We start from the raw sequence: 55,440 nt of genomic DNA on the forward strand, positions 1-55,440 counted from the left end.
CCGCGATCCGTGCGCAACCGGTGCTCGACGCGTTCTTCCGTGACGCGATGAACTGCACCATCCTGGCCTTCGCCCTGAACACCTGCGCCTACACCACGGAGATTTTCGCCGGGGCGATTCGCAGCATGAACCATGGCGAAGTCGAGGCTGCCAAGGCCTATGGCCTGACGGGCTGGAAGCTGTATGCCTACGTGATCATGCCTTCGGCCCTGCGCCGTTCGTTGCCCTACTACAGCAACGAAGTGATCCTGATGCTGCACTCCACCACCGTGGCCTTCACCGCAACCATTCCGGACATCCTGAAAGTCGCGCGGGATGCCAACTCGGCGACCTTCCTGACCTTCCAGTCGTTCGGCATCGCCGCGTTGATCTACCTGGCCGTGACCTTTGCCCTGGTCGGTCTGTTCCGGGTGGCCGAACGCCGCTGGCTGGCGTTCCTCGGCCCTGCCCATTAAGGGCGGCAGTCACCGTTTGCGACCTGCGCGTTGCAACGAACCCTTTTTCTTTCTGGATGTTTGCGCCCATGTACAAACTGACCATTGAAGAGTTGCACAAGAGTTACGGTAGCCACGAAGTGCTCAAGGGGGTTTCCCTCAAAGCCAAGACCGGGGATGTGATCAGCCTGATCGGCGCCAGTGGCTCGGGCAAGAGCACTTTTTTGCGCTGCATCAACTTTCTCGAAACCCCCAACGACGGTGCCATGAGCCTGGACGGCAAGTCGATTCGCATGATCAAGGATCACCATGGCATGCGCGTGGCCGACGACGCCGAGCTGCAACGCCTGCGCACCCGCCTGGCGATGGTGTTCCAGCATTTCAACCTGTGGGGCCACATGACCGTGCTGGAAAACATCAGCATGGCGCCGCGCCGGGTGCTGGGTGTCAGCAAGAAAGACGCTGAAGAGCGGGCCCGCCGCTATCTGGAAAAGGTCGGCCTGCCAGCGCGTGTGGCCGAGCAGTACCCGGCGTTCCTCTCCGGTGGCCAGCAGCAGCGGGTGGCAATCGCCCGTGCGCTGGCGATGGAGCCGGAAGTCATGCTGTTCGACGAGCCCACCTCGGCCCTGGACCCGGAGTTGGTGGGTGAGGTGCTCAAGGTGATCCAGGGGCTGGCTGAAGAAGGCCGGACGATGATCATGGTCACCCATGAAATGAGTTTTGCGCGCAAGGTCTCCAATCAGGTGCTGTTCCTGCATCAGGGGCGAGTCGAGGAGCAGGGAGCGCCAGAAGAGGTGCTGGGCAATCCAAAGAGTGAGCGTCTGCAGCAGTTTCTCAGCGGTAACCTGAAGTAAGTGCCCGCGCGTCCGGCCTCGGGGCTGGACGCGCGCAGCTTTTTTACAGTGAGAGCAGCAAGCGCCCGGCGAACAGAATCAGGATCACGCCCATGGTCCGTTCGAACCAGTGGCCCATGCGCATGAACTGCTGGCGCACCCGGTTGCTGGAAAAGAACAGCGCCACCAGGACAAACCACAGGGCGTTGACCAGGCACATCCACAGACCGTATAGCGCCTGCACACCCAGCGGCGTGGTGGCGCTGATGAGGGTGGTGAAGATCGCCAGAAAGAACAGTGTCGCCTTGGGATTGGTGGCGTTGGTCAGGAAGCCGGTGGTGAAGGCTTTGCGCAGGCTCTGCGGTGCCTCGGGTGCAGCGGCGACCGGTTCGCTGTCAAGCGTCGACTTGGGTTTGCTGCGCAGCAGGCTCACGCCCAGATAAACGATATAGCCTCCCCCCAGCACCTTGGCCACGGTCAGCAGCCAGGGCGTGGTGTGCATCAGTGCGCCGACCCCCAGCACCGTGTACAGCACATGCACTGAAATGCCCGCGCCAATACCCAGCGCAGTGCAGATTCCCACCCAGCGGCCAAACCTTACGCTCTGGCGAATCGTCACCGCAAAATCGGGCCCAGGGGCCACCACGGCGAGAAAGTGGATGGTCGCCAACGCCAGGAACTCGCCCAGATAATTCGAAAGCATCTCAACTCCAGCAGGTAAGGGGGCATGCTCGGGCGAGCATGCCGGTAGCGTGTGCTTCGGGGGCGGGGCAGGCCGGGGGGGCTCAGCTGACGTCGTAGCGCACGGACAGCGTGCCCTTCTTCTGTGAGAGGCTGGCGATGGTCACCGTGCCCAGCTCCTGCAAGCGCCGTACATGGGTGCCGCCGCAACCGTAGGCGGGCAGCTCACCAAAGCTGATTTCCCGCGCGCCTTCGCGCAGTGAGGTGAGGCGCGGCAGGTCGTCTTCAATCCACTGGGCCAGGGCGTCTTGCAGGGCACAGGCATCGAACTCTGTGGGTGTCTCGCCCGGCTTGAACGTCACCCGTCCCTCACCTGGCCAGTGATGACCCTTGATCGGAATCCAGCCGAGGGTTTCGGCAAAGTGCCCGATCAAGTGCCCGGCCGTATGCAGCCGGGTATTGAGCTGGCGACGTTGCTCGTCGAGGCGGATGCGGGTCATGCCGGGGCTGATGGGCCGATCGACGTAGTGCACGATGCGCTCGGGCTCCTGAACCACCCGCAGGACCTGGCTTTCGCCGATCCAGCCGGTGTCGCAGAGTTGACCGCCACCTTGGGGATGGAACAGCGTGGCACGCAGTACGACGGCATGTTCGTTCTCGTGGGGCGTGCACTCCAGGACTTCCACGTTGGCACTGTGTTCATCGCTGTGGAAGAACAGGCGAAGCGTCATATTCCAGGCTCTTATCAACATTTCCATTTTTTATTATATGGATGGCGCAATAGCGTGATAATCCGTTCAAACATCAAAGGACTGTTGCGCTGTGAGCATAAATCTCCCGTTACCGCTGTTGGGTGAAATGGCGATTTTCGTCAAGGTGGTCGAGACCGGTAGTTTCTCGGAAGCGGCCCGCCAGCTGGGTTCCTCGCCGTCAGCGGTGAGCCGTAGCATCTCGCGCCTGGAAAAAGCCCTGGCCACCCGCTTGCTGCAACGCACCACCCGCAAGTTGCGTCTCAGCGATGGTGGCGAAGAGGTATTCAAGCGCTGCCAGGAGATGGTCAGCGCTGCCCGTTCGGTCATGGAAATCAGTGGCCAGTTCACCCAGGAGGCCGAAGGGTTGGTGCGGGTCAGCGTACCCAAGGCAGTGGGGCGGTTTGTGATCCATCCGCATATGCCGGAGTTTCTGCGGCGCTACCCCAAGGTCGATGTCGAGTTGCTCCTGGAGGACCGCGAGGTCGACCTGATCGATGACCATGTCGACCTGGCGATCCGCATCACCGACCGCCCGCCGGTGGGGCTGGTGGGGCGGCAGTTGCTGACCATCGACCACCTGCTGTGTGCGACGCCGCAGTACCTGGCAGAGCACGGCACGCCGAGCCATCCCCACGACCTGCTGAACCACAGTTGCATCTACCTGGGTGAAACCCCGAGCGATGCGCGGTGGAAGTTCAAGCAGGGCAGCAAGACCGTCACTGTCGGGGTGCGCGGGCGGTATGCCGCCAACCACACCGGGGTGCGCCTGGGGGCCGTGTTGCAGCACATCGGTATCGGCAGCCTGCCGTACTTCACCGCCCGGCATGCCCTTGAGCAGGGGCTGATCGTGCAGGTGCTCCCGGAATGGACCTTTCTCGCCTCCTACAGCGGTGGCGCCTGGTTGCTGCATTCGCCGACGCGCTACCTACCGCCCAAGCTGCGGGTGTTCATCGATTATCTGGTGGAGTGCCTGGAGAAGGAGCCGACGCTGAGCAAGCCGGGTAAATCCGCGGGTACGGGCGCACGGGTGGCGCACTATGAGTTGCCAGAGAGTGAGGGGCTGTTCTGAGGGACTGCGGACAGGGGCGAGCTTGCTCGCGCTGAGCTTAAGAGCGGCGGGGTGATTCAGGCTGTACGTGTGATCGTTAACGTCCATCGCGAGCAAGCTCGCTCCTACAGTGTCCTTGGCTTACACCGACAATTTTGTAGGGGCTGGCTTGCCAGCGAACAGGGCCGCAAGCCATTGCAGGGCTGTTGATCAGTGCTTGCTGTCCTGGTTCGACAGGGCCATCAGTTGTTTTTCCTGGTTCCAGTCGAAGGGTTCGTCGTTCTGTTCGGCTTCGAAGCGACGCTCCTCCAAGGCCTGGTACAGGTCGATCTCATCGTCGGGCATGTAGTGCAGGCAGTCACCGGCGAAGTACCACAGCAGGTCGCGTGGGACCATATGGGCGATCTGCGGGTAGCGCTGGATGATCTGGCACATCAGGTCCTGGCCCAGGTACTGGCTTTCGATCGGATCGATCGGCAAGGCAGCGCGCAGTTCATCGAAGCGCTCCAGGAACAGCTCATGGCTTTCTTCCGGAACCTGCTCGGCTTCACCGACAGCGACCAGGATACTGCGCAGGAGGTCGAGCTGGACGAGAGTTTGGTCGAGCATAGCGGGAGTCCTCTAGAACTAAAGCAAAACGGGCGCCGGAGTATATAGCCCTGGCGCCCGTTTTTCATCTCCGCCGCGCTGGACGGGCCTGGGTCCTAGCGGACTTTACCCTCGGCCAGTTGCAGTTGCTCCTTGGAAAAGTCATCGACGTCGATCACCCGGCGGCGTGCCACTTCGGCTTCGCGCAGGCTCTGCGCCTCCACGGCTTGCAGCACACCGGCCTCGAGGGCCGCATCAATGAGGTTCTCCCCGGCAGCGGGTTTGAACTGCCCGCTCTTGAGCGCGAGTTGGACTTTTTTCTGCAGCGGATGGACCGCATTGAGCAGGTTGCAGGCATGTTGCAACGCGCCCACCGGGTCTTCGACGGTTTGCGGACGGTAGCAACCGCCCAACAGTTCTTCGAGGGTCGGGTCGCCCTTGGCCCGGCCGATCACGCCTGCCACCTCGGCACCGAGTCTGTCGTCCGGGCCTTTGTGCCGGCGCCCGAACGGGAACACGATGACCCGCAGCAGGCAGCCCAGCACCTTGCTCGGGAAATTGCTCAACAGTTCGTCCAGCGCCCGCTCGGACTGACCCAGGCTTTCCTCCATCGCCCAGGTGAACAGCGGCCGCATGTGTTCGGGCGAGTCGAGGTCGTGATAACGCTTGAGTGCGGCAGAGGCCAGGTACATGTTGCTCAGTACATCGCCCAGGCGGGCCGACAGGCGCTCGCGCCGTTTCAGTTCGCCACCCAGCAACATCATGCTCAGGTCGGCGAGCATGGCGAAGGCCGCCGCCTGGCGGTTGAGCGCGCGGAAGTAGCCCTGGCTGAGTTTGTCGCCGGGACTGTGCTCCAGGTGACCAAAACCGAGGTTGAGCACCAGGGTGCTGGCCGCGTTGCTCACGGCAAAGCCGATGTGCTTGAGCAGCAGGCCGTCGAACTCTTTCAGTGCCTGCTCCTTGTCTTCGCGGCCGGCGAGGGCCATTTCTTTCAGGACGAACGGATGGCAGCGGATCGCACCCTGGCCGAAGATCATCAGGTTGCGCGAGAGAATGTTCGCGCCCTCCACGGTGATGAAAATGGGCGCCCCCTGCCAGCTACGTCCCAGGTAGTTGTTCGGGCCCATGATGATCGCCTTGCCGCCATGCACGTCCATTGCATGGCTGATGCACTCGCGACCCCGTTCGGTGAGGTGATACTTGAGCACCGCCGAGAGGACCGAGGGTTTTTCGCCAAGGTCCAGGGCACTGGCGGTGAGCATGCGCGCCGCGTCCATCATCCAGGCATTGCCGCCGATGCGCGCCATGGCTTCTTGAATGCCTTCGAAGGCCGAGAGCGGCACGTTGAACTGTTCGCGCACCTGGGCATATTGGCCGGTGACCAGGCTGGTGAACTTGGCGGCGCCGGTGCCTACGGCCGGCAACGAAATCGAGCGCCCCACCGACAGGCAGTTCATCAGCATCATCCAGCCCTTGCCGAGCATCTCCTGGCCGCCAATGAGGAAGTCCAGGGGCACGAACACGTCCTTGCCGGAATTGGGGCCGTTCATGAACGACGCGCCGAGGGGCTGGTGGCGCCGGCCGATTTCCACCCCGGCGGTATCGGTGGGAATCAAGGCCAGGCTGATGCCCAGGTCTTCCTCGTCGCCCAGCAGATGGTCCGGGTCATAAGCCTTGAACGCCAGGCCGAGCAGGGTGGCGACGGGGCCCAGGGTGATGTAGCGCTTTTCCCAGTTCAGGCGCAGGCCCAGGGTTTCCTCGCCTTGCCATTGGCCTTTGCAGATCACCCCGGTGTCCGGCATCGCGCCGGCGTCGGAACCCGCCAGCGGGCCGGTCAAGGCGAAGCAGGGGATGTCGTCGCCACGGGCCAGCCGCGGCAGGTAGTGGTTGCGTTGTTCTTCGGTGCCGTAGTGCAGCAACAGTTCGGCCGGCCCCAGTGAGTTGGGGACCATGACGGTGGAGGCGAGGTCGCCGCTGCGGGTCGCCAGTTTCATCGCCACTTGGGAGTTTGCGTAGGAGGAGAACCCCTTGCCGCCGTATTCCCGGGGAATGATCAGGGCAAAAAAGCCATTGGCCTTGATGTGCGCCCAGGCTTCGGCCGGCAGGTCCATGGTCTGGCTGATCTGCCAGTCGCTGACCATGGCGCAAAGCTCTTCGGTCGGGCCGTCGAGGAAGGCTTGCTCTTCTTCGCTCAACTGCGCCTTGGGATAGGCCAGCAGTTTGTTCCAGTCCGGGCGGCCGCTGAACAGTTCACCGTCCCACCAGACGGTGCCCGCATCGATGGCGTCGCGTTCGGTTTGCGACATCGGCGGTAGGGTTTTCTGGAACCAGCTGAACAGCGGGGCGCTGAAAAACTTGCGCCGCAGATCTGGCAGGAGCAGAGGCGCGGCCACGGCCGCCAGTGCGATCCAGAAAATCAGCAGCAACCAGCCGGGTGCATGACTCAGGATGCCCATCGCCAGCAGGTAGACGGCGACGATGCCCAGGGCGGGCAGGGGCGCGGTGCGGCGGTGAGCCAGATAGGCAATTGCGACCACCAGAACCACTATCCACAACAGCAACATATTCAATCCTCCGTGAAACCAGGGTCAAAACCACCCCAAGAGCTTAGTCGGCATCTGCCAAAGGGGGCGGTTGGCACTATGTGTTTGAATGGGTAGGAAACAGGGGGTGTGTTTTCGCTTGTGAAACCGGGCGGCGAGCTGAAAAAAGCTGCGTGAGGTGTGCGACAAGCGCTCATGTTTGGCCGAAACGTCGTTATCTCTGTGCTGAGTGTCTCGCTAGACTCGGGGCTTCCCCAGGAGAGTGTTCTCATGCACGAGTATCTGAGTCCCGGCCGCTTCATCGATAGTGACCACCCCTCGGTGGTGGAGTTCGCCGAAAAACATCGGGGCAGCAGTCGTGACCCGATCGCGCAGGCGGTCAATCTCTATTACGCGGTACGCGAGGCCGTGCGCTACAACCCTTATACCTTCAGTCGTGACCCCGAGACCCTGCGCGGCAGCTTTGCGTTGGCCGCCGGAGAAAGTTACTGCGTCCCCAAGGCCACATTGTTGGCTGGCTGTGCCCGGCATTGCGGGATAGCCGCGCGCATCGGCCTGGCGGACGTGCGCAATCACCTGTCGACCCCGCGCCTGGTCGCCCTGCTCAAGAGTGATGTGTTCGCCATGCACGGGTACACCGAGTTGTATTTGCAGGGGCGCTGGGTCAAGGCGACGCCGGCGTTCAATGCGCAGCTGTGTGACGTGTTCGATGTGCCGGCGCTGGCGTTCGACGGGATCAACGACAGCGTGTTTCATCCCTTCAACCGCCAGGGACAGCTGTCCATGGAGTACCTGGTGGACCATGGCCAGTTTGCCGATGTCCCCGAAGCGTTCTTTTACGAGCATCTGCAACAGTGCTATCCCCATCTGTTCAGCGAGCGGATGCCGGCCTTGCTGGGTGACATGCAGAGCGATTTGTCTGACGCCTGATCCGGCGTAGACTGCCCCGGCATTCATCCATTGAGGGAAGGTCATGCTGAAGATCTGGGGTCGGAAAAACTCGTCGAACGTCAGGAAACCACTGTGGGCGGCGCAGGAGCTTGGCCTGGCCTACGAGGCCATCGACGCCGGCGGCGCGTTTGGGGTTGTCGATACGCCCGAGTACCGCGCCATGAACCCCAACGGCCGGGTGCCGGTGATCGACGATGACGGGTTTGTGCTGTGGGAGTCCAACACCATCGTGCGTTACCTCATGGCCCGTCACGCCAATGGAACCGCTTGGTATCCAGCCGATGTTCAGGCCCGCGCCAGCGCCGAAAAATGGATGGACTGGGCCACCTCCAGTTTCGCCGGTCCCTTTCGCACCGTGTTCTGGGGTGTGTTGCGCACCCCGCCCGCGCAGCAGGACTGGTCGGCCATCCGTGCCGCGATCAAGGAGTGCGAAGCCTTTCTGGCGATGGCGGATCAGGCGTTGGCCAGCCAGCCCTACCTGTCCGGTGCCGAGATCGGCATGGGCGACATTCCCCTGGGCAGTTTCATCTATGCCTGGTTCGAGATGCCTATCGAACGCACCCCGCAGCCCCACCTGCAAGCCTGGTACGCGCGCCTGAAACTGCGCCCGGCCTATCAGCAAGCGGTCATGACCGCGTTGACTTAATACTGACTATCAATATGCATGACTGTACTTGTGCGGCGTCGCCAAGCACCATAACGCTCATGCGCCGCGGTGGTTTTGCTCGCCGCGAGCCCCAACGTATTTCTCACTTCCCTTCTTGGTGCGTAAATCCGATATGAGTTCTGCTCTGTCCATCCGGCAGCTAACCAAAACCTACGGCAACGGTTTCCAGGCCCTGAGTGGTATCGATCTGGATGTCGCTGAAGGTGACTTCTTCGCCTTGCTCGGCCCCAACGGCGCCGGCAAATCCACCACCATCGGCATTCTCTCGACCCTGGTGAACAAGACCAGCGGCACCGTCAACATCTTCGGCCACGACCTGGACCGCAACCCGGCCGCGCTCAAGCGCAGCATCGGCGTGGTGCCCCAGGAGTTCAACTTCAACCAGTTCGAAAAGACCTTCGACATCGTGGTGACCCAGGCCGGCTACTACGGTATTCCCTCCAGGGTCGCCAAGGAACGGGCTGAGCAGTACCTGACCCAGCTGGGCCTGTGGGACAAGCGAGATGTGCCGTCGCGCTCACTGTCCGGTGGCATGAAGCGCCGCCTGATGATCGCTCGGGCACTGGTTCACGAGCCACGCCTGCTGATCCTCGACGAGCCCACTGCCGGCGTCGATATCGAACTGCGGCGCTCGATGTGGAGCTTTCTCACCGAGCTGAACCAGAAAGGCATCACCATCATCCTCACCACCCATTACCTGGAAGAGGCCGAGCAACTGTGCCGCAACATCGGCATCATCGACCACGGCACCATTGTCGAAAACACCAGCATGCGCAACCTGCTCGGCCAGTTGCATGTCGAGACGTTCCTGCTCGACCTCAAGCACGACATGCAGGTGGCACCGCAGTTGATCGGCTACCCGAGCCGGCTGATCGACAGCCATACCCTGGAAGTCCAGGTGGATAAAGCGGTCGGTATCACCGCGTTGTTCGCGCAATTGGCGACGCAGAACATTGAAGTATTAAGTCTGCGCAATAAAACCAATCGCCTCGAGGAGCTGTTCGTGTCCCTGGTGGAGAAAAATCTGGCGAAGGTGGCCGTATGAGTTCCGAACTGCAACCCAACCTCGTTGCCCTCAATACCATCGTTTACCGTGAAATCCGCCGGTTCACCCGGATCTGGCCGCAGACCCTGCTGCCGCCGGCGATCACCATGGTTCTGTACTTCGTGATCTTCGGCAATCTGATTGGCCGGCAGATCGGTGACATGGGTGGCTTCACCTACATGGAGTACATCGTGCCGGGGTTGATCATGATGTCGGTGATCACCAACTCCTACGGCAACGTGGTGTCGAGTTTCTTCGGCAGCAAATTCCAGCGTTCCATCGAAGAGCTGATGGTGTCGCCGGTCTCACCCCATACCATCCTGATCGGCTACACCCTGGGCGGCGTGCTGCGCGGCTTGATGGTCGGGGTGATCGTGACCTTGCTGTCGTTGTTCTTCACCGACTTGCAGGTGCATCACCTGGGCGTGACCGTCCTGGTGGTGGTGCTGACGGCCACTATCTTCTCGCTGTTGGGGTTCATCAACGCAGTGTTTGCACGTAACTTCGACGATATCTCGATTATCCCGACCTTCGTGCTGACTCCCCTGACCTACTTGGGCGGGGTGTTCTACTCCATCAGCCTGCTGCCGCCGTTCTGGCAGACGGTCTCGCTGGCCAACCCGGTGCTGCACATGGTCAATGCCTTCCGCTACGGCATTCTTGGTGTCTCCGACATCAAGATCAGCATCGCCATCACCTTCATGCTGGTGGCCACCGTGGTGCTGTACATCGGTTGTGCTCGATTGCTGGTCAGTGGCCGCGGGATGCGTACCTGATACAGGCAGCCTGAGACAAAAAAATGCGGCACCCCATGGGGTGCCGTTTTTTATTTGGTCAGTCGAGCTTTTTTGCGCCGCGTCCATTGCCGGCCAACCCACCAACGCCAGTAGGTCATGGTCATGCAGTAAGCCAGGGCGCCGAGCACCAGGCCGGCTACCACCGAACCCAGCAGGAACGGTTGCCACAGCGTCGACAGTTCACCGCTGATCCATTCCCAGGTCAGTTCCTCCGGCAGGCTGCGGGCAGGCACATTCATCAGCCAGGCGCCGGTCTGGTAGGTACAGAAAAACACCACCGGCATGGTGATCGGGTTGGTCAACCAGACCAGGCTCACCGCGATCGGAATGTTGCCCCGCACTGAAATCGCCAGTGCAGCCGCCACCAGCATCTGCATGGGGATGGGTAAAAAAGCGGCAAACAGGCCCACGGCCATGGCCCGGGCTACCGAGTGCCGGTTGAGGTGCCAGAGGTTGGGGTCATGCAGCAGGGTGCCGAGAAAGCGTAAGGACTTGTGTTCCCTGATGCTGCTCGGGTCTGGCATGTAACGTTTGAATAAGCGCCGGGGCATAGGGCTTCTCGGTCAGTTCAGGCGGCAAGTATGCCCGGATTCCAGCACGCACCCATTCAGACTTTGTGACAATTAATAAATACGCGGCGGCGTGACTCGGCTAATCCAAGAGGGGGCACTCTCAAGGACGGGCTTATGCGCACAGGGATGTTGGCGCTCGCACTGGGTCTGTTGACCCTGGTTTTTTTGCCGGCCCTACCGCCGGTCGGGTTGATGCTGGCGATGGTATTGCTGGCGTTGATGTTGCTGCCGTTTCGCACCTATCCGCTGGCGTTGTTTCTGCTGGGCCTGGTGTGGGCCTGTAGCAGTGCGCAGTGGGCGCTCGATGAGCGTCTGGCGCCGGAGCTCGACGGCCAGACCCGCTGGATCGAAGGCCGGGTGGTGGGGTTGCCGCAATACGCATCAGGGGTGGTGCGTTTTGAATTGGCCGATGCCCGGGCACGGCGTACCGAGGTGCCGAAGTTGCTCAGGGTGGCCTGGTATGACGGGCCACGGGTCAACAGTGGCGAACGCTGGCGGCTGGCCGTGAAGCTCAAGCGTCCAGTGGGCCTGCTCAACCCCCACGCCTTTGATTACGAGGCCTGGCTGTTGGCGCAACGCATCGGTGCCACGGCTACCGTCAAGGACGGACAGCGCCTGCAGCCCGCACAATGGGCCTGGCGCGACGCGGTTCGTCAGCGCTTGCTGGCCGTCGACGCTCAGGGCCGGGAGGGTGCGCTGGCGGCGTTGGTGCTGGGCGATGGCTCCGGGTTGAGCCGCGCCGACTGGCACGTCTTGCAGGACACCGGCACCGTGCACTTGCTGGTGATTTCCGGGCAGCACGTGGGTTTGCTGGCGGCAATGGTCTATCTGCTGGTTGCGAGCCTGGCCCGGTATGGTTTGTGGCCGCAGCGCCTGGCGTGGTTGCCCTGGGCCTGCGGCCTGGCGTTCGCCGCGGCGCTGGGGTACGGGCTGCTGGCCGGATTCGAAGTGCCTGTGCGCCGGGCCTGCGTGATGATTGGCCTGGTGTTGTTGTGGCGCCTGCGTTTTCGCCATCTGGGGGCTTGGTGGTCATGGCTGCTGGCGCTGAATGCGGTGCTGTTGCTGGAGCCTTTGGCCAGTTTGCGCCCGGGGTTCTGGCTGTCGTTTGCCGCGGTGGCGGTACTGATCTTTACCTTTGGTGGGCGACTGGGGCCTTGGCGCTGGTGGCAAACCTGGACCCGCGCCCAGTGGTTGATTGCCCTGGGTTTATGTCCGGTGCTGTTGATCCTCAACCTGCCTATCAGCCTCACCGGTCCCCTGGTCAATCTGTTGGCCGTACCCTGGATCAGCCTGCTGGTGTTGCCCCCAGCCTTGCTGGGCACGTTGTTGCTGCCAGTGCCCTATGTCGGGGAGGGCCTGTTGTGGCTGGCTGGTGGTTTGCTCGATGGACTGTTCAGCGCGCTGGCCTGGGTGGCGGGGAAACTGCCGGCCTGGGTGGCGCCGCCAGTGCCTTTGTGGGCCTGGGCGATCGCCGTGCTGGGCGCGGTGTTGCTGTTGTTGCCCAAGGGCCTGCCGTTGCGGCTGCTCGGCTGGCCGATGTTGCTGCTGCTGGTGTTTGCGCCGCCCCGGGAGGTGCCAGAAGGCCTGGCCGAAGTCTGGCAACTGGATGTCGGTCAGGGCCTGGCGGTTGTGGTGCGCACCCGTCAACACACCCTGCTCTATGACGCGGGCCCGGGTTTTCGTGACTCCGACCTGGGGGCGCAGGTGGTCCTGCCGGCGTTGCGCAAGTTTGGTGTTCGTCACCTGGACCTGATGCTGATCAGTCACGCCCATGCCGATCACGCCGGGGGCGCGCGCTCGATCTGGCGTGGCCTGCCGGTCACCGAGGTGATCAGTGGCGAACCGCAGGATGTGCCGGACGAATTGCATGCGTTGCCCTGTGCCAGTGGCAAGCAGTGGGAGTGGGACAGTGTGCGTTTTACCCTGTGGCATTGGTCTGGGGCGACTGACAGCAATCAGAATTCCTGCGTGTTGCAGATTGAGGCCAAGGGTGAGCGCTTGTTGTTGACCGGCGATATTGACGCTCGTGCCGAGCGGGTGTTGCTCGGTTCGGCACTGGCGGTCAGCAGCCATTGGCTGCAAGCGCCGCACCACGGTAGCCGCAGTTCCTCATCCGAGGCTTTTGTCCGCACACTGGCGCCCCAGGGGGTGCTGATTTCCCGGGGGCACGGCAACAGCTTCGGCCACCCCCATCCCCAGGTGATCGAGCGTTATCAACACCATGGGGTGCAGATCTATGACAGTGCCGAGCACGGCGCGGTGCGCCTGTTATTGGGAGCGTTCGCGGCGCCGCAGGCGATGCGTAGCGCGGCACGTTTCTGGCGCACTGCACCGTCCGTCAGCCCTGCACCCTGAGACGGCGCGGCGCGGTGTCACGGCCGGGCACGGTCGTCGGCGGGCCGGGCCTCTATGGTCAGTCTGTATGCTAAAGTGGCGCACTTTTTCGAGGGGACTGTCACTGTGTGGGAATTGGTCAAATCCGGCGGCTGGATGATGTTGCCGATCATTTTGAGTTCGATCGCTGCATTGGGCATTGTCGCCGAGCGTCTGTGGACCCTGCGGGCCAGCCGTGTGACCCCGGAGCACTTGCTCGGGCAGGTCTGGGTGTGGATCAAGGACAAGCAACTCAACAAGGAAAAACTCAAGGAATTGCGTGCCAACTCGCCGCTGGGGGAAATCCTCGCCGCGGGCCTGGCCAACTCCAAGCATGGTCGCGAGATCATGAAAGAGTGCATCGAAGAGGCCGCCGCTCGGGTCATTCATGAGCTGGAACGCTACATCAATGCACTCGGCACCATTGCCGCCATGGCGCCATTGCTGGGGCTGCTGGGCACGGTGCTGGGCATGATCGAAATTTTCAGTTCGTTCATGGGAGCGGGCATGACCACCAACGCCGCGGTACTGGCCGGCGGTATCTCCAAGGCATTGATCACCACGGCCGCGGGCCTGATGGTGGGGATTCCGTCGGTGTTCTTCCACCGGTTCCTGCAGCGCCGCATCGATGAACTGGTGGTCGGCATGGAGCAGGAGGCGATCAAGCTGGTCGAAGTGGTGCAGGGCGACCGTGATGTCGATCTGGCCGAGGGCAAAGCGTGAAATTCCGCCGCAAACCACGGGAGAATGTGGACATCAACCTGGCGTCGCTGATCGACGTGGTGTTTATCCTGCTGCTGTTTTTCGTCGTGACCACCACCTTCACCCGGGAAACCCAATTGCGTGTCGACTTGCCAGAGGCGGTCAGCGGCTCGCCGGCCGAAGAACAGCAGGCCAAACAGCTGGATGTCGCCATCAGCGCCGACGGTACGTTCTCGGTGAACAACCAGGTACTGCCCAAGAACGACCTGGCCAGCGTGATCGATGCGCTGAAAAAAGAATCCAATGGCGACACCAACCTGCCGCTGTCCATCAGCGCCGATGGCAAGGCCCAGCACCAGGCGGTCATCACCGCCATGGACGCCGCCGGCAAGCTGGGGTTCACCCATTTGCGCATGACCACTGTTGAGGCGGCTCCGGCACCCTGATGGCCATGTCCGATCGATTGCTCGCCGCGTGGTACGCCGGTCATCCGGCGCTCAAAGTATTGTGGCCGCTGGAGTGGTTGTACCGGCGCGTGGTCACGGCCAAACGCCAACGATTCCTGGCGGGCGAGGGCGAGATCTACCAGCCCCCGGTGCCGCTGATCGTGGTCGGTAACATCACGGTCGGGGGCACCGGCAAGACGCCGTTGATTCTGTGGATGATCGAACACTGCCAGCGCGCCGGCCTGCGGGTCGGGGTGGTCAGTCGCGGCTACGGTGCGACGCCGCCCCAGTTGCCCTGGCGGGTCGAGGCGCAACAGACTGCGGCGGTAGCAGGCGATGAGCCGCTGCTGATCGTCCAGCGCACGGGCGTGCCCCTGATGATCGACCCAGACCGTAGCCGCGCCGTACAGGCGTTGCTGGCCGCTGAGCCGCTGGACCTGATCCTTTCCGACGACGGCATGCAGCACTACCGCCTGGCGCGCGACCTGGAGCTGGTGCTGATCGATGCCGCGCGTGGCCTGGGCAATCGTCGTTGCCTGCCGGCGGGGCCGTTGCGTGAGCCGGTGGAGCGCCTGCAAAGCGTCGATGCGGTGCTGTACAACGGCGCCCTGGCCGATGCCGACGATGGTTTTGCATTCCGCCTGCAACCCACGGCGCTGGTCAACCTGCTGACCGGTGAACGCCGTGGCCTCGAGCATTTTCCTGCGGGGCAGGCGTTGCACGCAGTGGCCGGGATCGGCAATCCGCAACGTTTCTTCACTACCCTTGAAACGCTACACTGGCAGCCTGTGCCGCACGCCTTTGCCGACCACGCGCAATACAGTGCGGCGGCCTTGAGTTTCACGCCATCGCTGCCACTGGTCATGACGGAAAAGGATGCGGTGAAATGCCGAGCCTTTGCTGCCTCCGACTGGTGGTACCTGGCGGTCGACGCTGCGCCTTCACCGGCTTTCGTGGCCTGGTTCGACACGCAGCTGATGCGGCTCTTGCCCGCACGTCTTTTGCCTTAAAACGCTTTTTTCCAGGGAGTTTTTCATGGACACCAAATTGCTCGACATCCTCGCCTGCCCGATCTGCAAAGGTCCGCTCAAGCTCAGCGCCGACAAGACCGAACTGATCAGCAAAGGTGCCGGCCTGGCATTTCCGATTCGTGATGGCATTCCGGTCATGCTGGAAACCGAAGCCCGTACCCTGACCACTGAAGAGCGCCTGGACAAATGAGTAACGCGTTCACCGTGGTGATTCCGGCGCGATTTGCCTCCACGCGCCTGCCAGGCAAGCCCCTGCAGATGATTGCCGGCAAGCCAATGGTCCAGCACGTCTGGGAACAGGCGCGCAAAAGTGCCGCCCAGCGAGTGGTGATCGCCACTGATGACGCGCGCATTGTCGAGGCCTGCCAGGCCTTTGGTGGCGAAGTGGTGATGACCCGGGTCGACCACAACTCCGGCACTGACCGCCTGGCCGAGGTCGCCACTCAGTTGGGCCTGGCACCAGATGCCATCGTGGTCAACGTCCAGGGCGACGAGCCGTTGATTCCGCCGAGTGTGATCGACCAGGTCGCCGCCAACCTGGCAGCCCATGCCGAAGCGGGCATGGCGACCCTGGCCGAACCGATCGAAGACCTTGAAACCCTGTTCAACACCAATGTGGTCAAGGTCGTCAGCGACCTCAATGGCCTGGCGCTGACCTTCAGCCGGGCGACCCTGCCGTGGGCGCGCGACCCGTTCGCCAAGAGCCAGGCACACATGCCTGAGGGCGTGCCGTACCGCCGTCATATCGGGATCTACGCCTATCGTGCCGGCTTCCTGCATGACTTCGTCAGCTGGGGCCCGTGCTGGCTGGAGGACGCCGAGTGCCTGGAGCAACTGCGCGCACTCTGGCACGGTGTGCGCATCCATGTCGCCGATGCCCTCATTGCCCCGCCGGCGGGGGTCGACACCCTTGAAGACCTCGAGCGCGTCCGTCGCCTGCTGGAGGCCTGATGCGGGTTTTGTTTGTTTGCCTGGGGAATATCTGCCGGTCGCCGACGGCCGAGGGCGTACTGCGGCATAAATTGCGGACAGCCGGGCTGACCGGGCAGGTCGACGTGGCCTCTGCCGGCACTGGCGACTGGCATGTTGGCAATCCGCCGGACAAGCGCAGCCAGGCCGCGGCGCTGCGCCGTGGCTACGACCTGTCGACGCAGCGGGCGCAACAGGTAACGCGCGCCGACTTCTCCAGCTACGACCTGATCCTGGCCATGGACCAGAGCAACTTGCGTAACCTCAAGGCCCTGCAGCCGGCCCAGGGCAAGGCTGAGCTGGACCTGTTCCTGCGTCGTTATCAGTCGAGTGTCGATGACGTGCCGGATCCTTACTACGACGGTGAGCATGGCTTCGAACAGGTGCTGGACCTGATCGAGCAGGCCTGTGATTTGCTGGTGATTGAATTGAAGGGACGCTTATGACTTTGCACCTGCAGTCGCAGGTTTCGCTCAAGCCATTCAACAGCTTTGGCGTGGACGTGCGTGCGCAACTGTTCGCCGAGGCCCAGAGCGATGACGACGTTCGCCAGGCGCTGGCCTATGCCGGCGAGCACGGGGTGCCAATGCTGGTGATTGGCGCAGGCAGCAACCTGCTGCTGACGGCGGACATCCCAGCGCTGGTGCTGCGCATGGCCACTCGCGGTATTCGCCATCTGAGCGATGATGGCACGCGCGTGGTGATCGAAGCCGAGGCGGGCGAAGCCTGGCATCCCTTTGTGCAGTGGACGCTGGCGCAGGGTTTGTCAGGCCTTGAGAACCTCAGCCTGATTCCCGGTACGGTAGGCGCGGCGCCGATGCAGAACATCGGGGCCTATGGGGTGGAGATCAAGGACGTGTTCGCCGGACTGACGGCCCTCGATCGCCAGACCGGCGAGCTGCGGGATTTCACCCTGGCCGAATGCAACTTCGCCTACCGCGACAGCCTGTTCAAGCAACAGGCCGGCCGCTGGTTGATCCTGCGGGTGCGGTTCGCCCTGGACCGGGTCGAGCAGTTGCACCTGGAGTACGGCCCGGTGCGCCAGCGCCTGACCGAGCAGGGCATTGAGCATCCGAGCGCCAGCGATGTCAGCCAGGCGATTTGCAGCATTCGCAGTGAGAAGCTGCCTGACCCGGCCGTGCTCGGCAACGCCGGCAGCTTTTTCAAGAACCCGGTGGTCGGCGCCCAGCTTGCCGCGCAAATTCGCCTCGCGCACCCGGGCCTGGTCGGTTATCCACAAGCCGATGGTCAGGTCAAGCTGGCGGCCGGCTGGTTGATCGAGCAAGCGGGGTGGAAAGGTTTTCGCGAAGGCGACGCTGGAGTACACCGCTTGCAATCGCTGGTGCTGGTCAACTATGGCGGTGCCACCGGGCTTGAACTGCTCGAGCTGGCGCAGCGGATCCAGAAAGACATATTCGAGCGTTTTAATGTCGAGCTGGAAATGGAGCCAAACCGCTATTGAGCTACGCTTGAACGCTGAACCCAGAGCCCTGCACACCCTAGTGGTTGCAGGGCTTTTTTGTTAATGATCAGTTAACGTGATCTTCTGACGATGTTTTCATTTGCTCCACTGAAGGCCCGGTGAAGACCTATCTTCACAAGAGAGCCCATTAGCCTGAGTCGATCTGCGTGTTCCGAACCTACAGCGCGGCAGATAACTCGACCCCATAACCTCATGCAGATGCGGGCGTGCCCATGATTACCCTGAAGCTCAATGGTCAAGACCATCAACTGGACGTCAGCGAGGACATGCCGCTGCTCTGGGCGATCCGCGACGTTGCCGGTTACAGCGGCACCAAGTTTGGCTGCGGCATGGGCCTGTGCGGTGCCTGCACCCTCCATATCGACGGTGCCCCGGCGCGCAGTTGTATCACCCCGATCGGCTCGGTCGTCGGTCAGGACGTCAGCACCATCGACAACCTGCACCGCGACCCGCTCGGCCAACGGGTCCAGCAAGCCTGGCTCGATACCGCCGTCGCGCAGTGCGGCTTCTGCCAGGGTGGCCAGATCATGTCGGCCACGGCATTGCTCAAGACCCATCCCAACCCCAGCGATGAGCAGATCGAGACCGCGATGGTCGGCAATATCTGCCGCTGCGGTACCTATAACCGGATCAAGACCGCTATCCGCCAGGTGGCGACCCATCTGCAGGAGGCCAAGGCATGAGCCGCTTACCCAGCGATTTTGTCCTGAGCAATTTCAGTCGACGAGGCTTCCTCAAGGGTGTCGGCGCTACGGGGGCACTGGTGCTGGCGGCCAGTTGGGGTTGGCAGGAGGCGTTTGCCGAGGAGAAGAAGTTTGGTGCCGACGGCATGCCCAATGGCTGGGTGGATGACCCCAAGGTGTACGTCAGCATCGCCGTCGACGGCACGGTGACGGTGTTGTGCAACCGCTCGGAAATGGGCCAGGGTGTGCGCACCAGTTTGAGTATGGTGGTGGCCGATGAGCTGGACGCCGACTGGGCCATGGTCAAGGTCCGCCAGGCGCCGGGCGATGAAGTGCGTTTCGGCAACCAGGACACTGATGGTTCGCGCAGCATGCGCCACTGGTACGAGCCGATGCGCCGGTGTGGGGCTGCGGCGCGGACGATGCTGGAGCAGGCGGCGGCCAATCAATGGCAAGTGCCGGTCGGCGAATGCCGGGCGCAATTGCACACCGTCATCCATCAGCCCAGTGGCCGTCAGTTGGGCTATGGCGCGTTGGCCGAGGCGGCCGCTACCTTGCCGGTGCCTGCGCGGGAAGGCCTGCGGCTCAAGCAGCCGTCGGAGTTTCGTTACATTGGCAAGGAGTCGGTCCGTGCCATCGACGGCGAAGACATCGTCACCGGGCGGGCGGTCTACGGTGCCGATGTGCACTTCGAAGGCATGCTCTTTGCGACTGTGGCGAGGCCGGCGGTGTATGGCGGCACGGTCAAGTCGTTTGATGCCAGTGCGGCGCTGAAGGTGCCGGGGGTGGTCAAGGTGATGCAGATCGACAGCCGGCCGATTCCCTCGGAATTCCAGCCGTTGGGTGGTGTGGCGGTGATCGCGAGTAACACCTGGGCGGCGATCAAGGGGCGCGAGGCACTGAAGATTGTCTGGGACGACGGCGCCAATGCCCACTATGACTCCATTGCCTACCGCAAGGTGCTGGAAGCTGCCGCGCTCAAACCAGGCAAGATGGTGCGCAGCACCGGTAACATCGATGAGGCACTGAACAGTGCGGACAGCAGCTTGGAAGCGGCCTATTACTTGCCTCACCTGGCGCAGTCGCCGATGGAGCCGATGGTGGCCGTCGCGCGCTTCAAGGAGGGCCAGTGCGAAGCCTGGGCGCCGAGCCAGGCCCCCCAGGTCACCCGTGAGCGCATCGCCGAACGCCTGGGCATACCCTTGGACAAGGTCAGGGTCAACGTCACCTTGCTCGGCGGTGGTTTCGGGCGCAAATCCAAGCCGGACTTCATCCTCGAGGCGGCGATCCTGGCCAAGGCGTTTCCCGGTAAGGCCGTGCGGGTGCAGTGGACCCGCGAAGACGATATCCATAACGCCTACTTTCATACGGTGTCGGCCGAATACCTCAAGGCCAGTCTCAATCAGGACGGCATGCCGTCCGGCTGGCTGCACCGCACCGTGGCGCCGAGCATCACCGCGTTGTTCGCGCCGGGGATGAATCACGAAGCCGCTTTTGAGCTGGGCATGGGCTTCACCAACATGGCCTACGCGATTCCCAATGTGCGCCTGGAAAACCCTGAAGCCGCTGCCCATACCCGGGTCGGCTGGTATCGCTCGGTGTCGAACATTCCCCATGGCTTCGCCATCCAGAGTTTTGTCGACGAACTGGCGCACAAGGCCGGCCAGGATCCATTGAAGTACCAGATCAAGCTATTGGGGCCCGATCGGCAGATCGACCCACGGACCTTGAGCGAGGAGTGGAACTATGGCGAATCCCCCGAACGTTACCCAATCGACACCGCGCGCCTGCGTACTGTGCTGGAAACCGCCGCCCAGGCCGCCGGCTGGGGTCGCGAGTTACCCAAGGGCCGTGGCCTGGGGTTGGCGGTGCACTACAGCTTTGTCACCTATGTGGCGGCAGTGATCGAAGTGGAAGTCAGCGGCGACGGCACGCTGGTGGTACACAAGGCGGACATCGCCGTCGATTGTGGTCCGCAGATCAATCCCGAGCGCATCCGCTCGCAGTTCGAGGGGGCTTGTGTAATGGGGCTGGGCAACGCCGTGCTGGGGGAGATCAGCTTCAAGGACGGCAAGGTCCAGCAGGACAACTTCCATATGTACGAGGTGGCGCGCATGTCCCTGGCGCCAAAAGAACTGGCGGTGCATCTGGTCACGCCGCCGGGCAATGTCCCGCTGGGTGGGGTCGGTGAGCCGGGCGTGCCACCCATTGCGCCGGCGCTGTGCAATGCGATCTTTGCCGCGACCGGCAAGCGTATCCGCAGTTTGCCCGTGCGTTATCAGCTGCAAGGCTGGCAGCAGGCCGAGGCATGATGGTGCGCGCGCAGCGCAATATTGGCGCGATCATTCTTGCGGCAGGGCAGGGCAGTCGTTATCGGCAAGTGGCCGGCGTCCACCAGGACAAGCTGCTGGCGCTGTGCAAAGGGCGCGACGGGAGTGTCCGGCCGGTGCTCGAGCACAGCCTGCGCAACTTGCCGGACAGTGTCCAGGCGCGCTGGCTGGTGACCACACCGGACCGTCCCGAGGTCGCCCGGCTGGCTCGTGCCTACGGCTGCGAGGTGCTGTGGCTGGCATCGACAGGGATGGGCGAGAGCATCGCCGTGGCGGTGGCGGCCTGCCCGGGGCTGGAAGGCTGGTTGGTGGTGTTGGGGGATATGCCGTTTATCTTGTCGGCGACTATCGATGAGGTCGTGGCCCAGGTGACGGCCGATACCATCAGTGTGCCGGTGCAGGCGGGGGAGTTCGGCCACCCCGTGGGGTTTGGGGCCTCATTTGGCCCGGCCTTGATGGCCTTGTCGGGAGACCGTGGGGCCAAGCCGTTGTTTGCTGCGGCCAAGGTGGTCGAGGTAGTGGTCGAGGACGGTGGGGTTCTGTGGGATGTGGATGTGCCGCAAGCGCTGGTCTTTGGTGAGTCAACCGGGCGATAGGTGGAGCCTTTCATGCTTATCGCGAGCAGGCTCCCACAGGGTTGGATGTGAGCATAAAAAAAGCCCCGCCTGATTGCTCAGGCGGGGCTTTTTAGTGGCGGATGGAATCAGGCGAGGGGTTTAGGCTCGTGCTCTTTTTCCAAGGCCTCAGGGTGTTGCTCGACCACTTCTTCGACGGAACGCAGGTTTTCGTCAATGGCAGGGGCGGCAGGCACTTCAGCGACCAGGGCCGGTGCAGCAGCGGCAGCCAGTTCGGCTTCCTTCTGCAGGCGCTCGGCTTCACGCTTGCGGCGACGCACTTCACGTGGGTCGTTCGGCGCGCGACCGTTTTCGGTCAGGACCACGGCAGGCGCAGCTTCGACAACCGGTGCGGCTGCTTCAGCCACTACCGCTGCTTCAACTGGCGCTGGTTCGGCAGCCACTTCGGCAACCGGTGCCACAACCTCGGCAACCACGGCTTCAACCACGGCTGGCTCGGCCACCCAGTTGAAGGCGGTCTGCTCTTCGCGGGCTTCTGGCGCCTGTTCGGCGATCGGCGCTTCGACAGCAGGCGCTTCAACCACCATAGGGGCTTCGACAACTGCCTCTACAGCGACGGGTGCTTGAACCACTGTCTGGGCTTCAGATGCTACTTGCGGTTGTGCTTCAACAGCCTGGGTTTCAACCACGGGCGCCACTTCCACAGCAGGAGCGGCTGGCGCTTCGACTGGGGTGCTGGCTTCCACGGCTGGCACTTCAACCTGAGCGGTTTGCTGAACAACTTCTTCAGTCACGGCGGCGGTTGCACGTTCAGCTTGCTGATGAGCCTCGGCTTCGGCTGGAGCACTGATCACGGTGCTGGCAACAGCAGCGGTCACGGCAAGGCCAGCAGCCAGTTCAGCGCCTGTTGGCTCTTCGCTGCCTTCGGACTCTTCCGAGCCTTCGATGACATTGCCGTTGGCATCACGTTGACGCTCACGACGGTTGCTGCGGCGACGCTGGCCACGGGAGCGGCGGCGTGGACGATCGCCTTCGGCGTTGTCCTGGCCATCTTCCGACAGTTGCTCTTCGCTGGTTACCAGTTCTTCTTCGGCAACCGGGGCAGCAACCTGTTCGGCACGTGGTTGACGCTCTTCACGCGGCGGACGCGGTGCACGCTCTTCGCGTGGCTGGCGAGCCGGACGCTCTTCAGCGACGGCGGTAGCAGCAACAGCGGCAGCGGGTGCGGCATCCAGTGGTTCACGCAGTTCACGTACCGGACGGTCCTCACGATCGCCACGTGGCTTGCGCTCTTCACGTGGTGGACGTGGAGCACGCTCCTCGCGAGGGGCGCGAGGGGCGCGTTCTTCGCGAGCGACGGTCGGGGTTTCTTCACGGGCTTCGCGTGGTTGACGCTCTTCGCGCGGCTCACGTGGAGCGCGTTCTTCACGCGGTGCACGTTCTTCGCGTGGCTTGCGTTCTTCATCGCGGCGACCGTTACGGTTGCGGCTCTGCTGACGACCGTTGCGACGCTCTTCGTTGCGGGCCGGACGCTCGGCGGCAGGTTTTTCAACCACTACCGGAGCGGCGGGCTCTTCCTTGGTGGCGAACAGGCTGACCAGCGACTTCACCAGGCCCTTGAACAGGCTAGGCTCTGGCACAGCAACCGGAGCGGCTACCGGAGCCGCAGCGACTTCTACCGGCATCGGTGCGTTGGCGCGGGCTGGCGCGGTCTTCACGGCGGCTTCCTGGCGAACCAGGGTGCGGGTGGCGGCGGCCGGTTGGACTTCTTCCACTTCAGCCGCGGCAGCTGCGATTTCGTAGCTGGACTGGTTGGTGTGGGCTTCCGGGCTGTCATCGCGCAGGCGCTGCACTTCGAAGTGCGGCGTTTCGAGGTGATCGTTCGGCAGGATGACGATGCGGGCGCGGGTGCGCAGTTCGATTTTGGTGATCGAGTTGCGTTTTTCGTTGAGCAGGAACGCTGCCACCGGGATTGGCACCTGGGCGCGAACTTCGGCGGTACGGTCTTTCAGGGCTTCCTCTTCGATCAGGCGCAGGATCGCCAGCGACAACGATTCAACGTCACGGATGATGCCGGTGCCGTTGCAACGCGGGCAGACGATGCCGCTGCTTTCGCCCAGGGATGGACGCAGGCGCTGACGGGACATTTCCAGCAGGCCGAAGCGCGAGATGCGACCGACTTGCACGCGAGCGCGGTCGGCTTCCAGGCATTCGCGGACTTTCTCTTCCACGGCGCGCTGGTTCTTGGCAGGGGTCATGTCGATGAAGTCGATGACGATCAGGCCGCCGATGTCGCGCAGGCGCAACTGACGGGCGATTTCTTCGGCGGCTTCAAGGTTGGTCTGCAGGGCGGTTTCTTCGATGTCGCTGCCTTTGGTGGCGCGCGCCGAGTTGATGTCGATGGACACCAGGGCTTCGGTCGGATCGATGACGATGGAGCCGCCGGAAGGCAGTTCGACGACGCGCTGGAAGGCGGTCTCGATCTGGCTTTCGATCTGGAAACGGTTGAACAGCGGCACGCTGTCTTCGTACAGCTTGATCTTGCTGGCGTACTGCGGCATCACCTGGCGGATGAAGGTCAGGGCTTCGTCCTGGGCTTCAACGCTGTCGATCAGCACCTCGCCGATGTCCTGGCGCAGGTAGTCGCGGATCGCACGGATGATCACGTTGCTTTCCTGGTAGATCAGGAATGGCGCGGAGCGATCCAGCGAGGCTTCTTTGATGGCGGTCCACAGTTGCAGCAGGTAGTCGAGGTCCCACTGCATTTCTTCGCTGCTGCGACCAAGGCCGGCAGTGCGCACGATCAGGCCCATGTCAGCCGGGGCAACCAGGCCGTTCAGGGCTTCACGCAGTTCGTTGCGCTCTTCGCCTTCGATGCGACGGGAAATACCGCCGGCACGTGGGTTGTTCGGCATCAGCACCAGGTAACGACCGGCCAGGCTGATGAAGGTGGTCAGGGCGGCGCCCTTGTTGCCACGTTCTTCTTTTTCGACCTGAACGATGACTTCCTGGCCTTCGCTCAGGACGTCCTTGATGTTGACGCGACCTTCAGGGGCTTTCTTGAAGTATTCGCGGGAGATTTCTTTGAGGGGCAGGAAGCCGTGGCGCTCAGAGCCGAAATCGACAAAGGCAGCCTCAAGGCTTGGTTCGATGCGAGTAATCCGGCCTTTATAGATGTTGGCCTTCTTCTGCTCGCGTGCACCGGATTCGATGTCCAGGTCGTAGAGGCGCTGGCCATCTACCAGTGCAACACGCAACTCTTCGGGTTGAGTTGCGTTAATCAGCATTCTTTTCATGTAGTACCGTCGGTTTCCGGGCTGCCGGAAACGGCGTTCGGCACACACGACTTCTCACGGTCGGTGTCAGGTGCGTCGGGAGTGGTTGGCCATTCCCGTGTCCAGCGAAGTCCGGCCAATGTGGGCCTTCATCGCGACGTACGCGTCCTGCTTGCTGTGGCTACTTAAGCACTCAGTCAGGAGGAGGAATCAACCGGCGACTGTGGACGAGATGAAGCGTCTAAATATAAGCCTAGTGCTACACGGTCCGACGGTTGTGCATCTCCACCCTACACGTATCCCTGATAATTCGGGTGCTGCCGCGCGCAGAATCCGCAGCGGGTTGGCATTTACCGTGTTCTCCAATGGGGAGTCCACGCTCATGGCTACACAAGACTGGGTGAAAGCTGTTTGGCTGGCTCCCAGCTTGTAACAGGCGTTGTTTCCGAAACTCTCGACCCAGGTCTGGTTCGGGACTGACTGCACTTTGTGAACTGGCCGTAAATATCGGCGCAACAGACGAGTGGTACTCTGTTTGCTGCACTCGCTTCAGGCCTCATGTCACCTGCGCTTGTTACAATCACGAACCTTCCAGAAGGTGCGAAAGCCCCGTAGGACGGCCTCGCGTCCTGATGAATTGCGTTGGTCAGGGCCGGCAACTTGCCGTTTGTCCTCTGTCCAGCCGCTTTTGGCGGCGTTCGCGACTATAGCAGCAATGATTAAGTGCTTCAATTCCATAAAAAATTGTTATCATTCGCGGCATGACGACTACTGCCCCCCCGACCCCAGCCGTACAACTGCTGGAGGTCTCGCCGGAATATGCCGGCCAACGAATTGACAACTTCCTTCTCGCCCGGCTCAAAGGCGTGCCCAAGACCTTGATTTACCGCATTTTGCGTAAAGGCGAAGTGCGCGTGAACAAAGGCCGGATCAAGCCCGAGTACAAACTGCAGGCGGGCGACATCGTGCGCGTGCCGCCGGTGCGTGTGCCGGAGCGTGACGAGCCAGTGCCCCTGGCCCAGGGCTTGTTGCAACGCCTGGAAGCCTCGATTGTCTTCGAAGACAAGGCGCTGATCGTGATCAACAAGCCTTGCGGCATTGCGGTTCACGGTGGCAGCGGCTTGACCTTCGGGGTAATTGAGGCCTTTCGTCAGTTGCGTCCCGATTGCAAGGAGCTCGAGCTGGTGCATCGTCTCGACCGTGATACCTCCGGCCTGCTGATGATTGCCAAGAAGCGCAGCATGCTGCGTCACTTGCACACGGCATTGCGCGGCGATGGCGTCGACAAGCGCTACATGGCGCTGGTCCGCGGCAACTGGGCGAGCTCGATCAAGCAAGTCCGGGCGCCGCTCGGCAAGAGCAATCTGCGCTCCGGCGAGCGCATGGTCGAAGTCGACGAGGAGGAGGGCAAGGAGTCCGTGACCGTATTTAAGGTCCTGCGTCGCTTTGGCGACTTTGCCACCCTGATCGAAGCCAAGCCGATTACCGGCCGGACTCACCAGATTCGTGTCCACACCTTGCATGCCGGGCACTGCATTGCTGGCGATACCAAGTACGGCGAGGAGGGTTTCTCCAAGGAAATTCGCGATCTGGGCGGCAAGCGCTTGTTTCTCCATGCCTACATGCTGACCGTGCCGCTGCCGGGTGGCGGTGAGTTGAAGCTGCAGGCGCCGGTGGACGAAATGTGGGCCAAGACCGTGGAGCGCCTGAGTGCACCCCTCTGATTGCAAGCTGCTGATTTTCGATTGGGACGGGACGCTGGCCGATTCCATTGGTCGGATCGTCGAGGCGATGCATGTCGCGTCTGAGCGCTCAGGTTTTGAGTTGTGCAGCGATCTGGCGGTCAAGGGCATTATCGGGCTGGGTTTGCCAGAGGCGATTCGCACCTTGTATCCGCAAATCGGTGATGCAGAGCTGGTGGCGTTCCGTCAGCATTATGCCGATCACTACATAGCGTTGGAGGCCGAGCCTTCGCCGTTGTTCGAGGGTGTGGTCGAATCGCTGGAGGCGTTTCGTGCCGAGGGTTATCAGTTGGCCGTGGCTACCGGCAAGGCGCGCCGAGGTCTGGATCGGGTGCTGAAGTCCCATGGCTGGGAAGATTATTTTGATATCACTCGCGCCGCCGACGAAACCGCCAGCAAGCCGCACCCCCTGATGCTCGAACAGATCTTGGCGCATTGCGCGGTCCGACCTGAGCGGGCGCTGATGGTGGGGGACTCGTCCTTCGACCTGCAGATGGCTCGCAATGCCGGAATGGCATCGGTGGCGGTCAGTTATGGGGCGCAATCCATCGAGGCCTTGCGTGTGTTTGAGCCATGCCTGGCCATTGATCATTTTTCGCAATTGCGTGCCTGGCTGGGTCAGCGGGCCAATTAAGTTCGGGTTGGGGTGGATGCAATGACTGACGAATGGAAAGCGCCTGTCAAAGCCAGCGCTGAAGATGGCGAAGACAAGAGCTGGAAACTGCTGGAAAAAACCCTGCTGGCCGGGGTGCAGGAGCAGCGTCGTTCGCGACGTTGGGGGATTTTCTTCAAGCTGTTGACCTTTGTATATCTGGTTGTCGCGCTGATCCTGTTTACGCCGCTGATGGACATTGAAAAGAGCGCGACGCGCGGCCCGGGTTACACGGCGCTGATCGAGATCACCGGGATGATCGCCGACAAGGAGTCGGCCAGTGCCGACAATATCGTCGGCAGCCTGCGTGCGGCGTTCGAGGATGCCAAGGTCAAGGGTATCGTGCTGCGGATCAATAGCCCGGGCGGCAGTCCGGTGCAGTCCGGTTACGTCTATGACGAGATCGTGCGGTTGCGCGCCTTGCATCCGCAAATCAAGGTTTATGCGGTGATTTCCGACCTGGGCGCCTCGGGTGCCTACTACATTGCCAGTGCTGCGGACCAGATCTATGCCGACAAGGCCAGTCTGGTGGGCTCCATTGGTGTTACAGCGGCCGGCTACGGCTTTGTTGGTGCCATGGAGAAGCTGGGTGTCGAGCGACGTACCTATACCTCGGGCGAACACAAGTCGTTCCTCGATCCGTTCCAGCCGCAAAAACCGGAAGAAACAAAGTTCTGGCAGGGCGTGCTGGACACCACTCATCAACAGTTCATCGCCAGCGTGAAGAAAGGGCGCGGCGATCGGCTGAAGGATAAGGAGCATCCGGAGTTGTTCTCCGGGCTGGTCTGGTCTGGCGAGCAGGCGTTGCCGCTGGGCTTGATCGACGGCCTGGGCAGTGCCAGTTCGGTGGCGCGGGACGTGATTGGCGAGAAAGAGCTGGTGGACTTCACCATCCAGGAATCGCCGTTCGATCGCTTCTCGAAAAAACTCGGCGCCAGCGTGGCCGAGCAGTTGGCCATGTGGATGGGTTTTCACGGTCCAGCCTTGCGCTGATTGTTGCGTGACATAAAAACCGGCCTGCGTGGCCGGTTTTTTATGGGTGTAGCAGCTGCCGAAGGCTGCGTTAGGTTGTGTGGCGACCCTCTGCCGGTTCAGATGAGCGACCTCCGGCCGCTGACGCAGCCTCGCATGCTCGGCAGCTGCTACGGGATCTGGACGCCTTCGGCCAGTAGCATGTCCACCAGGCGAATCAGTGGCAGGCCGACCAGGCTGGTGGCGTCCGGGCCTTCGGTGCGCTGGAACAGGCTTACCCCTAACCCTTCGGCCTTGAAGCTGCCAGCGCAGTCGTAGGGCTGTTCGGTGCGCAGGTAGCGCTCCACGCGCGCCGGGTCGAGCGCGCGCATGTGGACGGTGAAAGGGATGCAGTCGAGCTGGCAGTGGCCGGTCTGGCTGTTGAGCAGGGCCAGCCCGGTGAGGAAGGTCACGCTGGCGCCGCTGGCGGCCAGCAGTTGTTCGCGGGCTTTGTCGAAGGTGTGGGGTTTGCCGATGATTTTGTCGCCGAGGATCGCGACCTGGTCCGAGCCAATGATCAGGTGTTCCGGATGGCTGACGGCCAGTGCCTGGGCCTTGGTCTGTGCCAGGCGTCTGACCAGCTCGATGGCGGACTCGCCAGGCAGTGGGCTTTCGTCGATATCCGGGGAGCTGCAGGTAAACGGCAACTGCAGGCGAGCCAGTAATTCACGGCGATAAACCGAGCTTGAAGCGAGTAATAAAGGCAGCATAGGGCTCTCCAGAAGTCAGTCGCAAATTCTAGCGGGGCCTGCAAGTGACGGACAGGGCTGAATTTCCTTTGACAAGGGCGGGGGCATCCCTATAATGCTGCGCCTATGTTGAATGACCCGATTCCACCTCACGTTGACCCGCGCAAATTGGCTGATCGTGGCACCACCCTTCAAGGTGAAATGCTGCTGGCCGATTTGGAGAGACTCTGCGACCCGCTTTCCGACACTGTCGGTACGGTGCAGGCTAAATTCGTTTTTGAACGAGATGAACGTAAATCTGTGGTGATCCACAGCTTTATCGACACCGAGGTCAAAATGGTTTGCCAGCGTTGTCTTGAGCTGGTCACCCTGCCGATTCACAGCGAATGCAGTTATGCTGTGGTAAAGGAGGGTGCGAATACCCAGTCGTTGCCGAAAGGTTATGACGTGCTGGAACTGGGCGAAGATCCTTTGGATCTGCAGTCACTGATCGAGGAGGAGCTTTTGCTCGCCTTGCCCATTGTGCCTGCTCATCATCCGGAAGAATGCCAGCAGCCGGCGGGTCTCGATGAGCCCGAACCGAGCGAGGACGAGGTAACGCGGTCCAACCCGTTCAGTGTATTGGCGCAGTTAAAGCGTGACCCAAACGTTTAGGAGTTAATCAATTATGGCTGTTCAGCAGAACAAAAAATCCCGCTCCGCCCGTGACATGCGTCGTTCGCACGACGCTCTCGAGGCAAGCACTCTGTCCGTAGAAAAGACCACTGGTGAAGTTCACCTGCGTCACCACGTATCGCCAGAAGGCGTATACCGTGGCCGTAAAGTGATCGACAAGGGCGCTGACGAGTAATCCTTGTCCGCTCAAGTCATCGCGATTGACGCAATGGGCGGGGACTTCGGTCCCCGCAGCATTGTTCAGGCCAGCCTTGCTTGTCTGTCTGCTACGCCCTCGCTGCGCCTGACCCTTGTCGGTCAACCCTCCCTTCTTGAAGAATTGATCGCTGGCCAGTCGGCTGTGGATCGCGCACGCCTGTCGATTGCTCCGGCATCCGAAGTCATCACCATGGACGAAAAACCCGCCCAGGCCCTGCGTGGCAAGCCCGATTCGTCGATGCGCGTGGCGCTTGAGTTGCTGCGTGATGGCAAGGTCCAGGCCTGCGTCAGTGCCGGTAACACCGGAGCGCTGATGGCGTTGTCGCGGTTCGTGCTCAAGACGTTGCCGGGTATCGATCGGCCAGCGATGGTCGCGGCGATCCCGACACAAAAGGGTTACTGCCAGTTACTGGACCTGGGGGCCAACGTCGATTGCAGTGCCGAGCACCTGTTCCAGTTTGCGGTGATGGGGTCGGTGGCGGCTGAGACGCTGGGGATCGCCCGGCCCAGGGTGGCGTTGTTGAACATAGGCACCGAGGACATCAAGGGCAATCAACAGGTCAAGCTTGCGGCGACGCTGTTGCAAGGTGCCCGGGGCCTGAACTACATCGGTTTTGTCGAGGGTGATGGCTTGTACCGGGGGGAGGCGGATGTGGTGGTCTGTGACGGCTTTGTCGGCAATATCCTGCTCAAGTCCAGCGAAGGCCTGGCGACCATGATTGCCGGGCGCATCGAGGCCCTGTTCAAGCGCAATCTTGCGTCGAAGGTGGTGGGTGCCCTGGCCTTGCCCTTGATGAGGCGTTTGCAGGCTGACCTGGCGCCCGCCCGGCACAATGGTGCGAGCTTCCTCGGGTTGCAGGGGATTGTGGTCAAGAGTCACGGTTCGGCTGGTGTGCAGGGCTTTCAGAGTGCGATCCAGCGAGCCTTGATCGAGATCCAGGAGAATCTGCCACAGCGACTCCGTGGGCGTCTTGAGGATTTGCTGCTTTAGGCATTTTCGTCGGACAATGCTTAAATGTGACCGCTCGGTTCAATTGGCCATCCAACTGTCAGTTTCTTGCGTCCCCACAACGGGGCGTCAACTCTCCGACGACAAGATCATTAGGGGCTTGTTACATGTCTGTTTCCCTCGCATTCGTCTTTCCAGGGCAGGGCTCGCAGTCCCTCGGCATGCTGGCCGAGTTGGGCGCGCAATATCCGTTGATCCTCGAAACATTCAAAGAAGCTTCCGATGCACTGGGTTACGACCTGTGGGCACTGACCCAGCAAGGGCCGGAAGAGCAGCTCAACCAAACCGACAAGACCCAGCCGGCCATCCTGACCGCCTCGATCGCCCTGTGGCGCCTGTGGCTGGCTGAGGGCGGCGCGCGTCCGGCTTATGTGGCCGGTCACAGCCTGGGCGAATACAGCGCCTTGGTCGCTGCGGGCAGCCTGAGCCTGGGCGATGCCGTGAAGCTGGTCGAGCGTCGTGGTCAGCTGATGCAGCAAGCCGTTCCGGCCGGGCAGGGCGCCATGGCCGCGATTCTCGGCCTGGACGATGCCGACGTGCTGGCGGCCTGTGCCGAAGCGGCGCAAGGCGAAGTGGTTAGCGCGGTCAACTTCAACTCCCCGGGCCAGGTGGTAATCGCCGGCGCCAAGGCGGCTGTCGAACGTGCCATTGAAGGCTGCAAGGCGCGGGGTGCCAAGCGCGCCATGCCGTTGCCGGTCAGCGTGCCATCGCACTGTGAGCTAATGCGTCCGGCGGCCGAGCAGTTTGCCGAGTCCGTCGCCGCAATCGACTGGCAGGCCCCGCAGATTCCGGTGGTGCAGAACGTCAGTGCGCAGGTACCGGCCGATCTGCCAACCCTCAAGCGTGATCTGCTTGAGCAACTGTACAAGCCTGTACGCTGGGTCGAGTCCGTACAGGCGCTGGCCGCCAAGGGCGCGACCAATCTGGTCGAGTGCGGCCCGGGCAAAGTCCTGGCCGGCCTGAACAAGCGCTGCGCCGAAGGCGTGTCGACATCCAACCTCAATACCCCAGACGCTTTCGCTGCCACTCGTGCAGCGTTGGCCTGAATCAGGAGAAGCTTGCATGAGTCTGCAAGGTAAAGTTGCACTGGTCACCGGTGCGAGCCGTGGCATCGGCCAGGCTATCGCCCTGGAATTGGGTCGTCAGGGTGCCATCGTGGTGGGTACTGCGACTTCCGCCTCGGGTGCTGAGCGCATTGCCGCCACCCTGAAGGAGCATGGTATTCAAGGCACGGGCCTGGAACTCAATGTCACCAGCGACGAGTCCGTGGCCAGCGTTCTGGCGAGCATCCAGGAGCAGTTCGGTCCGCCGGCGATTCTGGTCAATAACGCCGGTATCACCCGCGATAATCTGATGATGCGGATGAAAGATGACGAATGGCATGACGTCGTCGATACCAACCTGAACAGTCTGTTCCGCCTGTCCAAGGGCGTTTTGCGGGGCATGACCAAGGCGCGTTGGGGTCGAATTATCAGTATTGGTTCGGTTGTGGGTGCCATGGGCAACGCAGGCCAAGTAAACTATGCAGCCGCCAAGGCAGGTCTGGAAGGTTTCAGTCGCGCTTTGGCCCGTGAAGTGGGTTCGCGCTCGATTACGGTCAACTCGGTAGCCCCTGGGTTCATCGACACCGATATGACCCGCGAACTGCCTGAAGCGCAGCGTGAAGCCCTGCAGACACAAATTCCGCTGGGTCGTCTGGGGCAAGCTCAAGAGATCGCGTCTGTGGTCGCTTTTCTTGCGTCGGACGGTGCGGCTTACGTTACTGGGGCTACAATCCCGGTGAACGGCGGGATGTACATGAGTTAAATGTGACGGATTGCTTCAAAAAAATGTCATACGAGCTGTCTAAAATCCGTTATAAAGCTGCAATCTATTTATAGGCAGCCGGTCGTCAGGGTTTGAGGAGTGAAGCTTTCAGTTGAAAAACTGAAAAGCCTTTCTATACACTTACCCACTGGCCAGCTGCCTGAATTTGTCCATTAGGAGTGAAAACAAGGTATGAGCACCATCGAAGAGCGCGTCAAGAAAATCGTTGCTGAGCAACTGGGCGTTAAAGAAGAAGAAGTGGTGAACACTGCTTCCTTCGTTGAAGACCTGGGTGCCGACTCCCTTGACACCGTTGAGCTGGTGATGGCTCTGGAAGAGGAATTCGAGACCGAAATCCCTGACGAAGAAGCTGAGAAGATCACTACTGTACAAGCTGCCATCGACTACGTTACTAGCCACCAGGCGTAATAGTTTGTAATCGTTGTTAGCTGTCATGGAAAAACCGCACTGCCATCATGGCGTGCGGTTTTTTCTTTAGGTCTGATGCAAAGTCGTCATTTGAAAAAAGGAGAGTGCTGTGTCGCGTAGACGCGTCGTAGTCACCGGTATGGGTATGTTGTCGCCACTGGGCACGGATGTGCCGAGCAGCTGGCAGGGCATTCTGGCTGGCCGCAGTGGCATTGGTCTGATCGAACACACTGACCTTTCTGCCTATTCCACTCGTTTTGGCGGCTCGGTAAAGGGCTTCAATGTCGAGGAGTACCTGTCGGTCAAGGAAGCTCGCAAACTCGACCTGTTCATTCAATACGGCCTGGCGGCCGGGTTTCAGGCGGTGCGTAATGCCGGCCTGGAAGTCACCGATGCCAACCGTGAGCGTATCGGCGTGGCCATGGGCTCGGGTATTGGCGGACTGACCAATATCGAAGAAACCAGCCGCACGCTGCATGATTCCGGGCCACGACGGATCTCTCCGTTTTTCGTACCGGGCTCGATAATCAATATGATTTCCGGCTTCCTGTCGATCCACCTGGGTATACAGGGACCTAACTACGCCATCGCCACCGCCTGCACCACCGGTACCCACTGTATCGGCATGGCGGCGCGCAACATTGCCTACGGCGAAGCCGACGTGATGATTGCCGGCGGTGCCGAGATGGCCGCGTGTGGCCTGGGCATGGGCGGCTTTGGTGCTGCCCGTGCACTGTCCACCCGCAATGACGAGCCAACCCGCGCCAGCCGTCCCTGGGACAAGGGGCGTGATGGCTTTGTCCTGTCCGACGGCGCCGGCGCCCTGGTTCTCGAAGAGCTGGAGCACGCCAAGGCGCGCGGGGCGACCATCTACGCCGAGCTGATTGGTTTTGGTACCAGCGGCGATGCCTACCACATGACCTCGCCTCCGGCGGACGGTGCCGGTGCGGCACGTTGCATCGCCAACGCCCTGCGCGATGCGCGGATCAATGGCGACCAGGTGCAGTACATCAATGCCCATGGCACCTCGACCTCGGCCGGCGACCTCGCCGAAGCCCGGGCGATCAAGACCGTGTTCGGTGATCACGCCTACACGCTGGCCGTCAGCTCGACCAAGTCCATGACCGGCCACCTGCTGGGTGCTGCGGGCGCCGTCGAGGCGATCTTCAGCGTGCTGGCGATCAACGGCCAGGTCGCGCCGCCGACCATCAACCTGGACGAGCCGGACGAAGGCTGCGATCTCGATTTTGTGCCGCACACTGCGCGCAACATGGATATCGACGTGGTGCTGTCCAACTCCTTCGGCTTTGGTGGCACCAACGGCTCCCTGGTGTTCCGCCGGTTCGCCGATTGATGGAAAGCTGGGTCGACGGTCAGCCGGCTGACGCACTGTCGCTAAAAGACCGCGGCCTGGCCTACGGCGATGGCCTGTTTGAGACCATCGCCGTCAAGGGCGGTCAACTCGTATTGCTGGAGCGCCACCTGCAACGCCTGGCCGAAGGCTGCGCTCGCCTGGCGCTGGCGGCGGATCACGGGCGGCTTCGCGCCGAACTGGTGGCTTATGCCACCGAGCTCGGCGACGGCGTGCTCAAGCTGATCCTGACTCGCGGCGACAGTCAGCGCGGTTATGCCTTCGACCCTGCTGCTGCGCCGCGGCGTATCCTGCAAGGCAATCCCCCTGCACGTTATCCGAGCGTTCATGCCGATCAAGGCGTGCGGCTGTTCCCTTGTGCCACACGCTTGTCCAGCCAGCCGCTGCTGGCAGGCCTCAAGCACCTCAATCGTCTTGAGCAAGTCCTTGCCCGCGCCGAGTGGCAGGGGCCTGAATACGCAGAAGGGCTGATGCTGGACCTGGATGCCAATGTCATCGAAGGCGTGTTCAGTAATCTGTTCATTGTGCGGCATGGTGTGCTGGTGACCGCCGATTTGCGGCGTTGTGGGGTCGCTGGGGTCATGCGTGCTGAATTATTGTTTCAAGCCAAGTCACTGGGGATCCCCACTGAAATCACCGACATCAGCCTCGAACAACTGCAACAGGCTGATGAAGTCTTCGTCTGCAACAGCGTCTACGGCCTCTGGCCGGTAAACGCGTATGCTGCGCTGAGCTGGCCGGTTGGGCCGCTCACCCGTAAACTGCAGGGAATTGCCCGCGCGCTACTGGATGCTTGATTCGTGAGACGTAAACTCTTGCTGCTGCTGGAAACCGGATTGGTTCTGGCGGGGCTGCTGCTGGGCGCTTCGGCCTGGAAAATCAATTCGGCGCTGGAACAGCCGCTCAACATTACTCAGGAAGAGTTACTCGACGTACCCACTGGCTCGACACCGTCCGGGACCTTCAATCGCCTGGAAGCCGACGGCGTGCTCGAGGACGCTTTCTGGCTGCGCCTGTACTGGCGCTTCAACCTGGTCACCCAACCCTTGCACAGTGGTGAGTACCGCATGTTGCCGGGCATGAGCGCACAAGGCTTGATCGGCCTGTGGCAGCGCGGCGAAGTGGTCCAGTACAGCCTGACACTGGTGGAAGGCTGGAATTTCCGCCAGGTGCGCGCAGCGCTGGCGAAAAACGACAAGCTCGAACAGACCCTCGCCGGCCTCAGCGACAGCGAGCTGATGGAAAAGCTCGGCCATGCCGGCGTATTCCCCGAGGGCCGGTTCTTTCCGGACACCTATCGTTTTGTGCGCGGCATGACCGACGCTGAAGTGCTGGAAAAGGCTTACGATCGGTTGGAAGAAGTCCTGGCCAAGGAATGGAGCAAGCGTTCCCCGGATGTGCCTTACCGTGAGCCCTACCAGGCGCTGATCATGGCATCCCTGGTGGAGAAGGAAACCGGCGTGCCGCAGGAGCGCGGGCAGATTGCCGGGGTGTTTGTGCGGCGCATGCAGATTGGCATGATGCTGCAGACCGATCCGACCGTGATCTATGGCCTGGGTGAGCGCTATAACGGCAAATTGACCCGCGCGTCTCTGCGAGAACCTACCCCCTATAACACCTATGTGATTTTCGGCCTGCCGCCGACCCCGATTGCCATGGTGGGTCGTGAAGCGATTCATGCGGCCCTTAACCCGGTGCCGGGCAGCAGCCTGTATTTCGTGGCGCGCGGCGACGGCAGTCATGTGTTTTCCGATGACCTGGATGCCCACAACAACGCTGTGCGCGAATATCAACTCAAGCGCCGCGCCGATTACCGTTCCAGCCCCGCGCCGGCCAATGGTGCGGTGACGCCCGAGGTGCCGGTAGCGCCAGAGGTGCCCGAAGCGCTCGAAACGCCTGAGACGGCCCCGCAGTCACTTCCCTCTGCGCCGCCTGATGCCCAGGCACCGCAAAGCCCGCAATGACTCTGACTAAGGACTGCCTGTGACTGGCTTGTTTATTACCCTGGAAGGCCCTGAAGGCGCCGGCAAAAGCACCAACCGCGAATACCTGGCCGAACGCCTGCGTGACGCCGGTATCGAGGTGGTGCTGACGCGTGAGCCGGGCGGTACCCCCTTGGCCGAGCGTATCCGCGAAGTGCTGCTGGCGCCGGTCGATGAAGTCATGCATGCCGACACCGAGCTGTTGCTGGTGTTCGCCGCGCGCGCCCAGCACCTGGCCGAGGTCATCCGTCCGGCGCTGGCGCGCGGCGCGGTGGTGCTCTGTGACCGGTTTACCGATTCGACCTACGCCTACCAGGGGGCTGGCCGCGGGTTGTCGCTGGAGCGCATCGCGGCGCTGGAAACCTTCGTCCAGGGCGACTTGCGCCCGGACCTGACCCTGGTGTTCGATTTGCCGATCGAGATCGGTATGGCCCGCGCCAGTGCCCGTGGCCGACTGGATCGGTTCGAGCTGGAAGGCCGGGTGTTCTTCGAGGCCGTGCGCGGGGCATTCCTCCAGCGTGCCGCGGCCGATCCGGCGCGTTACTTGTTGGTGGACGCTGCCCAGCCGTTGGCGCAGGTGCAGCAGGCGCTGAACGGCTTGCTGCCACAGTTGCTGGAGCGTCACCGTGGCTGAAGCCTATCCGTGGCAGGACAGCCTCTGGCAGCAACTGGCCGGTCGCGGGCAGCACGCCCACGCCTATCTGCTCCACGGCCCCAAGGGCATCGGTAAGCGCGACTTGGCCGAGCGCTTGATGGCGCGCCTGCTGTGCCAGCGGCCAGACGGCCTGGACGCCTGCGGGCAATGCAAATCCTGCCTGCTGCTCAAGGCCGGCAGCCACCCGGACAACTACATCCTCGAGCCCGAAGAGGCGGACAAGGCGATCAAGGTCGACCAGGTCCGTGATCTGGTCGGCTTCGTGGTCCAGACCGCACAGTTGGGCGGGCGCAAGGTGGTGCTGATCGAGCCGGTGGAGTCGATGAACATCAACGCCGCCAACGCCTTGCTCAAAAGCCTCGAAGAGCCGTCCGGCGACACCGTGCTGCTGCTGGTCAGCCACCAGACCAGCCGCCTGTTGCCGACCATCAAGAGTCGCTGTGTGCAACAGGCCTGTCCGTTGCCCAGCGAGGCCATGAGCCTGACGTGGCTGGCCCGGGCCTTGCCTGATTGCTCCGAAGAGGAGCGGGTCGAGTTACTGACCCTGGCGGCCGGCTCACCCCTGGCGGCCGTCACCCTGCAGGCCCAGGGCGTGCGCGAACAGCGGGCGCTGGTGGTCGACGGGGTCAAGAAGCTGCTCAAGCAACAGCAGTCACCCACCCAACTGGCCGAAGGCTGGAATGCGATCCCGCTGCTGTTGTTGTTCGACTGGTTCTGCGATTGGTCGAGCCTGATCCTGCGTTATCAACTGACCCAGGATGAAGCCGGCCTAGGCCTGGAGGATATGCGCAAGGTGGTGCAGTACCTGGCGCAGAAGTCCTCCCAGGGCAAGGTGTTGGACATCCAGGACTGGATCCTGGCCCAGCGGCAGAAGGTCCTGAGCAAGGCTAACCTCAACCGTGTGCTGCTGCTCGAAGCCCTGCTGGTGCAGTGGACAGGGCTGCCGGCTCAACGTTAAACCGTGCTGCCCGGATGATGTCCGGGCGCCCCACCCATACGATTTAGTTGCAACCTCACTATGCTTGTAGATTCCCATTGCCATCTCGACCGTCTCGATCTCGCCGCCCACGACGGCTCCCTGGACACTGCCCTTGAAGCGGCGCGCCAGCGTGGGGTCGGGCATTTCCTGTGTATCGGCGTCAGTGTCGACAATGCGGCCGACGTCAAGGCGCTTGCCGAGCGTTACAGCGACGTCGACTGCTCAGTGGGCGTGCACCCGCTGGACGTCCAGCCGGGCGCAGCACCGGCGCTGGACTGGCTGTTGCAAGAGCTCAATCACCCGCGGGTGGTAGCCATTGGCGAGACGGGCCTTGACTACCATTACGAGCCAGAGGCGGCCGAGTTGCAGCAGCAATCTTTCCGCCTGCACCTGCAAGCCGCCCAGCAAACGGGCAAGCCGGTGATCGTCCACACCCGTGGCGCGCGCGCCGACACCCTGGCATTGCTGCGCGAGGCGGCCTTGCCTCAGGCGGGCGTGCTGCATTGCTTTACCGAAGACTGGGACATGGCCAAGGCGGCACTGGACCTGGGCTTCTACATCTCGTTGTCCGGCATCGTGACCTTTCGTAATGCCGATGCCTTGCGCGACGTCGCGAGCAAAGTGCCGGCCGATCGTCTGCTGGTGGAAACCGATTCACCCTACCTGGCGCCGATTCCCTACCGTGGCAAGCCGAACCTGCCGCAGTATGTGCGCGAAGTGGCGGAGTTCCTGGCGATGCTGCGCGGTGAGTCCTACGAGCGGTTTGCCGAGCAGACCACCGAAAACTTCAAGCGTCTGTTCCCCTTGGCTCACGTCAAATCGGCTTGAGCGACGGCCTAGGGGCAAATCGCAGGCAAAAAAAACCCGGGTTCTGGGGGGTGAATCCGGGTTAAGACCATTAGGAGTAAAACAAAGGCACGCGGTCCGTTGGTACCTATATCCACGCGCCACTTGGGGGAGATGACGCGCCGACATTTCAAGTATTGATCAGTATTGCGCCGAGTCCAGTTTGCTCCCCGGGTTTCTTAAACATATTTGGAATACCGGCGCTTCGCTTGAGTTCTCATTGCTTGGCGATGGCTGAGACTATGGCGATAGTTTCGTCGATCACGCGTTTTTCGGTATAGAAATGCGGAGAAAAGCGCACGCCGGGGCCGCGCGGAATACACACCACCTGCTCGGCCTTCAGGGCCTCGTACAACACCTGATTATCGATGCCATCGATGCTGAAAGAGAAAATCCCCCCGCGACGGGCCGGATTCAGCGGGCTGTGCACAGTGATCCCGGCGATTGCGCCCAAACCGTCCTGCAGCCACTGCATACGTTCGGCAATCAGGGCGGCGACGGTTGGCATGCCGACTTCTTCCAATAATGACAGGCTGGCCTCCAGGGCCATCGCACCGAGCATGTTCGGGCTGCCGCACTCAAAACGCCGGGCGCTTTTGGCTGGCTCCCAGGTGGTGCGGCGGTAGTCGCCCATGTGTTCAAGCATGTGCCAGCCGAATTCGTGCAGCTTGAGTTGTTCGCGCAGTTCGCTGCGCACGTAGAACACCCCCAGGCCCTCAGGGCCCAGCAGCCATTTGTGGCCGTCGGCCATGGCAAAGTCGCATTGATAGCGCTGGACGTCGAAGGGCAGGGCGCCGAGTTGCTGAATGGCGTCGATGCAAAACAGCACGTTCTGTTGTTTACAGCCGGCGCCCAGGCGTTGCAGGTCCAGGCGCAGGCCGCTGGCAAATTGCACAGCACTGACCGACATCAAGCGCGTGCGGGGACCACAGGCAGCCAGCAGCGCGCCTTCCGGGTCATCACCCTTGAGGCTGGCCTGGATCACTTCGACGCCTTGCACAGCCAGGGCTTCCCAGACGATGCGGTTGGACGGGAACTCCTCGTCACTGATGACGACCTGGTCACCGCTCTGCCAGGGCAGTCCGAAGGCGACAAAGGACAGCGCTTCAGACGTATTTTTGACCAGCGCGATATCATCCGTCGACGGCGCGTTTAGCAGTCGCATCAGGCGTTCACGCAGGCGTTGCTCAAGCGCCATCCAGTCCGAATAATCCCGTGCACCCAGTAAAACGTTCTCCTGGGCGAAGCGCGCCACGGCACTGGCAGCCCGATTTGGCCAGGGCGCGACAGCCGCATGATTCAAATAGCGAAGGCCCGGAGCCTGTACAAATTCATCAAGAAACGTAGTCATGGTCGGATGATCCGTGCAATTTGGCGCAAGTTAGGCATAATACGCGGCTTCGAATTTTGACCCCTACAGACCTTTTTCTTATGCACAAAGAACCTCGTAAGGTCCGTGAGTTTCGTCGCCGCGAGCAAGAAATTCTCGACACCGCGCTCAAGCTGTTCCTCGAACAAGGTGAAGACAGTGTCACCGTCGAGATGATCGCTGATGCCGTGGGTATCGGCAAAGGCACCATCTATAAGCACTTCAAGTCCAAGGCGGAGATCTATCTGCGCCTGATGCTCGATTACGAGCGTGACCTGAACGAGCTGCTGCACTCTGCCGATGTCGACAAGGATAAGGAAGCCCTGTCCCGGGCCTACTTCGAATTCCGCATGCGCGATCCACAACGCTACCGGTTGTTCGATCGTCTGGAAGAGAAGGTGGTCAAGGGCAACCAGGTACCGGAGATGGTCGAGGAACTGCACAAGATCCGCGCCTCCAACTTCGAGCGCCTGACCCTGTTGATCAAGGGCCGGATCAGCGAAGGCAAGCTGGAAGACGTGCCGCCGTATTTCCACTACTGCGCGTCCTGGGCGTTGGTGCATGGCGCGGTGGCGCTGTATCACTCGCCGTTCTGGAGCAATGTGCTGGAAGATCAGGAAGGCTTCTTCCAGTTCCTGATGGATATCGGCGTGCGCATGGGCAACAAGCGCAAGCGCGATACCGACACGCCAGGCAGCTGACTCATTCAGCGGCCTTATTGCGCCATGTTTTCCCTGTATGGCGCACTGCCCCAGGAATATACTCAGGCTTAGGTATTGCTAAAACTTGATTTGTAAGTCAAGTTTTAGCTTTTCCGCACCGACTTCCGCCGGAGTAATCCATGATTGTTGACCGACAAGGCAGGCGCTTCCGCAATTTGCGCGTCAGCCTGACCTCCGCCTGCAACTATGCCTGTACCTACTGTGTGCCTAACGGCAAGCGGCTGGTGGCTGCGCAGGACGAACTGTCGGCCGACGCCATGGCGCGTGGGGTCGCTTACCTGATCGAGGCGGCCGGCATCGAACGGTTGCGCATTACCGGCGGCGAACCGCTGGTGAGCCCGAAGCTGGAAACCTTCATGCAGGCGGTCGGGCAGATGGGGCTGGCCGACATCAGTCTGACCACCAACGGCCAGTTACTGGGCAAGAAGCTGCCCTTGCTGGTGGATGCCGGCATTCGCCGGATCAACGTGTCCCTCGATACCCTCGACCCGGCGGCCTTTCGCGGCATTGCGCGCGGCGGCGATCTGCCAACCGTGCTCGATGGCATGCAACAGGCCCGCGCCGCGGGCATCAAGATCAAGGTCAACATGGTGCCGCTGCGCGGGCAGAACCTGGACCAGGTGATGCCCTTGCTCGATTACTGTCTTGAGCGCGGCTACGAGCTGCGTTTTATCGAACTGATGCGCATGGGCCACCTGGCGTCTGACTCGAATGCCTTCCTGCAGCAGTTCGTCAGCCTCCAGCAGTTGCTCAGCCTGATTGGCGAGCGCTATGAGTACCTGCAAGCCGATGCGCCGGTGGATGCCACGGCGGTGCGCTATGAAATCCCCGGGCTCGGCCATTTCGGCGTGATTGCCAATGAAAGCGTGCCGTTCTGTCGGACTTGCTCGCGCTTGCGCCTGTCGTCCACGGGCTGGCTGCATGGCTGCCTGTCATCGAGCAATCGGCACTATGTCGGCGATCTGTTGGACAAGCCCCGTCACCAGGCCTTGCCGGCGTTGCAACGGCTGTTGGTCAAGGCGCTGGGGGACAAGCAGGAAGTGGCATTCTCCGGTGGCGCGACCGTGATGAAGATCATCGGCGGCTGAGCTGGCGCGGAAGCTGCATCTTGCCCGGATTCGCCGGTTTTCCGGCACCGGCTTCTGGAGGGTAAGGATGCGTAGCCTGGTATTGCTGCTGGCGGTTGTCACGCTTGGCGGCTGCATGACTGTCAGCGACATGGGCGAAGGGGTTCGCTATCAGATGAGCGACGCCGGTTTTCTCGATCACAGCGACAGCCGTCGGGTGAACAATCTGCGTATTCAGCCAGACTCGTTCATTTACATTGCCCAGGGCCCGTTTGCCCCGCCGGGCAGTGCCGAGCCGCGCCCCAACGTGGTAGCCGAACAGGCCTTCAACGGCTTTATCGAGTATTTCCCGATGGTCCGTCGCGCCCGCGCGCCCGAGGGCCTGGATGCCGCCATGGGCGAGGCACGAGCCGCCGGCGCCCATTACCTGCTTTACACCCGCTTTGCCAGCGCCGACGACCGCATCGGCAACTCGGATGAGTGGCTCGATCAAGAGGCGGTCGATCGTCTGGGCATCGACAAAGGGGTGATTCAACTGATGTTGATCGAGACCAGCACCCAGTATTTGATTGATACTGCACGGATCAAGAGTCGTGGCGGTTTACTGACGTTCCACGACACCAGGCCAGAAGATCTGCTGGGCCCGCCGCTGGCGCAATATGCGCGTAGCCTGTTGGGTCTGGGCGATCAGTAGTTCAACGGGAGAACAACATGAGTGGTGCGCAAAAAGCTAACGATCTGCTGGGGCAAATCCCCAAGTCCAAAGGCTTGCCGCCGGTTCATCTGTGGAACCCCGATTTCTGTGGCGACATCGACATGCGCATCGCCCGCGATGGCACCTGGTACTACCTGGGTACGCCGATCGGGCGCAAGCCGATGGTCAAGCTGTTCTCGACCATCATCCGCCGCGACGGTGACGATTATTTCCTGATCACTCCGGTGGAGAAGGTCGGGATCAAGGTCGATGACGCGCCCTTCGTGGCCGTGACCCTGGAGGTGGAGGGTGAGGGCGAGTCCCAGGTGCTGCGTTTCACCACCAACGTGGAGGAAGTCACCGAAGCCGGGGCCGAGCACCCCTTGCGAGTGGTCATCGACCCGCAGACCCAGGAGCCTGCCCCTTATGTACACGTGCGGACCAACCTCGAAGCCTTGATCCATCGTAACGTGTTCTACCAACTGGTCGAACTCGCTGTCACCCGCGAGCTCGACGGCCAGCGCTGGCTGGGGGTGTACAGCGGTGGCGAGTTTTTCCCGATCGGGCTCGAACCCTGATCGCGACTGTCACGAACACTCCCTATCTCCTGTAGGAGCATGGCTTGTCAGCGAAGGGGCCCTTAGCCCTACGCTTCCTGCAATGCCTTGCTCACGACCAGCCAGCGCCACACCAACCGCCCAACCGTAATAAGCCAGTTCAACAGCGCTACGCCCAGCACCACCAGCAACATCGTCGGCAGCCCTTGCTCGACGATGAGCCGGCCCGCCAGCCAGGGAAAACCGAAGACTCCGACAAAATAGCCCAGGCTGAATAGCAGCAGGGCTTGCGGGGTGCTACCAGGCGGGGCTTCGTTGGCTGCCAGGCCATTGATCACCGAGTAGGTCAGGCCGTAGCCGATACCCAGCACCACGGCCGCCAGCAGGTAGCTGAAGGCATCGTCGACGACGAAGCCAAACATCAGCACCGACACCACCATCAACCCCGACAGCAGGCAGGATGCCCAGTAGGGGTCGCGCCTGACCACAAAGCTGGCAATCAACATGCGGCTGGTAATCGCCGCGCTCATGAAGCCGAGAAAGAACAGTGAGTAATCCAGCGCGCGCGAGGCGGCGTAGCTGGTCTGGAAGCTCGACAATCCGCCGAAGACACAACCGCCGAGGCCCACCATGATGATCGGGAACAGCGCCTTGGAGGACATTACCCGTACCGTCGCCGCCCAGGAAATGCGCGACAGCGCGGCATTGCCCAACTGATTGGGACGTTGCGCAAGCACCGCGCCCAGGCGCCAGAACAGCAGCGCGCCGACCAGGCTGGCGAGTGCCGCGAGAAAAAACGCGCTGCTCAGCGGATAACCCAAGGCACTGGCGGCGCGGCCCAGCAAGGGCCCGGAGCCGATGCCGGTCATCATGCTGCCCGACAGCAGGGCGAAATACCTGGCCCGTTGAGCCGGGGCCACCAGCATGGCCACGATGATCGGCCCCAGGGTGTAAAACACGCCCCAGCCCAGGCCCAACGTCAGGCCGAAAAACAGCAGGGCATTACCAACACCTGGCGTCAGGGCAAACCCCAGGCTGGCCAGTACCAGCAAGCTGCCGAACAAGGCAATCGAACGCGCCGCACCGAACAAGTCTGACAAGTGGCCGGAAATAATCACCGCGGCGAAGGTGCTGAGCATCGCGGCAGAAATCACGCTGCCGGCATCGTGCTCGTTGCCGCCGCGCAAGCTGATCAACAGGGACAGTAAAAAGGTCGAGCCGTAGGACAGCGACAGCAGGTAGCTGGCGAGGCAGAACAGGCCAAACAGTTTTCCCGAAACGGCGGAGTCCGGGGTGGGGTGGCGGGGCATGGAGAGATCTCGTGACCGGTAGGTTTGTCGAGACCTTATCTACCACGGCCAGCCCGGGTGTTTGTTCTGAGGTTGGTGGTCTCAGGGTTAGTGGGTGGCGGAGTAACCCTTTTGAGGCGCGAGTCCGTAGCTCAACAAGAGCGTTGCCTGCACAAAGTTTGACAGTGCCATGTGACGAACGTCGATCGGCGACATAGTATGGCGTTTTCATTCGTTCTCAAGGGACGTCCATGTCGATCGAGATCCGCCCGGCCACACCCAGCGATGCCCCCCAAATCCTCGCCTTCATCACCGAGCTGGCGGATTACGAGCGCGCCCGACATGAAGTCATCGCCAGTGTGGCCGACATCGAGCGCAGCCTGTTCAGTGAAGGTGCCACCGCTCACGGTCTGATCTGCCTGCGCGATGGCCTGCCGATCGGGTTTGCGGTGTTCTTCTTCAGCTATTCGACCTGGCTGGGCAGTAACTGCCTGTACCTTGAAGACCTGTACATCACGCCCGAGCAGCGCGGCGGTGGCGCAGGCAAATACTTGCTGCGCCACCTGGCGAAGATTGCTTGCGCCAACGACTGCGGGCGCTTTGAGTGGAGTGTGCTGGAGTGGAATACCCCGGCCATCGAGTTCTACAAATCCCTCGGCGCCCAGCCCCAGGAAGAGTGGGTACGCTATCGCATGGATGGCAATGTCCTGCGTGATTTCGCCGAGGGGCGCTGAAGCCGTGTTCAGGCCTTGAGGGTCGCCATGTCGATGACAAAGCGGTACTTCACGTCACCGGCGATCATGCGCGCGTATGCCTCGTTGATCTGACGGATATCGAGCATCTCGATATCACAGGTGATCCCGTGTTCGGCGCAGAAATCCAGGACTTCCTGGGTTTCGGCAATGCCGCCAATCAATGAGCCGGCGAGTACTCGGCGGCTCATCACCAGTTTGCCGGCATGGACCGGTGGGTCGACCGGTTCAATCAGCCCCACCAGGATGTGCACGCCGTCAAAGCGCAGGGTGTCGAGGTAGGGGTTGAGGTCGTGCTGCACCGGGATGGTGTCGAGCAGGAAGTCGAACTGCCCGGCCGCCGCTTCCATCTGCGCGGCATCGGTGCTGACGATCACGTGGTCAGCCCCCTGGCGACGACCCTCTTCAGCCTTGCTGGCCGAGCGGGTGAACAGCGTCACTTCGGCGCCCATGGCCTTGGCGAACTTGATCCCCATGTGGCCCAGGCCACCCATGCCGAGAATGCCGACCTTGTCGCCCGCCTTCACGCCGTAGTGCTTGAGGGGCGAATACGTGGTGATACCCGCGCAGAGGATCGGTGCGGCACTGGCAGGGTCCAGTTGCGGCGGGATGCGCACCACAAAGTGTTCGCTGACCACGATGCTGTCGGAGTAGCCGCCCATGGTGTTGCTGCCGTCGACCCGGTCCGGGGTGGCGTAGGTCATGGTCGGGCCTTCGAGGCAGTACTGCTCCAGATCGGCCTGGCAGGCTTCGCAGTGGCGGCACGAGTCGACCATACAGCCGACGCCGACCAGGTCGCCGACTTTGTGCTGGCTGACGTGGGAGCCGATGGCCGTGACACGGCCGACGATCTCGTGGCCCGGCATCAACGGGTAAACGGCAATCCCCCATTCGTTGCGTGCCTGGTGGATGTCGGAGTGGCAGACGCCGCAGTACAGGATCTCGATCGCCACGTCGTCAGCCCGTGGGCTGCGGCGTTGGAATTGCACGGGGGCGAGGGGAGTGGTGGCCGACTGGGCGGCGTAACCGATGGCGGTGTACATGGTGAACCTCGCAAAAGCAGTGACAGGTGAGGTGGCGCATTCTGGGCGCCCGGCCGGCCAACGGCCATGGCGATTCCTCCGGGTGTCATGCCTAATCCTCCGGCATTGGCCTGCAAAGGCTCCCATTGGCGAACAGACCTGCGATGATGCTTTCACCCCATTTTTCGCGAAGTTTCTCCTATGTTGCTGACCCGTCATCTCGACGCCAATGCCAGCCTGGTGGCGCTGATCGAGCCGCTGGCCGCCGGCGATGGCTTCACCCCGACCGCGTTGCCCGGCGTGCAGGTACTGCGCGCCAGTTGCGACGTTGCCCGTGGCCCGCATATCTATGAGCCGAGCCTGATGATCATCGCCCAGGGCAGCAAACTGGCGTACCTGGGGCCGCGGACCCTGGAGTACGGGGCCGGGCACTACCTGATCCAGGCGTTGCCGGTGCCCTTCGAATGCGAAACCTATGCCTTGCCCGATGCCCCCTTGCTTGGGGTCTCGGTGGCCATTGACCGGGTGCTGTTGGGGGAGCTGGTGCTGGCCATGGGGCTGGCGCCGGGTCGGTCCGGTGCTGCGCAGACCCCCGAGTCGATGACCTCGGTGGTGCTCGACGATGGCATGCGCGGGGGTGTCGAGCGGCTGTTGTCGTGCCTGCACGATCCGCTGGAAAGTCGGATCATGGGCCCGGCGCGCCTGCGCGAATTGTTGTTCACCGCGTTGCGCGGGCCCCAGGCCGATGTGCTGCGGGCGCTGGTGGAGCAGCAGGGTCAGTTCGCCCGTATCGCGGCGTCGATCAGCCATCTGCATGCCCACTACAACGAGCCGTTGAACGTCGAGACCCTGGCCAGTTGCGCCAACATGAGTGCGTCGACCTTCCATGAACATTTCAAGCGCAGCACCCTGTTGTCGCCCGTGCAGTATTTGAAGCGCCTGCGCCTGCTCAAGGCGCAGACTTTACTGGTGGCCGAAGGCCTGGGCGTGGCGCAAGTGGCGCACCGGGTGGGGTATCAGAGCACGTCGCAGTTCAGTCGCGAGTACAAGCGATACTTTGAGCGTAATCCGGGGGATGAGCGCGCCGCCTGACCCCTAGGGCCGCCTGGCGCCGCCTCGCGCGGCTCGGTAGTTGCTACAGCGCAGGCAACAAAAAGGCCCCCATTCGGGAGCCTCGATGTTCAAGCGTATGGCTTACATGTTCGGGTAAGTCGGTCCGCCCGCGCCTTCCGGCGTCACCCAGGTGATGTTCTGCGCGGGGTCCTTGATGTCACAGGTCTTGCAGTGCACGCAGTTCTGGGCGTTGATCTGGAAGCGTTTCTCGCCATCTTCCTTGGTGATCACTTCATACACGCCGGCCGGGCAGTAGCGCTGCGCAGGCTCGTCGTAGAGCGGCAGGTTCTTGCTGATCGGAATGCTCGGATCCTTGAGTTTCAAGTGGCACGGCTGTTCTTCTTCATGGTTGGTGCTGGAGAGGAATACCGAGCTCAGCTTGTCGAAGCTCAGCTTGCCGTCGGGTTTCGGGTAATCGATCTTCTTGCTGTCTTTGGCCAGCTTGAGGCAGGCGTAGTCCGGCTTGGTGTCATGCAGGGTGAACGGCAGTTTGCTGCCGAGGATGTTTTGGTCGAACCAGTTGAAGCCTGCACCGATGATCGGGCCGAACTTGTGCATCGCCGGGCCGAAGTTACGGGTGGCGAACAGTTCTTCGTAGAGCCAGCTGGCTTTGAAGCTGTCGACGTAGGCCGTCAGTTCATCACCGCCTTCGGAATCGGCGAACAGGCGATCAGCCACGGCGTCGGCGGCAAGCATGCCGGACTTCATCGCGGTGTGGCTGCCCTTGATCTTGGCCACGTTCATCGTGCCCAGGTCGCAACCGATCAAGGCGCCGCCCTTGAATACCATCTTCGGCAGCGAGTTGATGCCGCCCTTGGCCAGGGCGCGCGCGCCGTAGCTGATGCGCTTGCCGCCTTCCAGGTACTGGGCCAGCACCGGGTGATGCTTGAGGCGCTGGAACTCATCGAACGGCGACAGGAAGGTGTTGCTGTAGGACAGGTCGACGATCAGGCCCACGACCACCTGGTTGTTTTCCAGGTGATAGAGGAACGAACCACCGGTGTTCTGGTTGCTCACGATGTCCAGCGGCCAGCCGGCGGTGTGGACCACCAGGCCAGGCTGGTGCTTGGCTGGGTCGATTTCCCAGATTTCCTTGAGGCCGATGCCGTAGTGCTGGGCGTCGGCATCGCTGTCCAGGTTGAAGCGCTTGATCAGTTGCTTGCCGATGTGGCCACGGCAGCCTTCGGCGAACAGCGTGTACTTGCCGCGCAGCTCCATGCCAGGGGTGTACAGGCCTTCTTTCGGGTGGCCTTCGCGGTCCACGCCCAGATCACCGGTGATAATCCCGCGGACCACGCCATTTTCGTCGAACAGGGCTTCCTGTGCGGCGAAGCCAGGGTAGATCTCCACGCCCAGGTTCTCGGCCTGCTGGGCGAGCCAGCGGCACAGGTTGCCCAGGGAGATGATGTAGTTGCCTTCGTTGTGCATGGTCTTGGGCACAAAGAAGTCTGGAACCTTGGTGGAGCTGTCGCTGCTGCGCAGTACATAGATGTCGTCGCGCACGACCGGGGTGTTGAGCGGGGCGCCGAGTTCTTTCCAGTCCGGGAACAATTCGTTCAGGGCCCGAGGTTCGAACACCGCGCCGGACAGGATATGCGCACCGACTTCGGAGCCTTTTTCGACCACGCAGACGCTAATTTCCTTACCGGCTTCGGCGGCCTTCTGCTTCAATCGGCAGGCGGCGGAAAGACCAGCGGGGCCGGCACCGACGATGACCACGTCGAATTCCATGTATTCGCGTTCCACAGGTTATCTCCTACTCAAGGCTCAACAGTTTTTTTTCTAATTGGAGGTTTGGGGTCGCTTCGATCAATTGCTCTGCCCTGTGGGCAGGAGGACAATCGAGGCCCACCTTTCTCTCTAGGTGGCGCATTATATCTACACCACTCTCAGCGTCCAATACAAACGTTTGTTTGAAATTGCTGGAAGCCAGATAAATCTAAAGAAGCGCGGCTTATAACTGACCATTTTGCCGTATTGACCGGAATAGGCGTTCCGGTCAAGATACGGGCGGTTTTGCGCTCGCCGTAGGCTGACTGTTGGTTTCAAGAGCACCTCTAAAGACAGGGCGAAGGCAGTACAAGGTGATGCGCAACGTGGGTTCGCGGCGAAGTCTACACGCTGTGAAAACGAATGACTTGTCAGTCACCACTGACGAACGGTCATTCACCTCCTGAGCAGGATTACCCGATACACAGGCCGGCGTTTTTAGAGGTGCCCTTGTGCCCGATGAGCATCAACCGCCAGGTTCGCCTAGGCGACTTTCTTTTCACCGGAGAGTAACGAGGAATCCATGAAGGTTCTTGTAGCTGTCAAACGAGTGGTCGACTATAACGTCAAGGTCCGCGTCAAAGCGGATAACTCCGGCGTCGATCTCGCTAACGTCAAGATGTCGATGAACCCTTTCTGCGAAATCGCAGTGGAAGAAGCCGTACGCCTGAAAGAGAAAGGTGTTGCGACTGAAATCGTCGTCGTCTCCATCGGCCCGTCCACCGCTCAAGAGCAACTGCGCACCGCGCTGGCTCTGGGTGCCGACCGCGCCATCCTCGTCGAATCCGCCGAAGACCTGACTTCCCTGGCTGTTGCCAAGTTGTTGAAAGCTGTTGTCGACAAGGAACAGCCTCAGCTGGTGATCCTGGGCAAACAAGCGATCGACAGCGACAACAACCAGACTGGCCAGATGCTCGCTGCATTGAGCGGCTACGGTCAGGGCACCTTCGCGTCGAAAGTCGAAGTGTCCGGCGACAGCGTTGCCGTGACCCGCGAAATCGACGGCGGCGCGCAGACGGTTTCCCTGAAACTGCCAGCCATCGTCACCACCGACCTGCGTTTGAACGAGCCGCGTTATGCGTCCCTGCCAAACATCATGAAAGCCAAGAAGAAGCCGCTTGAAGTGCTGACTCCGGATGCTTTGGGCGTTTCCACCGCCTCCACCAACAAGACCCTGAAAGTCGAAGCGCCGGCTGCACGCAGCGCGGGTATCAAGGTTAAGTCGGTGGCTGAACTGGTCGAGAAACTGAAAAACGAAGCGAAGGTAATCTAAATGACTATCTTGGTTATTGCTGAACACGACAACAAAGTGCTGGCCCCGGCCACGCTGAACACCGTGGCTGCCGCTGCCAAAATCGGTGGTGACATCCACGTTCTGGTCGCAGGCCAGGGCGCTGGCGCCGTGGCTGAAGCCGCTGCGAAAGTCGCTGGCGTAGCTAAAGTGCTGGTGGCCGACAACGCCGCCTACGCACACCAACTGCCGGAAAACGTCGCTCCGCTGGTTGCCGAACTCGGCAAGGGCTACAGCCACATCCTGGCTGCCGCCACTTCAAACGGCAAAAACATCCTGCCGCGCGTTGCCGCGCAGTTGGACGTTGACCAGATCTCCGAGATCATCTCGGTCGAAAGCGCTGACACCTTCAAGCGCCCGATCTACGCCGGTAACGCGATTGCCACCGTGCAATCGAACGCCGCGGTAAAAGTGATCACCGTGCGTGCCACCGGTTTCGACCCGGTTGCAGCTGATGGTGGTTCGGCTGCGGTTGAAGCGGTTGCTGCAGCTCACGACGCTGGCACCTCCAGCTTCGTTGGCGAAGAGCTGGCCAAGTCCGATCGTCCGGAACTGACCGCTGCCAAGATCGTCGTTTCCGGCGGTCGCGGCATGCAGAACGGCGACAACTTCAAACACCTGTACGCCCTGGCCGACAAGCTGGGCGCTGCCGTTGGCGCTTCCCGTGCCGCGGTCGACGCAGGTTTCGTACCCAACGACATGCAGGTCGGTCAGACCGGCAAGATCGTTGCTCCACAGCTGTACATCGCCGTCGGTATTTCCGGCGCGATCCAGCACCTGGCCGGCATGAAAGACTCCAAAGTGATCGTTGCGATCAACAAGGACGAAGAAGCGCCGATCTTCCAGGTGGCCGATTACGGCCTGGTGGCGGACCTGTTCGAAGCCATCCCTGAGCTGGAGAAGCTGGTCTAATCCAGCGGCTTCACTTATAAAGAGCCCGGCCTTTTGGCCGGGCTTTTTATTGTCCGCGAGTTGAGAGTGGAGAAATACGCCATGGATTTGCGTCGCTTGAGCCTTTGGTCGATGTTCCTCGGCCTGGCGTTGTTGCCCCTTGTATCGAACGCTGCCGGCAAGTGCGAACGCCTGGTGGTGACCGGCAGCCCCGATGCGCCGCCCTATCTGTGGCAAGACCCGCAGGACCCCGTGCACCTGATCGGCGCCAATGCCGACTTGCTGCAGCAGGTGGCGGGGGAGTTGGGGCTCAAGGTCGAGTTGCGCTATGCCGGTAAGCGCTCCCAGGCGCTGGAGGAGGTGCGCAGCGGGCGCATCGACATGTTGGCGGACGCTTCGCTGGCGACCCGACAGTTGGAGGCGCTGGACTACATTCACCCGGCGCTGACCCACAATGACTACCTGGTATGGACCCGCAACGGTTCGACGCTGGACTACAGCGAGGCCAAGGATTTGAGCGGGCATGTTGGCGCGATATCGCAGCAGGCACGGCTGACCCAGGATTTCGAGGCCTTCGCTCAAGCGCAACTGACCCTGGTCAGTACGCCGAACCTGACCCAGGCGTTTCAGAAATTGCTGCTGGGTGAAGTGGAGTTTGTGTTGGCTGGGCGCTACGCCGGGATGGCCATGGCGCAGACCCTGAGTATCGCCAACGACGTGCAGGCTTACGTACAACCGGTAGATAAACCTGGGCTGTTCCTGGCTATTTCCCACAACTCGGCGTGCAACGATCCATGGTTACGCGGACAGTTAGCCAAAAAGATGACAGAATTGCCCGCGTCCGGTCTGACTGAGGCCGTGCTACAGCGCAATCTGGAGCGCTGGAAGGCACAATTGAAGCAGCCCGTCAGCACCCCAAAACAGTAGGGATTTTTAGTGACTATTCGACCTCTTTTCGCTGCCCTGGCCGTCACGGCTCTGGCGGGTTGTGCAGCCGATCCGGCGCCGAATGAACAAATGCGTTTGACCGGGCAGGCCCTGGAACAGGCGACCGCGGTAGGCGCCACAGCCGAGGAAGTGCCGGAGCTGAAGCTGGCTGAAGGCAAATATACCCAGGCCAAGGCCGACATGGCCGACCAGTCATTCAAGGATGCCCGCGTGCAGGCCGAGCAGGCCGAGCTGGATGCGCGCCTGGCCGAAGCCAAAGTCCTGACGCTTAAAAGCCAGGAGCAACTGAACGTCCTCAACACTCGCATTGCGCGTTTGCGCAAGCAGTTGGGAGACGCCCAATGAAGCTTACGAATGGCGTCCTCGGCGGCCTGCTGCTGGCCAGCCTGTACGGGTGTGCGGGCCAACACAGCGATGTGGCTCTGCAACAAGCCTACAACGACTTCCAGAAGGTCAAGGAAGACTCCAACGTATTGCGCATTGCGCCCAAGGACGTGATCCGTGCCGGTGAGTCCCTGGCCCGGGCCGATCGCCTGTCTAGCTACTGGGGCAGCGGTGCCGATGTGCAGCACTACGCGTACCTGAGCCAGCGTTACAGTGAGATCGCCCGGCAACATAGCGAGAAAGTGCTCAACGAAGAGCGCGCCGCCAAGCTGGAATTGGAGCGCCAACGCCTGCAACTGGCGCTGCGCGAGGCCAAGTTGCTCAGCGTGCAGCAACAGGGCAAATGGCTGGAAGAGCAGATCATCAGCCTGGCAACCACCCAGACCGATCGCGGCCTGGTGATGACCCTGGGCGATGTGCTGTTCGACACCGGCGAGGCGGAGCTCAAGAATTCGGCCAACCGCACGGTGCTGAAAATTGTCCAGTTCCTGCAGCTCAACCCCAAGCGCGTCGTGCGCATCGAGGGTTACACCGACAGCACGGGCGGCAAGCAGGAAAACCGCAAACTGTCCCGGGACCGCGCCCAAGCGGTGGCCGACATGCTGATGGACCTGGGAGTTGACGACAAACGTATTCAAGTCGAAGGTTATGGCGACGAATACCCGGTAGAGGCCAACGCTTCCGAGCGAGGACGGGCGCAGAATCGCCGGGTGGAAATTGTGTTCTCCGACGAAAAAGGCCAGCTCGGCGCTGCCCGCTAAGGTCAGCGTTACTGGAAAGCCCGGCACCTGTAGAGGTGCCGGGTTTTTTTTGGCCTGCCAATCGGCGCACAAAACAGTACAGTTTTTACTGACACTGGGCTGTACGGTCGACTATTGTGGCAACTGTCCCCGTACACTTCTAAACTGTGCCGGTATAGTTTCATACAAGAATAAAATGCCCGTGAAATCGAGTGCTGCGTCATGACCAATCTTTTGCTCTATCAACGTATCGCTCAGCAACTGGCTGAGGATATCCGACGCGGCGTCTATCAGCCTGGCGAGCGTGTGCCTTCGGTACGCAAGATGAGCTCGCAGCTCAATGTCAGCCATGCGACGGTGCTCCAGGCCTATGCCAATCTGGAAGACCAGGGCCTGATTCGCGCCCGTCCGCAGTCGGGCTACTACGTCCACCAGACCCCGGCCCTGACCGCGCCAACCCCGGATATCGCCCGGGTCGAGCGCCCTGGCCTGGTGACCCGCAGCAGCATCATCCAGCAAGTACTGGTGGAATCACGCCGTGAAGGGGTGTTCCCGCTGGGCGCCGCGGTGCCCAGTGTCGACTATCTGCCGGTGCGGGCGCTGCATCAACAATTGGCCAAGGTCACGCGCTTTCACAGCCCACGGGCGTTCAGCTACATGTTCAGTCCCGGTTTCGAGCCCCTGCGCCGCCAGGTGGCGATTCGCATGCGCGATGCCGGGGTGGTGGTCGATCCATCCGAAGTGGTGATCACTCACGGCTGTGTCGACGCCCTGCAGATGTCCTTGCGGGTGCTGACCCGTCCCGGTGACTTGATTGCAGCGGAGTCGCCAACCTATTACGGCCTGTTGCAACTGGCCGATCTGCTCGGCCTCAAAGTCATCGAGATTCCCAGCGATCCCTCCACCGGCATGAGCCTGGAAGCCTTGCAACTGGCCGCCAACCAGTGGTCGATCAAGGCCCTGGTGCTGACCACACGCCTGAGCAACCCCCTGGGCGGCACCATGCCGGAAGAGCGGCAGAAACAACTGCTGCGCCTGGCCTCGGACTTTGATATCCAGGTGGTCGAAGACGATATCTACGGCGAACTCATGTTCGAGCAGGGGCGCACCAAGTCCCTCAAGGCCTATGACCGTCTGGATCGAGTGATCTACTGCTCGAGTTTTTCCAAGACCCTGTCACCCGGGGTGCGTATCGGCTGGATGATCGCCGGCAAGTACCAGCAGGAAATCCAGCGCCTGCAGACCTTCAGTACCCATTCGGCCTGCAGCGTGACCCAGATGGGGATCGCGGCCTATCTGGAGAACGGCGGTTACGATCGACACCTGCGCTACATTCGCCAGGAGTATCGCAAGAACCTCAGTGCGTTCCAGCTGGCAGTGCAGCAGTATTTCCCCGAAGGCACCCAGATGACCCGGCCCACGGGCGGATTTATTCTGTGGGTCAGTTTGCCGGGACGGGTCAATACCCAGGAACTGCACGTGCGGGCCCTGCAGCAGGGGATCAGCATCGCCCCGGGACTGATTTTCAGTAACACCGAGCAGTTCAACCACTGCATTCGCTTGAATTGCGGCATCCCCTGGAACCGTGAAGCCGAGCGTGCATTGATGACCCTGGGCATGCTCGCGACCCAGCTGTGCCAAGAAACTGCCAGCGGATTTTGAGGCGCCGGCGGGGCTGATCGAGATGGGCGCTTGTCAGCGCCCCTGCAACAGGCGAGCATATGGCCCTCTACCGTGAGTGCTGTAGGGGTTATGAAAGCGATTTTTCCTGCTGGTCTGGTGTTGGTCTGCCTGCTGAGTGTGTTCAATTGGGGGAGCGCGATGGCGGCGGCGACCCCGGATAAAGCGGTTTCCAGTACGTCAACGACCAAGGTGGCAACGACCACGCCGGTCAAAAAAGTCGCGCCCGTGAAAACACCGGGCGCCGCGAAAAAACCGGTGCCGCGCAAGCCGCGCCCGCCGATTGCCGCAAAATCCAAGCCCGCCAGCGACGTGGTGCGCACCACCG

The 55,440-nt window shown here is 61.6% G+C and carries 57 protein-coding genes (1 of these 57 only partly in view); 46 read left to right on the forward strand and 11 right to left on the reverse strand.

The features are described from left to right. A partial coding sequence (locus AACY45_RS08280; RefSeq protein ID WP_339544992.1) for an ABC transporter permease subunit occupies positions 1–455 on the forward strand: 455 nt, incomplete at its 5' end. 68 nt (positions 456–523) lie between these two features. Continuing rightward, positions 524–1,288, forward strand: a complete 765-nt coding sequence (locus AACY45_RS08285; protein ID WP_339544993.1) for an ABC transporter ATP-binding protein — start codon at positions 524–526, stop codon at positions 1,286–1,288. A 43-nt stretch (positions 1,289–1,331) separates the two neighbouring features. Here AACY45_RS08285 and AACY45_RS08290 read toward each other — a convergent pair whose 3' ends face one another. Together AACY45_RS08290 and AACY45_RS08295 are read right to left on the reverse strand one after the other, a co-directional pair. Then, complete coding sequence (locus tag AACY45_RS08290; RefSeq protein WP_339544994.1) at positions 1,332–1,970, reverse strand: LysE family translocator; 639 nt, start codon at positions 1,968–1,970, stop codon at positions 1,332–1,334. An 82-nt stretch (positions 1,971–2,052) separates the two neighbouring features. Next, on the reverse strand, positions 2,053–2,679 hold the full coding sequence (locus AACY45_RS08295) for an alanyl-tRNA editing protein (RefSeq protein WP_339544995.1): 627 nt from the start codon (positions 2,677–2,679) through the stop codon (positions 2,053–2,055). 91 nt (positions 2,680–2,770) lie between these two features. Here AACY45_RS08295 and AACY45_RS08300 point away from each other — a divergent pair, with 91 nt between their 5' ends. After that, complete coding sequence (locus tag AACY45_RS08300; RefSeq protein WP_339544996.1) at positions 2,771–3,769, forward strand: LysR family transcriptional regulator; 999 nt, start codon at positions 2,771–2,773, stop codon at positions 3,767–3,769. 189 nt (positions 3,770–3,958) lie between these two features. Here AACY45_RS08300 and AACY45_RS08305 read toward each other — a convergent pair whose 3' ends face one another. Together AACY45_RS08305 and AACY45_RS08310 are read right to left on the reverse strand one after the other, a co-directional pair. Continuing rightward, complete coding sequence (locus tag AACY45_RS08305) at positions 3,959–4,357, reverse strand: PA2817 family protein (protein WP_339544997.1); 399 nt, start codon at positions 4,355–4,357, stop codon at positions 3,959–3,961. Positions 4,358–4,452: 95 nt separating this feature from the next. Next, a complete protein-coding gene (locus AACY45_RS08310; RefSeq protein ID WP_339544998.1) occupies positions 4,453–6,900 on the reverse strand; it encodes an acyl-CoA dehydrogenase in 2,448 nt (815 codons plus the stop codon). Between the two features lie 249 nt (positions 6,901–7,149). Between AACY45_RS08310 and AACY45_RS08315 the strand changes: the two genes are divergently transcribed. The 4 genes from AACY45_RS08315 (at position 7,150) to AACY45_RS08330 (ending at position 10,318) form a co-directional block, all read left to right on the forward strand. Continuing rightward, positions 7,150–7,809 carry a transglutaminase-like domain-containing protein gene (locus AACY45_RS08315; protein ID WP_339544999.1) on the forward strand — a complete coding sequence of 220 codons (660 nt, stop codon included), beginning with the start codon at positions 7,150–7,152 and terminating at the stop codon, positions 7,807–7,809. Between the two features lie 43 nt (positions 7,810–7,852). Next, positions 7,853–8,476, forward strand: a complete 624-nt coding sequence (locus tag AACY45_RS08320; RefSeq protein ID WP_339545000.1) for a glutathione S-transferase family protein — start codon at positions 7,853–7,855, stop codon at positions 8,474–8,476. 133 nt (positions 8,477–8,609) lie between these two features. Further along, positions 8,610–9,542 carry an ABC transporter ATP-binding protein gene (locus tag AACY45_RS08325; protein ID WP_339545002.1) on the forward strand — a complete coding sequence of 311 codons (933 nt, stop codon included), beginning with the start codon at positions 8,610–8,612 and terminating at the stop codon, positions 9,540–9,542. After that, positions 9,539–10,318 (forward strand): ABC transporter permease, encoded by a 780-nt coding sequence (locus AACY45_RS08330; RefSeq protein WP_339545003.1) that lies wholly within the window; start codon positions 9,539–9,541, stop codon positions 10,316–10,318. Before AACY45_RS08325 ends, AACY45_RS08330 begins: the two co-directional genes overlap by 4 nt. A gap of 50 nt (positions 10,319–10,368) precedes the next feature. Here the strand turns inward: AACY45_RS08330 and AACY45_RS08335 are convergent, their stop codons facing one another. Continuing rightward, positions 10,369–10,890 carry a DUF2062 domain-containing protein gene (locus AACY45_RS08335; RefSeq protein WP_339545004.1) on the reverse strand — a complete coding sequence of 174 codons (522 nt, stop codon included), beginning with the start codon at positions 10,888–10,890 and terminating at the stop codon, positions 10,369–10,371. 135 nt (positions 10,891–11,025) lie between these two features. On the opposite strand from AACY45_RS08335, the gene AACY45_RS08340 reads away from it, so the two are divergent. The 11 genes from AACY45_RS08340 to AACY45_RS08390 all read left to right on the forward strand — a co-directional run bounded on the left by AACY45_RS08340 (position 11,026) and on the right by AACY45_RS08390 (position 21,524). Next, a complete protein-coding gene (locus tag AACY45_RS08340; protein WP_339545005.1) occupies positions 11,026–13,266 on the forward strand; it encodes a DNA internalization-related competence protein ComEC/Rec2 in 2,241 nt (746 codons plus the stop codon). A 105-nt stretch (positions 13,267–13,371) separates the two neighbouring features. Then, entirely contained in the window at positions 13,372–14,007 is a 636-nt protein-coding gene (locus AACY45_RS08345; protein WP_339545007.1) for a MotA/TolQ/ExbB proton channel family protein, read from the forward strand. Next, positions 14,004–14,432: an ExbD/TolR family protein gene (locus tag AACY45_RS08350; RefSeq protein ID WP_339545008.1), complete on the forward strand. Its 429-nt coding sequence runs from the start codon at positions 14,004–14,006 to the stop codon at positions 14,430–14,432. Before AACY45_RS08345 ends, AACY45_RS08350 begins: the two co-directional genes overlap by 4 nt. Next, a complete protein-coding gene (lpxK, locus tag AACY45_RS08355) occupies positions 14,432–15,442 on the forward strand; it encodes a tetraacyldisaccharide 4'-kinase (protein WP_339545010.1) in 1,011 nt (336 codons plus the stop codon). The genes AACY45_RS08350 and lpxK overlap by 1 nt, the downstream gene beginning before the upstream one ends. Before the next feature lie 25 nt (positions 15,443–15,467). Then, entirely contained in the window at positions 15,468–15,653 is a 186-nt protein-coding gene (locus AACY45_RS08360) for a Trm112 family protein (protein ID WP_095167619.1), read from the forward strand. Beyond that, entirely contained in the window at positions 15,650–16,414 is a 765-nt protein-coding gene (gene kdsB / locus AACY45_RS08365; protein ID WP_339545012.1) for a 3-deoxy-manno-octulosonate cytidylyltransferase, read from the forward strand. The genes AACY45_RS08360 and kdsB overlap by 4 nt, the downstream gene beginning before the upstream one ends. Then, entirely contained in the window at positions 16,414–16,878 is a 465-nt protein-coding gene (locus AACY45_RS08370; protein ID WP_339545013.1) for a low molecular weight protein-tyrosine-phosphatase, read from the forward strand. The genes kdsB and AACY45_RS08370 overlap by 1 nt, the downstream gene beginning before the upstream one ends. After that, the gene (murB, locus tag AACY45_RS08375) at positions 16,875–17,894 is read left to right on the forward strand and encodes a UDP-N-acetylmuramate dehydrogenase (RefSeq protein WP_339545015.1); all 1,020 of its coding nucleotides are present in this window, start codon (positions 16,875–16,877) and stop codon (positions 17,892–17,894) included. The genes AACY45_RS08370 and murB overlap by 4 nt, the downstream gene beginning before the upstream one ends. Before the next feature lie 233 nt (positions 17,895–18,127). Further along, positions 18,128–18,598 carry a (2Fe-2S)-binding protein gene (locus AACY45_RS08380; RefSeq protein ID WP_339545017.1) on the forward strand — a complete coding sequence of 157 codons (471 nt, stop codon included), beginning with the start codon at positions 18,128–18,130 and terminating at the stop codon, positions 18,596–18,598. After that, on the forward strand, positions 18,595–20,910 hold the full coding sequence (locus AACY45_RS08385; RefSeq protein WP_339545018.1) for a xanthine dehydrogenase family protein molybdopterin-binding subunit: 2,316 nt from the start codon (positions 18,595–18,597) through the stop codon (positions 20,908–20,910). The genes AACY45_RS08380 and AACY45_RS08385 overlap by 4 nt, the downstream gene beginning before the upstream one ends. Next, on the forward strand, positions 20,907–21,524 hold the full coding sequence (locus AACY45_RS08390; protein WP_339545019.1) for a nucleotidyltransferase family protein: 618 nt from the start codon (positions 20,907–20,909) through the stop codon (positions 21,522–21,524). The genes AACY45_RS08385 and AACY45_RS08390 overlap by 4 nt, the downstream gene beginning before the upstream one ends. Positions 21,525–21,631: 107 nt before the next feature. Here AACY45_RS08390 and rne read toward each other — a convergent pair whose 3' ends face one another. Then, the gene (rne, locus tag AACY45_RS08395; protein ID WP_339545020.1) at positions 21,632–24,799 is read right to left on the reverse strand and encodes a ribonuclease E; all 3,168 of its coding nucleotides are present in this window, start codon (positions 24,797–24,799) and stop codon (positions 21,632–21,634) included. A gap of 740 nt (positions 24,800–25,539) precedes the next feature. On the opposite strand from rne, the gene rluC reads away from it, so the two are divergent. Genes rluC through sppA form a run of 3 tightly spaced genes read left to right on the forward strand, consistent with a single transcriptional unit; the run spans position 25,540 to position 28,165 of the window. Next, a complete protein-coding gene (gene rluC, locus AACY45_RS08400; RefSeq protein ID WP_339545021.1) occupies positions 25,540–26,502 on the forward strand; it encodes a 23S rRNA pseudouridine(955/2504/2580) synthase RluC in 963 nt (320 codons plus the stop codon). Beyond that, positions 26,489–27,154: an HAD-IA family hydrolase gene (locus AACY45_RS08405; protein ID WP_339545022.1), complete on the forward strand. Its 666-nt coding sequence runs from the start codon at positions 26,489–26,491 to the stop codon at positions 27,152–27,154. Before rluC ends, AACY45_RS08405 begins: the two co-directional genes overlap by 14 nt. Positions 27,155–27,175: 21 nt before the next feature. Then, on the forward strand, positions 27,176–28,165 hold the full coding sequence (gene sppA, locus AACY45_RS08410) for a signal peptide peptidase SppA (protein WP_339545023.1): 990 nt from the start codon (positions 27,176–27,178) through the stop codon (positions 28,163–28,165). A gap of 149 nt (positions 28,166–28,314) precedes the next feature. Here sppA and AACY45_RS08415 read toward each other — a convergent pair whose 3' ends face one another. After that, positions 28,315–28,893: a Maf family protein gene (locus AACY45_RS08415; RefSeq protein ID WP_339545024.1), complete on the reverse strand. Its 579-nt coding sequence runs from the start codon at positions 28,891–28,893 to the stop codon at positions 28,315–28,317. A 105-nt stretch (positions 28,894–28,998) separates the two neighbouring features. Between AACY45_RS08415 and AACY45_RS08420 the strand changes: the two genes are divergently transcribed. From AACY45_RS08420 to AACY45_RS08475, 12 genes are all read left to right on the forward strand, one after another. Next, positions 28,999–29,526: a YceD family protein gene (locus AACY45_RS08420; RefSeq protein ID WP_008152342.1), complete on the forward strand. Its 528-nt coding sequence runs from the start codon at positions 28,999–29,001 to the stop codon at positions 29,524–29,526. Positions 29,527–29,539: 13 nt separating this feature from the next. Then, entirely contained in the window at positions 29,540–29,722 is a 183-nt protein-coding gene (gene rpmF / locus AACY45_RS08425) for a 50S ribosomal protein L32 (protein WP_003179396.1), read from the forward strand. A 3-nt stretch (positions 29,723–29,725) separates the two neighbouring features. Next, entirely contained in the window at positions 29,726–30,736 is a 1,011-nt protein-coding gene (gene plsX / locus AACY45_RS08430; protein WP_339545026.1) for a phosphate acyltransferase PlsX, read from the forward strand. 125 nt (positions 30,737–30,861) lie between these two features. Next, positions 30,862–31,800, forward strand: coding sequence for an ACP S-malonyltransferase (gene fabD, locus AACY45_RS08435; protein WP_339545027.1), 939 nt, complete (start codon positions 30,862–30,864; stop codon positions 31,798–31,800). 16 nt (positions 31,801–31,816) lie between these two features. Further along, positions 31,817–32,560 carry a 3-oxoacyl-ACP reductase FabG gene (gene fabG, locus AACY45_RS08440; protein WP_339545029.1) on the forward strand — a complete coding sequence of 248 codons (744 nt, stop codon included), beginning with the start codon at positions 31,817–31,819 and terminating at the stop codon, positions 32,558–32,560. A gap of 192 nt (positions 32,561–32,752) precedes the next feature. Further along, positions 32,753–32,989 carry an acyl carrier protein gene (gene acpP, locus AACY45_RS08445; protein ID WP_003175607.1) on the forward strand — a complete coding sequence of 79 codons (237 nt, stop codon included), beginning with the start codon at positions 32,753–32,755 and terminating at the stop codon, positions 32,987–32,989. A 109-nt stretch (positions 32,990–33,098) separates the two neighbouring features. Beyond that, complete coding sequence (gene fabF / locus AACY45_RS08450; protein ID WP_339545030.1) at positions 33,099–34,343, forward strand: beta-ketoacyl-ACP synthase II; 1,245 nt, start codon at positions 33,099–33,101, stop codon at positions 34,341–34,343. Next, positions 34,343–35,158, forward strand: a complete 816-nt coding sequence (pabC, locus tag AACY45_RS08455; RefSeq protein ID WP_339545031.1) for an aminodeoxychorismate lyase — start codon at positions 34,343–34,345, stop codon at positions 35,156–35,158. Before fabF ends, pabC begins: the two co-directional genes overlap by 1 nt. A gap of 3 nt (positions 35,159–35,161) precedes the next feature. After that, positions 35,162–36,325: an endolytic transglycosylase MltG gene (gene mltG / locus AACY45_RS08460; RefSeq protein WP_339545032.1), complete on the forward strand. Its 1,164-nt coding sequence runs from the start codon at positions 35,162–35,164 to the stop codon at positions 36,323–36,325. A 19-nt stretch (positions 36,326–36,344) separates the two neighbouring features. Next, complete coding sequence (gene tmk, locus AACY45_RS08465) at positions 36,345–36,977, forward strand: dTMP kinase (protein WP_339545034.1); 633 nt, start codon at positions 36,345–36,347, stop codon at positions 36,975–36,977. Continuing rightward, complete coding sequence (locus AACY45_RS08470) at positions 36,970–37,956, forward strand: DNA polymerase III subunit delta' (protein WP_339545035.1); 987 nt, start codon at positions 36,970–36,972, stop codon at positions 37,954–37,956. The genes tmk and AACY45_RS08470 overlap by 8 nt, the downstream gene beginning before the upstream one ends. A gap of 60 nt (positions 37,957–38,016) precedes the next feature. After that, on the forward strand, positions 38,017–38,805 hold the full coding sequence (locus tag AACY45_RS08475) for a TatD family hydrolase (RefSeq protein WP_339545036.1): 789 nt from the start codon (positions 38,017–38,019) through the stop codon (positions 38,803–38,805). 235 nt (positions 38,806–39,040) lie between these two features. Here the strand turns inward: AACY45_RS08475 and AACY45_RS08480 are convergent, their stop codons facing one another. Then, positions 39,041–40,174, reverse strand: a complete 1,134-nt coding sequence (locus tag AACY45_RS08480) for an aminotransferase class V-fold PLP-dependent enzyme (RefSeq protein WP_339545037.1) — start codon at positions 40,172–40,174, stop codon at positions 39,041–39,043. 80 nt (positions 40,175–40,254) lie between these two features. Here AACY45_RS08480 and AACY45_RS08485 point away from each other — a divergent pair, with 80 nt between their 5' ends. The 4 genes from AACY45_RS08485 to AACY45_RS08500 all read left to right on the forward strand — a co-directional run bounded on the left by AACY45_RS08485 (position 40,255) and on the right by AACY45_RS08500 (position 43,253). Continuing rightward, a complete protein-coding gene (locus AACY45_RS08485; RefSeq protein WP_095167659.1) occupies positions 40,255–40,893 on the forward strand; it encodes a TetR/AcrR family transcriptional regulator in 639 nt (212 codons plus the stop codon). 140 nt (positions 40,894–41,033) lie between these two features. Continuing rightward, entirely contained in the window at positions 41,034–42,002 is a 969-nt protein-coding gene (locus AACY45_RS08490) for a GTP 3',8-cyclase MoaA (RefSeq protein ID WP_339545039.1), read from the forward strand. Positions 42,003–42,069: 67 nt separating this feature from the next. Next, positions 42,070–42,675, forward strand: coding sequence for a DUF4823 domain-containing protein (locus AACY45_RS08495; RefSeq protein WP_166591322.1), 606 nt, complete (start codon positions 42,070–42,072; stop codon positions 42,673–42,675). Between the two features lie 17 nt (positions 42,676–42,692). Further along, the gene (locus AACY45_RS08500; RefSeq protein WP_339545041.1) at positions 42,693–43,253 is read left to right on the forward strand and encodes a DUF1285 domain-containing protein; all 561 of its coding nucleotides are present in this window, start codon (positions 42,693–42,695) and stop codon (positions 43,251–43,253) included. 68 nt (positions 43,254–43,321) lie between these two features. Here AACY45_RS08500 and AACY45_RS08505 read toward each other — a convergent pair whose 3' ends face one another. Then, the gene (locus AACY45_RS08505) at positions 43,322–44,542 is read right to left on the reverse strand and encodes an MFS transporter (protein ID WP_339545042.1); all 1,221 of its coding nucleotides are present in this window, start codon (positions 44,540–44,542) and stop codon (positions 43,322–43,324) included. A gap of 230 nt (positions 44,543–44,772) precedes the next feature. Here AACY45_RS08505 and AACY45_RS08510 point away from each other — a divergent pair, with 230 nt between their 5' ends. Next, a complete protein-coding gene (locus AACY45_RS08510) occupies positions 44,773–45,255 on the forward strand; it encodes a GNAT family N-acetyltransferase (RefSeq protein WP_095167667.1) in 483 nt (160 codons plus the stop codon). Between the two features lie 8 nt (positions 45,256–45,263). Here AACY45_RS08510 and AACY45_RS08515 read toward each other — a convergent pair whose 3' ends face one another. Next, positions 45,264–46,316 (reverse strand): NAD(P)-dependent alcohol dehydrogenase, encoded by a 1,053-nt coding sequence (locus AACY45_RS08515; protein WP_339545044.1) that lies wholly within the window; start codon positions 46,314–46,316, stop codon positions 45,264–45,266. A gap of 180 nt (positions 46,317–46,496) precedes the next feature. Between AACY45_RS08515 and AACY45_RS08520 the strand changes: the two genes are divergently transcribed. Then, positions 46,497–47,387: an AraC family transcriptional regulator gene (locus AACY45_RS08520; protein WP_339545045.1), complete on the forward strand. Its 891-nt coding sequence runs from the start codon at positions 46,497–46,499 to the stop codon at positions 47,385–47,387. Between the two features lie 102 nt (positions 47,388–47,489). Here the strand turns inward: AACY45_RS08520 and AACY45_RS08525 are convergent, their stop codons facing one another. Then, the gene (locus AACY45_RS08525) at positions 47,490–49,154 is read right to left on the reverse strand and encodes an electron transfer flavoprotein-ubiquinone oxidoreductase (RefSeq protein WP_339545047.1); all 1,665 of its coding nucleotides are present in this window, start codon (positions 49,152–49,154) and stop codon (positions 47,490–47,492) included. A 547-nt stretch (positions 49,155–49,701) separates the two neighbouring features. On the opposite strand from AACY45_RS08525, the gene AACY45_RS08530 reads away from it, so the two are divergent. The 7 genes from AACY45_RS08530 to AACY45_RS08560 form a co-directional block, all read left to right on the forward strand. Further along, positions 49,702–50,451, forward strand: a complete 750-nt coding sequence (locus AACY45_RS08530; RefSeq protein WP_003226982.1) for an electron transfer flavoprotein subunit beta/FixA family protein — start codon at positions 49,702–49,704, stop codon at positions 50,449–50,451. Further along, complete coding sequence (locus AACY45_RS08535) at positions 50,452–51,381, forward strand: electron transfer flavoprotein subunit alpha/FixB family protein (RefSeq protein WP_339545049.1); 930 nt, start codon at positions 50,452–50,454, stop codon at positions 51,379–51,381. Between the two features lie 81 nt (positions 51,382–51,462). Beyond that, positions 51,463–52,287, forward strand: coding sequence for a substrate-binding periplasmic protein (locus tag AACY45_RS08540; RefSeq protein WP_339545050.1), 825 nt, complete (start codon positions 51,463–51,465; stop codon positions 52,285–52,287). 9 nt (positions 52,288–52,296) lie between these two features. Further along, positions 52,297–52,653 carry a DUF4398 domain-containing protein gene (locus tag AACY45_RS08545; RefSeq protein ID WP_095167678.1) on the forward strand — a complete coding sequence of 119 codons (357 nt, stop codon included), beginning with the start codon at positions 52,297–52,299 and terminating at the stop codon, positions 52,651–52,653. Continuing rightward, a complete protein-coding gene (locus tag AACY45_RS08550; protein WP_339545052.1) occupies positions 52,650–53,453 on the forward strand; it encodes an OmpA family protein in 804 nt (267 codons plus the stop codon). The genes AACY45_RS08545 and AACY45_RS08550 overlap by 4 nt, the downstream gene beginning before the upstream one ends. Before the next feature lie 201 nt (positions 53,454–53,654). Further along, positions 53,655–55,094 carry an aminotransferase-like domain-containing protein gene (locus AACY45_RS08555; RefSeq protein ID WP_095167681.1) on the forward strand — a complete coding sequence of 480 codons (1,440 nt, stop codon included), beginning with the start codon at positions 53,655–53,657 and terminating at the stop codon, positions 55,092–55,094. A gap of 90 nt (positions 55,095–55,184) precedes the next feature. Next, on the forward strand, positions 55,185–55,440 hold the 5' portion of the coding sequence (locus tag AACY45_RS08560; protein ID WP_339545053.1) for a translation initiation factor 2. 248 nt of this gene lie beyond the right edge of the window; the window shows 256 of its 504 coding nt (coding positions 1–256); the start codon lies at positions 55,185–55,187; its stop codon lies off the right edge, out of view.

It is taken from the genome of Pseudomonas sp. RA_35y_Pfl2_P32 (genome assembly GCF_963970735.1).
GTDB lineage: Bacteria > Pseudomonadota > Gammaproteobacteria > Pseudomonadales > Pseudomonadaceae > Aquipseudomonas.

Bases quoted from the DNA above. Each gene is read 5' to 3' on its own strand.
- AACY45_RS08480 (WP_339545037.1), bottom strand. From the start codon at position 40,174: ATGACTACGTTTCTTGATGAATTTGTACAGGCTCCGGGCCTTCGCTAT.
- AACY45_RS08505 (WP_339545042.1), bottom strand. From the start codon at position 44,542: ATGCCCCGCCACCCCACCCCGGACTCCGCCGTTTCGGGAAAACTGTTT.
- AACY45_RS08360 (WP_095167619.1), top strand. From the start codon at position 15,468: ATGGACACCAAATTGCTCGACATCCTCGCCTGCCCGATCTGCAAAGGT.
- AACY45_RS08290 (WP_339544994.1), bottom strand. From the start codon at position 1,970: ATGCTTTCGAATTATCTGGGCGAGTTCCTGGCGTTGGCGACCATCCAC.
- AACY45_RS08340 (WP_339545005.1), top strand. From the start codon at position 11,026: ATGCGCACAGGGATGTTGGCGCTCGCACTGGGTCTGTTGACCCTGGTT.
- AACY45_RS08380 (WP_339545017.1), top strand. From the start codon at position 18,128: ATGATTACCCTGAAGCTCAATGGTCAAGACCATCAACTGGACGTCAGC.
- rpmF (WP_003179396.1), top strand. From the start codon at position 29,540: ATGGCTGTTCAGCAGAACAAAAAATCCCGCTCCGCCCGTGACATGCGT.
- sppA (WP_339545023.1), top strand. From the start codon at position 27,176: ATGACTGACGAATGGAAAGCGCCTGTCAAAGCCAGCGCTGAAGATGGC.
- kdsB (WP_339545012.1), top strand. From the start codon at position 15,650: ATGAGTAACGCGTTCACCGTGGTGATTCCGGCGCGATTTGCCTCCACG.
- fabG (WP_339545029.1), top strand. From the start codon at position 31,817: ATGAGTCTGCAAGGTAAAGTTGCACTGGTCACCGGTGCGAGCCGTGGC.
- AACY45_RS08535 (WP_339545049.1), top strand. From the start codon at position 50,452: ATGACTATCTTGGTTATTGCTGAACACGACAACAAAGTGCTGGCCCCG.
- AACY45_RS08495 (WP_166591322.1), top strand. From the start codon at position 42,070: ATGCGTAGCCTGGTATTGCTGCTGGCGGTTGTCACGCTTGGCGGCTGC.
- AACY45_RS08415 (WP_339545024.1), bottom strand. From the start codon at position 28,893: ATGCTGCCTTTATTACTCGCTTCAAGCTCGGTTTATCGCCGTGAATTA.
- rne (WP_339545020.1), bottom strand. From the start codon at position 24,799: ATGAAAAGAATGCTGATTAACGCAACTCAACCCGAAGAGTTGCGTGTT.
- AACY45_RS08555 (WP_095167681.1), top strand. From the start codon at position 53,655: ATGACCAATCTTTTGCTCTATCAACGTATCGCTCAGCAACTGGCTGAG.
- pabC (WP_339545031.1), top strand. From the start codon at position 34,343: ATGGAAAGCTGGGTCGACGGTCAGCCGGCTGACGCACTGTCGCTAAAA.
- AACY45_RS08370 (WP_339545013.1), top strand. From the start codon at position 16,414: ATGCGGGTTTTGTTTGTTTGCCTGGGGAATATCTGCCGGTCGCCGACG.
- rluC (WP_339545021.1), top strand. From the start codon at position 25,540: ATGACGACTACTGCCCCCCCGACCCCAGCCGTACAACTGCTGGAGGTC.
- AACY45_RS08515 (WP_339545044.1), bottom strand. From the start codon at position 46,316: ATGTACACCGCCATCGGTTACGCCGCCCAGTCGGCCACCACTCCCCTC.
- AACY45_RS08550 (WP_339545052.1), top strand. From the start codon at position 52,650: ATGAAGCTTACGAATGGCGTCCTCGGCGGCCTGCTGCTGGCCAGCCTG.
- AACY45_RS08520 (WP_339545045.1), top strand. From the start codon at position 46,497: ATGTTGCTGACCCGTCATCTCGACGCCAATGCCAGCCTGGTGGCGCTG.
- AACY45_RS08530 (WP_003226982.1), top strand. From the start codon at position 49,702: ATGAAGGTTCTTGTAGCTGTCAAACGAGTGGTCGACTATAACGTCAAG.
- AACY45_RS08490 (WP_339545039.1), top strand. From the start codon at position 41,034: ATGATTGTTGACCGACAAGGCAGGCGCTTCCGCAATTTGCGCGTCAGC.
- AACY45_RS08295 (WP_339544995.1), bottom strand. From the start codon at position 2,679: ATGACGCTTCGCCTGTTCTTCCACAGCGATGAACACAGTGCCAACGTG.
- murB (WP_339545015.1), top strand. From the start codon at position 16,875: ATGACTTTGCACCTGCAGTCGCAGGTTTCGCTCAAGCCATTCAACAGC.
- AACY45_RS08510 (WP_095167667.1), top strand. From the start codon at position 44,773: ATGTCGATCGAGATCCGCCCGGCCACACCCAGCGATGCCCCCCAAATC.
- AACY45_RS08475 (WP_339545036.1), top strand. From the start codon at position 38,017: ATGCTTGTAGATTCCCATTGCCATCTCGACCGTCTCGATCTCGCCGCC.
- AACY45_RS08310 (WP_339544998.1), bottom strand. From the start codon at position 6,900: ATGTTGCTGTTGTGGATAGTGGTTCTGGTGGTCGCAATTGCCTATCTG.
- AACY45_RS08285 (WP_339544993.1), top strand. From the start codon at position 524: ATGTACAAACTGACCATTGAAGAGTTGCACAAGAGTTACGGTAGCCAC.
- AACY45_RS08320 (WP_339545000.1), top strand. From the start codon at position 7,853: ATGCTGAAGATCTGGGGTCGGAAAAACTCGTCGAACGTCAGGAAACCA.
- acpP (WP_003175607.1), top strand. From the start codon at position 32,753: ATGAGCACCATCGAAGAGCGCGTCAAGAAAATCGTTGCTGAGCAACTG.
- AACY45_RS08485 (WP_095167659.1), top strand. From the start codon at position 40,255: ATGCACAAAGAACCTCGTAAGGTCCGTGAGTTTCGTCGCCGCGAGCAA.
- lpxK (WP_339545010.1), top strand. From the start codon at position 14,432: ATGGCCATGTCCGATCGATTGCTCGCCGCGTGGTACGCCGGTCATCCG.
- AACY45_RS08540 (WP_339545050.1), top strand. From the start codon at position 51,463: ATGGATTTGCGTCGCTTGAGCCTTTGGTCGATGTTCCTCGGCCTGGCG.
- AACY45_RS08335 (WP_339545004.1), bottom strand. From the start codon at position 10,890: ATGCCCCGGCGCTTATTCAAACGTTACATGCCAGACCCGAGCAGCATC.
- AACY45_RS08500 (WP_339545041.1), top strand. From the start codon at position 42,693: ATGAGTGGTGCGCAAAAAGCTAACGATCTGCTGGGGCAAATCCCCAAG.
- AACY45_RS08315 (WP_339544999.1), top strand. From the start codon at position 7,150: ATGCACGAGTATCTGAGTCCCGGCCGCTTCATCGATAGTGACCACCCC.
- AACY45_RS08305 (WP_339544997.1), bottom strand. From the start codon at position 4,357: ATGCTCGACCAAACTCTCGTCCAGCTCGACCTCCTGCGCAGTATCCTG.
- AACY45_RS08325 (WP_339545002.1), top strand. From the start codon at position 8,610: ATGAGTTCTGCTCTGTCCATCCGGCAGCTAACCAAAACCTACGGCAAC.
- fabD (WP_339545027.1), top strand. From the start codon at position 30,862: ATGTCTGTTTCCCTCGCATTCGTCTTTCCAGGGCAGGGCTCGCAGTCC.
- AACY45_RS08385 (WP_339545018.1), top strand. From the start codon at position 18,595: ATGAGCCGCTTACCCAGCGATTTTGTCCTGAGCAATTTCAGTCGACGA.
- AACY45_RS08330 (WP_339545003.1), top strand. From the start codon at position 9,539: ATGAGTTCCGAACTGCAACCCAACCTCGTTGCCCTCAATACCATCGTT.
- AACY45_RS08390 (WP_339545019.1), top strand. From the start codon at position 20,907: ATGATGGTGCGCGCGCAGCGCAATATTGGCGCGATCATTCTTGCGGCA.
- AACY45_RS08420 (WP_008152342.1), top strand. From the start codon at position 28,999: ATGTTGAATGACCCGATTCCACCTCACGTTGACCCGCGCAAATTGGCT.